Origin of the sequence: Paenibacillus harenae, from assembly GCF_030812415.1 — a bacterium.
Classification (GTDB): Bacteria; Bacillota; Bacilli; order Paenibacillales; family Paenibacillaceae; genus Pristimantibacillus; species Pristimantibacillus harenae_A.
This window is the reverse complement of sequence record NZ_JAUSST010000008.1, coordinates 288356-343549: the sequence shown is the minus strand read 5'-3', so window position 1 is coordinate 343549 and position 55194 is coordinate 288356. Positions and strand designations below refer to the sequence as shown.

Annotated in this window: 54 protein-coding genes (1 of these 54 running past the window's edge); 13 read left to right on the top strand and 41 right to left on the bottom strand. The window is 46.6% G+C overall.

What is annotated here, in order from left to right:
• Positions 1–193: 193 nt before the first annotated feature.
• Complete coding sequence (locus J2T14_RS27325; RefSeq protein WP_307476035.1) at positions 194–433, bottom strand: hypothetical protein; 240 nt, start codon at positions 431–433, stop codon at positions 194–196.
• Here J2T14_RS27325 and J2T14_RS31020 point away from each other — a divergent pair.
• Genes J2T14_RS31020 through J2T14_RS27315 form a run of 3 tightly spaced genes read left to right on the top strand, consistent with a single transcriptional unit; the run spans position 317 to position 1808 of the window.
• The gene (locus tag J2T14_RS31020) at positions 317–718 is read left to right on the top strand and encodes a bifunctional hydroxymethylpyrimidine kinase/phosphomethylpyrimidine kinase (protein WP_373458215.1); all 402 of its coding nucleotides are present in this window, start codon (positions 317–319) and stop codon (positions 716–718) included. The genes J2T14_RS27325 and J2T14_RS31020 overlap by 117 nt on opposite strands.
• Positions 690–893, top strand: coding sequence for a hypothetical protein (locus tag J2T14_RS27320; protein ID WP_307476033.1), 204 nt, complete (start codon positions 690–692; stop codon positions 891–893). Before J2T14_RS31020 ends, J2T14_RS27320 begins: the two co-directional genes overlap by 29 nt.
• 45 nt (positions 894–938) lie before the next feature.
• On the top strand, positions 939–1808 hold the full coding sequence (locus tag J2T14_RS27315; protein ID WP_307476068.1) for a DUF4358 domain-containing protein: 870 nt from the start codon (positions 939–941) through the stop codon (positions 1806–1808).
• Between the two features lie 110 nt (positions 1809–1918).
• Here the strand turns inward: J2T14_RS27315 and J2T14_RS27310 are convergent, their stop codons facing one another.
• Together J2T14_RS27310 and J2T14_RS27305 are read right to left on the bottom strand one after the other, a co-directional pair.
• On the bottom strand, positions 1919–2170 hold the full coding sequence (locus tag J2T14_RS27310) for a DUF7667 family protein (protein WP_307476031.1): 252 nt from the start codon (positions 2168–2170) through the stop codon (positions 1919–1921).
• A 136-nt stretch (positions 2171–2306) separates the two neighbouring features.
• A complete protein-coding gene (locus J2T14_RS27305; protein WP_307476029.1) occupies positions 2307–3257 on the bottom strand; it encodes a helix-turn-helix transcriptional regulator in 951 nt (316 codons plus the stop codon).
• A 216-nt stretch (positions 3258–3473) separates the two neighbouring features.
• On the opposite strand from J2T14_RS27305, the gene J2T14_RS27300 reads away from it, so the two are divergent.
• Both J2T14_RS27300 and J2T14_RS27295 read left to right on the top strand, forming a co-directional pair.
• Entirely contained in the window at positions 3474–4193 is a 720-nt protein-coding gene (locus J2T14_RS27300; RefSeq protein ID WP_307206200.1) for a SatD family protein, read from the top strand.
• Entirely contained in the window at positions 4190–5125 is a 936-nt protein-coding gene (locus J2T14_RS27295) for a hypothetical protein (protein WP_307476027.1), read from the top strand. Before J2T14_RS27300 ends, J2T14_RS27295 begins: the two co-directional genes overlap by 4 nt.
• A gap of 60 nt (positions 5126–5185) precedes the next feature.
• Here J2T14_RS27295 and htpG read toward each other — a convergent pair whose 3' ends face one another.
• The 3 genes from htpG to J2T14_RS27280 all read right to left on the bottom strand — a co-directional run bounded on the left by htpG (position 5186) and on the right by J2T14_RS27280 (position 9138).
• Positions 5186–7066 carry a molecular chaperone HtpG gene (gene htpG, locus J2T14_RS27290; RefSeq protein ID WP_307476025.1) on the bottom strand — a complete coding sequence of 627 codons (1881 nt, stop codon included), beginning with the start codon at positions 7064–7066 and terminating at the stop codon, positions 5186–5188.
• A 167-nt stretch (positions 7067–7233) separates the two neighbouring features.
• The gene (locus tag J2T14_RS27285) at positions 7234–8088 is read right to left on the bottom strand and encodes a DMT family transporter (RefSeq protein ID WP_307476023.1); all 855 of its coding nucleotides are present in this window, start codon (positions 8086–8088) and stop codon (positions 7234–7236) included.
• A 123-nt stretch (positions 8089–8211) separates the two neighbouring features.
• Positions 8212–9138 carry a cation diffusion facilitator family transporter gene (locus J2T14_RS27280; RefSeq protein ID WP_307476066.1) on the bottom strand — a complete coding sequence of 309 codons (927 nt, stop codon included), beginning with the start codon at positions 9136–9138 and terminating at the stop codon, positions 8212–8214.
• Between the two features lie 293 nt (positions 9139–9431).
• Between J2T14_RS27280 and tatC the strand changes: the two genes are divergently transcribed.
• Positions 9432–10163 (top strand): twin-arginine translocase subunit TatC, encoded by a 732-nt coding sequence (gene tatC, locus J2T14_RS27275; RefSeq protein ID WP_307476021.1) that lies wholly within the window; start codon positions 9432–9434, stop codon positions 10161–10163.
• 57 nt (positions 10164–10220) lie between these two features.
• Positions 10221–10424 (top strand): twin-arginine translocase TatA/TatE family subunit, encoded by a 204-nt coding sequence (locus J2T14_RS27270; RefSeq protein WP_307206204.1) that lies wholly within the window; start codon positions 10221–10223, stop codon positions 10422–10424.
• Positions 10425–10502: 78 nt separating this feature from the next.
• On the opposite strand, the gene J2T14_RS27265 is transcribed toward J2T14_RS27270, so the two are convergent.
• Positions 10503–12218, bottom strand: coding sequence for a GMC family oxidoreductase (locus J2T14_RS27265; RefSeq protein ID WP_307476019.1), 1716 nt, complete (start codon positions 12216–12218; stop codon positions 10503–10505).
• Positions 12219–12239: 21 nt separating this feature from the next.
• The gene (locus tag J2T14_RS27260) at positions 12240–13019 is read right to left on the bottom strand and encodes a gluconate 2-dehydrogenase subunit 3 family protein (protein ID WP_307476017.1); all 780 of its coding nucleotides are present in this window, start codon (positions 13017–13019) and stop codon (positions 12240–12242) included.
• 124 nt (positions 13020–13143) lie between these two features.
• Between J2T14_RS27260 and J2T14_RS27255 the strand changes: the two genes are divergently transcribed.
• The 4 genes from J2T14_RS27255 (at position 13144) to J2T14_RS27240 (ending at position 15355) form a co-directional block, all read left to right on the top strand.
• A complete protein-coding gene (locus J2T14_RS27255) occupies positions 13144–13857 on the top strand; it encodes a hypothetical protein (RefSeq protein WP_307476015.1) in 714 nt (237 codons plus the stop codon).
• 358 nt (positions 13858–14215) lie between these two features.
• Entirely contained in the window at positions 14216–14518 is a 303-nt protein-coding gene (locus J2T14_RS27250; protein ID WP_307206208.1) for a lasso peptide biosynthesis PqqD family chaperone, read from the top strand.
• Positions 14519–14520: 2 nt separating this feature from the next.
• Entirely contained in the window at positions 14521–14973 is a 453-nt protein-coding gene (locus J2T14_RS27245; RefSeq protein ID WP_307476013.1) for a lasso peptide biosynthesis B2 protein, read from the top strand.
• A 43-nt stretch (positions 14974–15016) separates the two neighbouring features.
• Positions 15017–15355: a helix-turn-helix domain-containing protein gene (locus tag J2T14_RS27240; protein ID WP_307206210.1), complete on the top strand. Its 339-nt coding sequence runs from the start codon at positions 15017–15019 to the stop codon at positions 15353–15355.
• Positions 15356–15364: 9 nt separating this feature from the next.
• Here the strand turns inward: J2T14_RS27240 and J2T14_RS27235 are convergent, their stop codons facing one another.
• The 15 genes from J2T14_RS27235 to J2T14_RS27165 form a co-directional block, all read right to left on the bottom strand.
• A complete protein-coding gene (locus J2T14_RS27235) occupies positions 15365–15532 on the bottom strand; it encodes a hypothetical protein (protein WP_307206211.1) in 168 nt (55 codons plus the stop codon).
• Between the two features lie 194 nt (positions 15533–15726).
• Positions 15727–17532 carry an ABC transporter ATP-binding protein gene (locus J2T14_RS27230; protein ID WP_307476011.1) on the bottom strand — a complete coding sequence of 602 codons (1806 nt, stop codon included), beginning with the start codon at positions 17530–17532 and terminating at the stop codon, positions 15727–15729.
• 15 nt (positions 17533–17547) lie between these two features.
• Positions 17548–18495: an aldolase gene (locus J2T14_RS27225; protein ID WP_307476008.1), complete on the bottom strand. Its 948-nt coding sequence runs from the start codon at positions 18493–18495 to the stop codon at positions 17548–17550.
• A 112-nt stretch (positions 18496–18607) separates the two neighbouring features.
• Positions 18608–18751 carry a paeninodin family lasso peptide gene (locus J2T14_RS27220; protein WP_307206213.1) on the bottom strand — a complete coding sequence of 48 codons (144 nt, stop codon included), beginning with the start codon at positions 18749–18751 and terminating at the stop codon, positions 18608–18610.
• A gap of 16 nt (positions 18752–18767) precedes the next feature.
• Positions 18768–20708: a lasso peptide isopeptide bond-forming cyclase gene (locus J2T14_RS27215; RefSeq protein ID WP_307476006.1), complete on the bottom strand. Its 1941-nt coding sequence runs from the start codon at positions 20706–20708 to the stop codon at positions 18768–18770.
• Positions 20709–20821: 113 nt separating this feature from the next.
• Positions 20822–21838, bottom strand: a complete 1017-nt coding sequence (gene galE / locus J2T14_RS27210) for a UDP-glucose 4-epimerase GalE (protein WP_307476004.1) — start codon at positions 21836–21838, stop codon at positions 20822–20824.
• Positions 21838–23391, bottom strand: coding sequence for a lipopolysaccharide biosynthesis protein (locus tag J2T14_RS27205; RefSeq protein ID WP_307476003.1), 1554 nt, complete (start codon positions 23389–23391; stop codon positions 21838–21840). Before J2T14_RS27205 ends, galE begins: the two co-directional genes overlap by 1 nt.
• Positions 23388–24569, bottom strand: a complete 1182-nt coding sequence (locus tag J2T14_RS27200) for a glycoside hydrolase family 88 protein (RefSeq protein ID WP_373458217.1) — start codon at positions 24567–24569, stop codon at positions 23388–23390. The genes J2T14_RS27205 and J2T14_RS27200 overlap by 4 nt, the downstream gene beginning before the upstream one ends.
• 13 nt (positions 24570–24582) lie before the next feature.
• A complete protein-coding gene (locus J2T14_RS27195) occupies positions 24583–25764 on the bottom strand; it encodes a glycosyltransferase (RefSeq protein ID WP_307475999.1) in 1182 nt (393 codons plus the stop codon).
• A 10-nt stretch (positions 25765–25774) separates the two neighbouring features.
• Positions 25775–26968, bottom strand: coding sequence for a glycosyltransferase (locus tag J2T14_RS27190; protein ID WP_307476064.1), 1194 nt, complete (start codon positions 26966–26968; stop codon positions 25775–25777).
• 7 nt (positions 26969–26975) lie between these two features.
• Positions 26976–28133, bottom strand: coding sequence for a polysaccharide pyruvyl transferase family protein (locus J2T14_RS27185; RefSeq protein WP_307475997.1), 1158 nt, complete (start codon positions 28131–28133; stop codon positions 26976–26978).
• Positions 28134–28154: 21 nt separating this feature from the next.
• Positions 28155–29192 carry a glycosyltransferase gene (locus tag J2T14_RS27180; protein WP_307475995.1) on the bottom strand — a complete coding sequence of 346 codons (1038 nt, stop codon included), beginning with the start codon at positions 29190–29192 and terminating at the stop codon, positions 28155–28157.
• A 46-nt stretch (positions 29193–29238) separates the two neighbouring features.
• A complete protein-coding gene (locus J2T14_RS27175; RefSeq protein ID WP_307475993.1) occupies positions 29239–30423 on the bottom strand; it encodes a nucleotidyltransferase domain-containing protein in 1185 nt (394 codons plus the stop codon).
• Positions 30424–30566: 143 nt separating this feature from the next.
• Positions 30567–31769, bottom strand: coding sequence for a glycosyltransferase (locus J2T14_RS27170; RefSeq protein WP_307475990.1), 1203 nt, complete (start codon positions 31767–31769; stop codon positions 30567–30569).
• Between the two features lie 4 nt (positions 31770–31773).
• Entirely contained in the window at positions 31774–32424 is a 651-nt protein-coding gene (locus J2T14_RS27165; RefSeq protein WP_307475988.1) for an acyltransferase, read from the bottom strand.
• Between the two features lie 115 nt (positions 32425–32539).
• Between J2T14_RS27165 and J2T14_RS27160 the strand changes: the two genes are divergently transcribed.
• Entirely contained in the window at positions 32540–33193 is a 654-nt protein-coding gene (locus tag J2T14_RS27160; RefSeq protein ID WP_307475986.1) for an acetyltransferase, read from the top strand.
• A 39-nt stretch (positions 33194–33232) separates the two neighbouring features.
• Here the strand turns inward: J2T14_RS27160 and J2T14_RS27155 are convergent, their stop codons facing one another.
• The 13 genes from J2T14_RS27155 to J2T14_RS27095 form a co-directional block, all read right to left on the bottom strand.
• Positions 33233–34306 carry an EpsG family protein gene (locus J2T14_RS27155; protein WP_307475984.1) on the bottom strand — a complete coding sequence of 358 codons (1074 nt, stop codon included), beginning with the start codon at positions 34304–34306 and terminating at the stop codon, positions 33233–33235.
• Between the two features lie 37 nt (positions 34307–34343).
• Positions 34344–35483 (bottom strand): acyltransferase family protein, encoded by a 1140-nt coding sequence (locus J2T14_RS27150; protein ID WP_307475983.1) that lies wholly within the window; start codon positions 35481–35483, stop codon positions 34344–34346.
• Between the two features lie 39 nt (positions 35484–35522).
• Positions 35523–36698 carry a DegT/DnrJ/EryC1/StrS family aminotransferase gene (locus J2T14_RS27145; protein ID WP_307475981.1) on the bottom strand — a complete coding sequence of 392 codons (1176 nt, stop codon included), beginning with the start codon at positions 36696–36698 and terminating at the stop codon, positions 35523–35525.
• A 29-nt stretch (positions 36699–36727) separates the two neighbouring features.
• A complete protein-coding gene (locus tag J2T14_RS27140) occupies positions 36728–37351 on the bottom strand; it encodes a sugar transferase (RefSeq protein WP_307475979.1) in 624 nt (207 codons plus the stop codon).
• 14 nt (positions 37352–37365) lie between these two features.
• Positions 37366–38121, bottom strand: coding sequence for a glycosyltransferase family 32 protein (locus tag J2T14_RS27135; protein WP_307206228.1), 756 nt, complete (start codon positions 38119–38121; stop codon positions 37366–37368).
• A gap of 20 nt (positions 38122–38141) precedes the next feature.
• A complete protein-coding gene (locus J2T14_RS27130; RefSeq protein ID WP_307475977.1) occupies positions 38142–39038 on the bottom strand; it encodes a glycosyltransferase family 2 protein in 897 nt (298 codons plus the stop codon).
• 16 nt (positions 39039–39054) lie between these two features.
• Positions 39055–40110, bottom strand: a complete 1056-nt coding sequence (locus J2T14_RS27125) for a glycosyltransferase family 1 protein (protein ID WP_307475974.1) — start codon at positions 40108–40110, stop codon at positions 39055–39057.
• Complete coding sequence (locus J2T14_RS27120; protein ID WP_307475972.1) at positions 40061–41248, bottom strand: glycosyltransferase family 2 protein; 1188 nt, start codon at positions 41246–41248, stop codon at positions 40061–40063. Before J2T14_RS27120 ends, J2T14_RS27125 begins: the two co-directional genes overlap by 50 nt.
• Entirely contained in the window at positions 41211–42377 is a 1167-nt protein-coding gene (locus J2T14_RS27115; RefSeq protein WP_307475970.1) for a glycosyltransferase family 4 protein, read from the bottom strand. The genes J2T14_RS27120 and J2T14_RS27115 overlap by 38 nt, the downstream gene beginning before the upstream one ends.
• A complete protein-coding gene (gene galU, locus J2T14_RS27110) occupies positions 42370–43254 on the bottom strand; it encodes a UTP--glucose-1-phosphate uridylyltransferase GalU (protein ID WP_307475967.1) in 885 nt (294 codons plus the stop codon). The genes J2T14_RS27115 and galU overlap by 8 nt, the downstream gene beginning before the upstream one ends.
• A 20-nt stretch (positions 43255–43274) precedes the next feature.
• Positions 43275–45119 (bottom strand): polysaccharide biosynthesis protein, encoded by a 1845-nt coding sequence (locus tag J2T14_RS27105; protein WP_307475965.1) that lies wholly within the window; start codon positions 45117–45119, stop codon positions 43275–43277.
• Positions 45120–45205: 86 nt separating this feature from the next.
• On the bottom strand, positions 45206–45838 hold the full coding sequence (locus J2T14_RS27100) for a CpsD/CapB family tyrosine-protein kinase (protein ID WP_307206235.1): 633 nt from the start codon (positions 45836–45838) through the stop codon (positions 45206–45208).
• 13 nt (positions 45839–45851) lie between these two features.
• Positions 45852–46583 carry a YveK family protein gene (locus J2T14_RS27095; protein ID WP_307475963.1) on the bottom strand — a complete coding sequence of 244 codons (732 nt, stop codon included), beginning with the start codon at positions 46581–46583 and terminating at the stop codon, positions 45852–45854.
• Between the two features lie 213 nt (positions 46584–46796).
• On the opposite strand from J2T14_RS27095, the gene J2T14_RS27090 reads away from it, so the two are divergent.
• Positions 46797–47660 (top strand): metallophosphoesterase, encoded by an 864-nt coding sequence (locus J2T14_RS27090; RefSeq protein ID WP_307206237.1) that lies wholly within the window; start codon positions 46797–46799, stop codon positions 47658–47660.
• 8 nt (positions 47661–47668) lie between these two features.
• Here J2T14_RS27090 and J2T14_RS27085 read toward each other — a convergent pair whose 3' ends face one another.
• From J2T14_RS27085 to J2T14_RS27065, 5 genes are all read right to left on the bottom strand, one after another.
• Complete coding sequence (locus tag J2T14_RS27085; RefSeq protein WP_307475961.1) at positions 47669–49807, bottom strand: right-handed parallel beta-helix repeat-containing protein; 2139 nt, start codon at positions 49805–49807, stop codon at positions 47669–47671.
• 24 nt (positions 49808–49831) lie between these two features.
• Positions 49832–50884, bottom strand: coding sequence for a glycosyltransferase family 2 protein (locus J2T14_RS27080; protein WP_307475959.1), 1053 nt, complete (start codon positions 50882–50884; stop codon positions 49832–49834).
• A 143-nt stretch (positions 50885–51027) separates the two neighbouring features.
• Positions 51028–51357: a hypothetical protein gene (locus J2T14_RS27075; RefSeq protein ID WP_307206240.1), complete on the bottom strand. Its 330-nt coding sequence runs from the start codon at positions 51355–51357 to the stop codon at positions 51028–51030.
• A 94-nt stretch (positions 51358–51451) separates the two neighbouring features.
• Complete coding sequence (locus J2T14_RS27070) at positions 51452–54712, bottom strand: Ig-like domain-containing protein (RefSeq protein ID WP_307475957.1); 3261 nt, start codon at positions 54710–54712, stop codon at positions 51452–51454.
• 182 nt (positions 54713–54894) lie between these two features.
• Positions 54895–55194, bottom strand: the end of a protein-coding gene (locus tag J2T14_RS27065; protein ID WP_307206242.1) for an ABC transporter substrate-binding protein. It continues 738 nt past the right edge of the window; the window shows 300 of its 1038 coding nt (coding positions 739–1038); the start codon falls outside the window, past its right edge — the gene reads right to left on this strand; its stop codon occupies positions 54895–54897.

The window sequence follows — 55194 nt, the reverse complement described above, 5'->3', positions numbered from 1 at the left end:
AAAAACATTTTATTGCTTTAGTAATGAAGCCGAAGCTTCATATACTGGCAGTTTCGCTCGTTGTTCAGTTTTCAAAGAACAATCATTTGTCTTTCGTGTCCGGCATGTGTTTCTCTCGGCCGGAATTAGAATATACCATGGCTTGTCCTGTCCGGTCAAGCTTTTTTTAAAACTTTTTTGACCGGCAGCAAAATCAGTCAACCATCGTCCGTTTCGCCTTACTCATCTTATTACTTTCTCCAACGAATTTCAACACCCAAGATAATCCGAACGGGAAGAGGCTGACAGACGAATAAAGCAGATGGTCACGTGCCTCGTGATCATTAAAGGAGGCCATGTACCGGAAGAGGAACAGCGTATTGTCGATCTCGTCTATGACGGTAAGCAATTCAGCTACTTGGAGTCCAATCGTATTCCAACACGCCATACTCACGGAACAGGCTGCACATCCTATGCCGCTTTAACAGCTTTGCTGGCTTATGGCAAAACCGTAACCGAAGCCTTTACATACGGCGAAAAACTTCATCCAAGCCGCTATAGAGAACAAGCTCGGTATTTGGAGGCGGATATGGACCGACTAACCATTTTGCTTACCGGAGCCGTAACCATGCAACATCTATTAGGTAGGAACTATCCATCGGCATGTGATATACTGCAAAACAACTATAAGTCACTGGAGGCGTATACAGATGAAAATTTATGTCATTGTCTCATTTAATGAAGAAGACGGTATGGAGAATGTATATGTAGGCACGGACGAGGAGGAAGCTCTTTCTTTCAAACCCGAGGACTTCGATAAATGTGATGCCCTGTTCGTCGAGATTTGGGAAGATGGCGGCAAGACAGATGACTTTCGGCTTGAACATGTATCAAATGAACCAGCAAGTGAATAATAAGCAAACGAATGCAACCTTTTATCCGGACTCGCCGTTTAGTTGATGAAATTAACAGCCATAACGACTCAAAACAACAAGAAACGGACAAAGATTACGGCCCTCATTATCGCATGCTCTATTCTTATGGCCGGCTGCGGTTCCGGTACGAATGAAGCGGCAAGCAGCGATCCCGCCAATACGAACACATCGGCTAACGCGAATTCCTCCGTTAACGGAGCAGGAAACGACACCGCATCGAATGCTCCTGGATCGGACGCATCCACCTCCGCGAACGATACGCCAGCATCGGATACGCCTGAGTTTGCGGCTGCTGCTACAACCAGGCCAACGGAAACGCCTGCCAGCGACGCGGCTCCTGTAAAGCCTACGACCAAACCGGCAGTAAAGCCTACATCAAAACCGGCAGCCAAGCCGACTGCTAAACCGATGGCAAAACCGACGAAGAAGCCGGTTGCAACGGACAAGCCGACTCAGAAACCTGCCGCTGCACCGAAGCCAAAGCCTTCTCAGAAACCTGAAGTAACGGTCAGCGCCTCCGATATCGTTGCCAAAATCACCGCGGACGTCGAATTGCCTCGTCTTGTAACGGTAGAAGGCGATCGCATTAAGGATGTATACGGCATTGAAGCCGGCACCTTATTATCCGATGCCGTATTCATGCAAGCGATGATGAACACGAAAGCAACTGAGCTTGTTGTCGTTAAGCTGAAGTCGGATAAGGACTACGACGCCGTGAAGGAATCGCTCGACAAGCGCGCAACCAGCATCATCAAGACATTCGAAACTTACTTGCAGGACCAATATGAAGAAGCGAAGAACTATCAGATTCTACGCAACGGCAATTACGTCATGCTTTCCATATCGAATGACCAAGAATCGATTGCAGAAATTTTCAACGATTTCTTCAAATGAGATAACCGGCATCACTTTGTACCCGAGGCTCCGGCACCTGTGCCAGAGCCTTTCTCATTTCCGATCATGCCAAAAAGAGCCGCTAAGGGCTCTTCTGTCTACGCCTATGATCAAAGCAGCTTAGACTCCACTTGTTCAATCTTGGCACAGATGTCCTGCTGCCATCCCATGTCCCCGCTATCGTGAGCGACAAATGCGAGCGACTTCAAACAATCCAGCTTGAACACCAGGTCAAAATTAACGGCTAAGCAATGATCAAGCTCCAGCTTCTCATCTTGCAGGAGAAAATGATATCCGCCGAGCAGCTTCGCTTTGTGCGTGAGCTCCGCGAGACGGCGATGTACGGGATGTATGCCAATCAAGAGCGCACAGCCTCCTTCTGGTTGCATGTGTTCCGCCAAGCAAATGCATACGCCAGCTTTGGCTTATATTAGCATTTCCTTTTTTGGAGACCTGCAAACGATCGGAGCGCTGAAGCCTTCTCTTCGCGATGATGTCTTACTCGTACATATCCGTCCATGCGTTCAACTGCCGCTTCAATGCAGCTCTAGCCGATTGCGGCTCCATAATCTCAGCCTCCGGTCCGTACTGCAACACCCATTTCATAAACTCCTTCTCGTTATTCACTGTAACTTCGAAGAGGAGCGAGCCGTCCGGCATATCCTTCATGCGGGGTTGAACGAATAGCTCCTCCTCCTTAATATATCTCGCAACCTCGGCAGAGAAGCGTACCTTAAAGACCGTATTTTTGTCGCCGCGATCGATGGACCATGTATTTTTCAAATATTTTCTAATATTGAACCGACTTTTATCGAACCTCAAATCGGTCAGCTCGGCCTTCATAAATCGACTGATGCGGAACGTGCGAATATCTTGCTTCAGATGGCAGTATCCGATCATATAGAAGCGCTGGTCGCGCGGCACGAGATAATACGGGTCTATTCGCCTCTCAGTCGTTTCGTTGCGATACTGCGCATGATACACGGTATCGATCGACCGATGTTCAAGTGCCGCCTGAAGAATCGGCTGCAGCAAGTTCGCGCTCTCCTTGCGATACGCCGGCGTACCCATTTGAATGAGGTCGGCAATGCTCTCCATCATTCTGTTCTGCTGCAGCTTCTCTTTCTTATGCGTGGCCATTACTTTGTCGTAAGCCGTATCGAAGCCCGGCGGCAGCTTCTCCTTATCCAGTACAGAAGGAAGGAGCGAGAAGACGAGTGACTCCTCCTCGGAGAAGTCCAGCGGATACATAAAAAATTTGCCTAGAAAACGATAACCCTTCCCTCTCCCGTCGTTCGTAAGCGGTGCAATGAAGTCAATCAACTCCAAATCGCGGTATATGGTACGAATCGTAACATTGCATTTCAGCGCTAAATCAGCGGCAGTAATCCCTGGATTGGTCTGAATCGCGTTAATAATATGGAACACACGAATAATTTTATCTACCATGCCGCTCGCCTCGTTCGATCAGATTCATGCTTATTCTAGCATACAGTATATGAATATTGAGGAAATAAATGTTCCCTTATTCAAAGGAATGCTGAGAGGTTACCTGGTTTTCAGGTAACTTTAGGTTGTTACCCGATTTTCGGGTAATATTGCGAGGTTACCCGATTTTCGGGTAATATTAGGACAATACGTTAATAAGATAAGGAGGTTTATACGATGCCTGATGCATTATCTGCCCTATGTATAATCGCCGATGTCAAATCATCGCGGGCAGTCGATAAGAAGAACGAGTTAAGAGAGATAACCGAAATCATCAATAATAAAGTCGAATCACGACTTATCACGCCCTTCTCCGTTCGTAACGGGGACGAACTCTTCGGCATTCTTAACACTTATTCCGATGGCTATCATGTGCTAAAGGAACTGTTCATTCTTTCTGAAGAAAAGAATACGCCTCTCTATGTAGGGGTCGGATTAGGCTTCATTACGGACGAGGATCTGAACAACCCCCATGAGGTGAACGGATCATCCATTTGGCACGCCTCCAGCGCCCTAAGCAGCCTAAAGAACAAAAAGAATCGCATACAGCCGCCGAATTCGGCAAGCAAGACGTTCTCATGGCAAGTCAAGGCAACGTCGTCCATTCCCTATGAGTCGCTTAACTTTCACATTTATTTCTTATTCGAACGGCTAATGAAACGGACAGACAAGCAAAGAGAAATCGTACAAGCCGTTGAAGAGCTCAATGACAGCAATAACTACACGGAAATCGGGCAAAAGCTGGGCATCGACAATAACATTGTCGTGAATATCAGCAAAACGTTAGCTAGAGCAGACTATCATCTAGTTGCTGACGCCGAACGCAGCCTTTGCCGCTTGCTCGACTACTTCCAACAACAGCTTATACTCAACAAAGAACGAGGTGAACAGCAATGAATCTGGCGCTCATCCTCTTCATAGCTTGCTTCTGGTTCAGTCAGTTGTTTTTTAACGATGGCAGCAATAAATGGTACACGTATAAATGGGTTCAGCGCGCCATTCTTTATGCGGTGAGCTCTTTCGTTGTTGCTTATGTTGCTGACGCCGGGAACTTGTGGCTTCTTCTTGTAGCTGCCCCGCTTACCGCAATGATCCATTACCCCCTACATATAAAGCTGCTGCACAAATACAAAGACACCTTGCTTTACTACTCGGTCTATCAAATCATTCAAATAGCCATCATCTATGTTATCTTATTCCTACTTGGGCAAGCCGATACATTCCGGCAGCTTGTTGAACAATTAAAAACGATGTTATTCGCAAATGAGCTATATCTCAATCACGCTATGGTTATTCCTATCGTATTGCTGATTTTGGCTTTCCTTACCGTCATTACGCCGGAAATCGTAAGCAAAATACTACGCAGCCACACTCATCCGATTAAACGACCGCAAGCAGAGGTCGCTGCATCTATCGAATCGCTTATGGACATTTCTTTATTTACGGATCAAAGCCTTAAAGGTCCTGCAAAAGAAGACATGACGATTGAACGACAAATCGAGATGTCCATCAAGGACGTGAACGACGAGAACAATAGTAAGAAAGAATCTATTAAACTTCAATATATGTGGTACAACACCGCCGACGATTCGGCAAAAGGCAAGTACATCGGCATCCTCGAGCGCCTGCTGATCTGTCTATTCGTTATTTATGAAGTATACCCCGGTCTCGCATTAGTTGGAGCAATGAAGACGTTGGCCCGCTTCAAAATGTTCGATAACAGGGCGTTCGCCGAATATTATCTAATCGGCACTCTGTTCAGCCTGCTGATTGCTGCCGCATGCGGCTTCTTGCTCAAACGTCTGCTGGTCGATGCAACGATTGTGTAAAAGCCAAATACCCCGATTTGGCCAATGCGGCTTGGATCGGGGTATTTTTATCAACCTATTTTACACCATGATTTTGCACATATCGTTCGTGAACTCAACCGGATCTTGGATCGGCAATCCTTCGATGAGAAGCGCTTGGTTGTAGAGCAGGCTTGTGTACAAACCCAACTTTTCTTTGTCGCTTGCGAAGGCAGACTTCAGCTTGCCGTAAATTTCATGGTTAACGTTAATCTCAAGCACCTTGTCCGCTTTCACGTCCTGGCCGCTAGGCATGGCTTGAAGAACCTTCTCCATCTCGATCGTAACCTCGCCCTCGGCGGACAGGCATACCGGATGGGATTTCAGACGTTTCGACGCTTTAACCTGCTTCACTTTGTCCGTCAGCAGGCTCTGCATATAGGCGAACAGCTCCTTGCTGTCGTTCTCCTCCGCCTCGTTCTTCTCGTCCTTCGCATCGGCTTCGATGCCCAGATCGCCGCTCGATACGGACTTGAACTCTTTGTCCTTGTATTTTGCAATAATCTTGATTGCGAATTCGTCGATATCGTCGGTGAAGTACAGGATTTCATAACCTTTGTCGGATACGAGCTCCGTTTGCGGAAGCTTCTCGATACGCTCGATCGAAGGGCCGGTAGCATAGTATATATACTTCTGATCCTCCGGCATTCTCGATACGTATTCATCCAGCGTCACTTGCTTCTTCTCTTTGGAAGAGTAGAACAGCAGCAAATCCTGCAGATCGTCCTTGTTCATGCCATAGTCATTGTACACGCCGAACTTAAGCTGTCTGCCGAAAGACTTGTAGAAGCTCTCATACTTCTCGCGCTCTTCCTTCAGCAAGCTTTGAAGTTGACTCTTGATCTTATTCTTAATGTTCTTCGCAATAAGCTTCAACTGGCGGTCATGCTGCAGCAGCTCGCGGGAAATGTTCAGAGACAAATCCTCGGAGTCGACCATGCCTTTGACGAAGCTGAAGTAATCCGGCAGCAAGTCGGCGCATTTGTCCATAATGAGTACGCCGTTGGAATAGAGCTCAAGTCCTTTCTCGTATTCCTTCGTATAGTAATCGAATGGCGTGTTCTCCGGAATGAACAGAATCGCATTGTACACAACCGCGCCGTCCGCGCTCACATGAATATGCTTAAGCGGCTTGTCGAAGCCGTAACGCTTCTCGAAGTAGAAGTTCTCGTAGTCCTCGGCGGTCAGCTCGTTTTTGTTGCGGCGCCAGATCGGCACCATGCTGTTGACGGTCTGCTCTTCTTGATACTCCTCAAACTCGTTCTCGCTGTCTTCCTTCGGACGGGAGCCTTTCACATCCATCTTGATCGGATAGCGAATGAAGTCCGAATACTTCTTAATAATCGAGCGAAGACGGTACTCTTCGAGGTATTCGTCGTAGTTGTCGTCTTCGGTGTTTTGCTTGATTTTCAAAATAATGTCCGTACCGACCGTAGCCTTCTCGCCGGTCTCGATCGTATAGCCGTCTGCGCCAGTCGATTCCCATACGAAAGCCTCGTCGCTGCCAAGGGCGCGGGAAGTAACCGTAACCTCGTCGGCTACCATGAATGCGGAATAGAAGCCTACCCCGAACTGACCGATAATGTTATGGCCGTCCTTCGCTTCGTTCTCCTTCTTAAAGGCGAGCGATCCGCTCTTGGCGATGATGCCGAGATTGTTCTCCAGGTCTTCCTTCGTCATGCCGATGCCTGTGTCGGAGATCGTCAAGGTGCGGCTCTCTTTGTCTGCCGTTACTTTAATGAAGTAATCTTCTTTGTTGAACACGAGCCCGTCGTCGGCGAGCGCTTTATAGTACATTTTATCAATCGCATCGCTGGCATTCGAGATCAGTTCCCGGAGGAAAATTTCCCGCTGCGTATAGATGGAGTTAATCATCATCTCCAGCAGTCGTTTCGATTCGGCTTGAAATTGCATCTTCGTCATTAAGGTAATGCTCCCTTCCATTCATTCTTCTGCGTTTAGCACTCAATGAATCAGAGTGCTAATTCTTTCTTTTATATACCATACCTGCTTTTTCAATGTCAATACGGAAGCGGCAATTCCATCACGCTTGCAGCCGCATAATCTTCTCTCGTTAACGATACGTTCATTTAACTAAAACCAAGCGTAATGACGCCTGCCGTTATAAGGAGCGACGATGCGATCCTTCTTGCTCCCTGCTTCTCGCGCAAAATCATGATGCCCATGACCGATCCGAACACCGTCCCGATCTCCCTCATCGGAGCGAGCTGAGCGACGGGACCAAGCGATAAAGCAAATAAAAACAGCAAATAACCGCCTGGAGCGATAATGCCGCTTACCAGCATCGTCCTTCCGTTCTTAACAAGCTCCTGCTTCATTCCTCCGGAGGCGACGGCCCCCCACGAGAGCGCAATCAGATTGCCGATCGACGTAATCTCGTTCAGCAATACAGGCGGTGCGTAAGCAAGAGCCATCTTATCTACAACGATATAGCTCGCAATGCACACGCCCACGGCCAAAGCAAGCAGAGGCGCTTTCCATGAACCTGTGTTGATCTCTCTCCGTCTCAACAGTTTAATATCGCTAAGCGACAAAATGCCGGCGACGATTGTCGCAACTCCTAGCCAGCCGTATATCGACAACGACTCGTCAAGCATCGTAACCCCGATGAGCGGAACGAGCAGCGGACTTGTCCCCCGCATAATCGGGTACACCTGCGATAAATCGCCGGCCGAGTACGCAGCCGCGAGCAGCAGTGTATACAGCCCATGAAGAACGGTAGACGCCAGAATGATCCACCATCCCGTAGCATTAATAGAGGCGTTGTCCCATTCGATGATTGCCCAAGGCAATAACGCAATCACTGCAACAAGCTGGCAATACCAAAGGAACACCTTTTTATTCATGCTTTTCTTCGTATATAAGTTCCATATCGAATGGAGAAATCCCGAGCAAAGCACAAGTATGAACGCCGTCCCTGCCATTGTCAGCCCCAACCTTTGCCGCGAGAAATACGATCGCCATCATCGTACCATCTGTCGGATGCGGCTGACTATCATCTTTTTCCACGAAGATATGGGGAGAAAAAAAGCAGCCACGGCCCGCTATCAGCTCAAGCGGGGTGACTGCCTCATCTCGCCCTCTTCCTCGTACCAAGGGTTAAGGTGAATCAACACTTCTTCTACATCGTCATGCTGCTCCATAATGAGCGCTTTGATTTTTCGGGATACGTCATGTCCTTCCTGGATGCTAAGCTCCGCGGGCACGCCCACGCGAACGTCGATCATAATGTAGCGGCCGTGCTCCCTTGCGCGTAACCGATCGATACGCTTTACCTCCGCCACGGAGAACACGAGCTCCTCGTACAGCCCAAGCTTTTCCGAAGAGACCATCTTGTCCATTAGGACATCGATAGACTCGCGCCCCATATCTACGGCCAGCTTCAAGATTAAGGCCGCTACGATCAGTCCCGCGATCGGATCGCCGTACATGAGGAACGAGATGCCGTAAAAATCGCCGATCAGACCCGCTCCGATACCGACAACCGCCGCTATGGAGGCGTACACGTCGGCTAGATGGTCGTACGCCGTAGCGAGCAGGCTCTTGTTATTCGTTCGACGCCCTAGCCGGATACAGTACATATACAGCCATTGCTTCCAAATAAACGAGATCGATGCCGCAATAAGCGCAATCATACTCGCTTCCTCGGCTGGATGTAACATCGACTCCACCGAATGATACCCAATGTACAGCGCCGCGATCAGCATTATAACCGCAACGATGGCCGAGCCGATTACCTCTGCCTTCCCGTGTCCGTACGGATGATCCCCATCTTGCGGCTTCTTGGCAATAACGGTCGCGCTTAATGCCGCCGCTGCGGCAATGACGTCCCCTGCGTTATGTATGCCGTCCGCTATTAGAACCTGGCTGCCTGCCAGTACGCCTACAATCAGTTTAATTGCCGTCAGAAGCAGATTGCTAATCAGGCTGATTAATATCGCTGCCGTTCCCGCTTGTCTGCTTGGCTTCTCCATCGCTATCCCCTTCTGTCCGCGTTCCTTATCTTCCTCTCTCTTCGACACCTGATCCATTATACAAACAACTATTCATGTGGGTCTAGAGAAACAGTGTTGCAGGAAATAAGAAGTTTTATGGCCGTACAATAGACTTTGAAGGCTCTAACTTTGTTGCTCTGACGCAACATCTATCGTTTTCTGTCGAAGCCCGAATAAGAATCGCATCCGCGCATAACGGCAAGCGAACTGGTTATCCTAAAAAATGCCATAGCGGATTTTCCTATAGAAAGCATGTAAAGCGGGGTGAGCTTATGGATGTACAGGAGGATCTGGTCAACCATTTAACGGAGCTGCGCAAAAGGCTGCTCATCGTGCTCGGCTGCTTCGTCGTCACAATGAGCGGAGGCCTGTATGTGTCGCCCGGCATACTGCGATATATTAAATCGGGCCCTACGGCAAGCGCTGTCGAATGGAATGTATTCTCGTTCACGGACGGCTTGTTCATTTACTTGCGCTGCGCCTTCCTCTTCGCCTTGCTGTTCACGCTGCCCGTGCTGCTCTACCAGGCATGGGCGTTCGTGCGTCCCGGGCTGAAGGAGTCGGAGGCAAGAGGAACACTCGCCTATGTGCCCGTATCGTTCGTGCTTTTCCTTATGGGCATATCGTTCAGCTACTTTCTGGTATTCCCGATGATGCTGAAGTTCATGATCGAGATGAACCAGAACATCGGCGCGGTGGAGACATACGGCATCGATCGTTACTTCACCTTTCTGTTCAGCGTCGTATTCCCGCTTGGCGTCGCTTTCGAGATGCCGCTTATCATCTTGTTTCTAACAAGACTCGGGCTGCTGACGCCGCAGCGTCTTAGAAGCGTACGCAAATACGCCTATGTCGGACTTGCCGTTGTCGGAGCGTGCATCTCGCCGCCGGACTTCGTCTCCCACTTATCCGTCACCATACCGTTGCTGCTGCTCTTCGAGATCAGCGTGCTCGTATCTTGGCGATTCTCCAGACGCATCGCCCCTGTCCCGTCCGGAACATAAAGGTACCATCAACACCCATTCCCATGCATGACTATGCAATTAAAGGAGACGATCCACATGTTCAACAACATCGGTGTTTCCGGGTTGGTTATTATTCTCGTCATCGCGCTGATCGTATTCGGTCCGGCCAAGCTTCCGCTGCTTGGACGCGCCTTCGGCGATACGCTCCGCGAGTTCCGCAGTTCGACGCGGGGCATCGTCGACGACGATCAGGCGACCTCCGCTTCGGAACGCAAGGATGACGTGCAGAAACTGCTATAGCTGCTTTATTAAGCGATAACAAGAAGGCCGCCCACCGCGTTGCCGCGGGAGCAGCCTTCTTGTTTTATTATGACAAGCTTAGACGAGCATGCCGCCCTTTTCCCTGTACTTCATAATGCCTTCCGCCGCGCGGTAAGCGAGCGCCCCTACCGTAGCTGTCGGGTTATAGCCGGCATTCTGAGGGAAGGAGCTTGCTCCCATCACGAACACATTCTCGGCGTCCCACATTTGACAGTAATTATTCGTAGCCGAATCGGCCGGAGATGCGCCCATAATAACGCCGCCTGTATTATGCGTCGATTGGTAGCTCATTATCTCGTAAGGGCCAAGCTCCTTCAGGTAATCGATTTTATCGGCACCCATCTCTTTCAAAATACCCGAGCACTTCTCGGCCAGAAACTTCGCCATCTCGCGGTCTTGATCTTCGAAATCGAAGGTGATGCGAATAAGCGGATCGCCGAACGCATCCTTATAGGTGGGATCGAGATCGAGAAAATGGTGCTTGTACGCCATGGACGAGCCTTGTGTCCCTACAGCGAGCGTACGATTCGCATAATAGACGGACTTGGCTTTGAAATCCGCTCCCCACGAAGGCGTACCCGATGGCGTCGTATTGTTCTGAATCGGCCGCGCTCCGGTCTGACTGAGCGAGATAACGCCGCCATGGATGAATTTAAGATCAGAATGGTCGAAGTTGTCGCCGTTGTAGTCGTCGATCGATACGCCGAGCGCACCCGCCCCAGCGAATGTATTGAACTCCTGCTTCTCGAAGAAGCCGGCCGCGCTGCCCTTGATAACCTGATAGGCGTAGTTGCGGCCGATCGCCCCCGTTCCCTTAGACGGATCATACGGCTTGCCAATGCCGGACATGAGCAGCAGCCGAACATTGTTGAACACGTAGCTCGTCAGGACGACGATATCGGCAGGCTGTACGATATCCTCTCCGGTCGTGACGTCGGTATACATGACACCGGTAGCTTTGCCGCCCTTATGTAGAACACGACGAACATTGGAATGGGTCCGTATCTCGAACTTGCCCGTTTTGTTCGCTACAGGAATGACCGTTACGACCGGATCGGCCTTCGCGCCGTATTCGCACCCGAAGCGCTCGCAGTAACCGCAGTATTGGCAGGCCGCACGTGAAATGCCGTCCGGGTTCGTGTAATCCTGCGACAGGTTGGCCGATGGCATCATGTAGGGCTTGAGCTTAAGCCGCGTGGTCGCTTCCTGGAACATCGTGATGGCGGGAGACTTCTTCATCGGCGGCGTCGGATACGGGCTGCTTCGTTTCCCGCCATAAGGATTCTCCTCGCCCGAGATACCGGTCGTTTTCTCGAACTTGTCGAAATACGGTTCAAGCTCGTCGTAGGTAATTCCCCAATCCTGAATCGTCATTTCGGCCGGAATTTTGTTTTTCCCGTATCGTTCGATAGTCTTGCTGCGAATTTCAAAATCATAGGGCAAGAAACGGTACGTCTGTCCGTTCCAGTGTACGCCTGCGCCGCCAAGCCCGTCTCCGAGCAGGAACGAACCGTATTGACGCATCGGCAGGGCGCGAATCTTCTCGTTGCTGCGGAACGTAATCGTCTCCTTGGACAAGTCCTGCATCAACTCGTAACGAAGCGCGTAGCGCAGCTCGTCATGTACCATGTAATAATCTTCGGTCTTCCGTTCCTTGCCCCGTTCCAGACCGACGACGTTCAGGCCTTGCTTCGTCAGCTCGGAGGCGATAATCCCGCCGCCCCAGCCGACCCCTACGATGACGACGTCGGTCTTCGGTAATGTCTTGGCCATTGCGTGATCCTCCTCTGAATGCTAATTCATCGCCAAATGGTCCTGCAGGCTGCTTGGCTCGATTTTCGTAAAATCCTTATCGATCGCATCGAGATAACTCATCTGACTGCCCGGGTAATTGCGCATCTTCCAGCCGCTCATATTGGCATTTCCGCCATAGAGCGGATCGCTGTACGCGCCCTCAAGCGTACTGCTTCGGAGCATCTTGAAGAAGCTGCCCGCGGAGATCGTCGTCAGCTTTACAGTATCGGCCTCGAACGCCTTCAGCACCTCGTCCTGCTGCTCCGGCGTCAGCTTCACGAAGCGCGACTGGTATTGCTGCTGGCTATAGTTCTCCAGCTCCCGAAGGCCAATTTCGAAAATTTCGCGGCGCTTCAAGCGGCCTTGATAGCCTTGCTCCTTCTCGCCGGCGAAGAATGGCGGAGACATATAGTCCCGGCTGTTGAAGCCCCACTCTCCGGCAAGCTGGTGATCGAGAAAGAACGCTACGCCGAGCGAAGTTGCTCCAGGTCCGGTATCGTCCTCTGGAAAGATGCGCTCCATCGCGCTTTCGGCAATTTGGAACTGCTCTTGAGTGAAGAACATGAGCGCCTGATTATAGTTTTTCGGAGTAGCTGCCTGCTCGCCATTTGTTTTGTCCGGCGCAGTCTGCTCAGTCGTTTTCGGCTTTATTAGCGTACCTAATGCTCCCCCGACGACAAGACCGCCTAGCGCGTAGCCCGAATTGACAAGAAACCTGCGTCGTGAGCTGCCGTCAACCGTTTTTCTGCCCGCTGTCTTCTGTTGATCGTTCTCTACCAAAACTTGCACCTCCTGGTCATCGTCTCCTGTTCGCTTTATTATTTTCCAACATTCCATGAATATTCATTTAATGGAAAGGGTCATTATAAAGGCAGACCGCTCATCTATGGAGGCTGATGATTGAATGACCGTTATGAGAAAAACGCATTCTGATGCGATAAGCAAGCTGCTCGCCGTATCTGCCGTCGTCTTAACCATTGCCGGATGCTCGAACGGGGCGGCGGACGAGCCGCAAACACAGGTCCAATCCGACCACGCCCATCATGCCAAGACGATCCATGACTCGTCCGTTATACCGAGCGAGAATGGACCGAAGCAATATACGACGAATAAACAGGGCCATACGACTAGCGGCTTGGGGACGAACGTCTATAGCATGATCGGCAGCTCCGGACTGAATGCCAGCGGCTTCTCCGCCCATCTCGAATCGAGATTGAGCGGAGCAGGTATTCCCGACGTCCGTGTCTTCGTATTCGACGATACGGTTATCCTGGCAGCCGAGAAGCGCGAAGCGTCCGCCTCGGAATACGATGCCGTACAGCGCAAGGTGCTCGACCAGACCGAGGGCATGTCCAGCAAAGGATACTCGCCCGATTCCGGGCTTGGCGGCATGAAAGGGACAGACCAAGGCGCGCACGACAATCTATCGATGGCGGCTAGCCGGATCAAGTCGTTCATTGGCGCGGATGTGAAGGTGCTGACCGTAACTGGACCGAAAGCGGTACAGGCGATCGAGCAAATTCGCGAAGGCGCGATGGCGGACAACATCTCGCCGGCCAAGCTTGCCGCCAGCTTCCGTACGTTGCTCGAGCTGGCGATAGCCGGCGGCCGGCAATAACGACAAAGAGGCCGACCCTCTTAAGGTGCGATGCTCCTTAATAGGTCGGCCTCTCATTATTTCAGCTGAGTCGCTCGCGCTCTTTTCTACCATTACTACTTTTGGCACTTACAAAATTCAATGAATATTGGTAGATTTACAGCAGTATTGTTTTTTTCATACGATTATATGAAACTCCCATACTAGCTATTGTAAAGAGAAAAAGACTAAACAGTTGACAAGACTTTTCAGATAATGCTAATCTAATTGGAGTTCGTTATAAAGAACGGCAATTTGACTTGGCTTTATGTGTAGGCCTTTTCTATTTGTTTCCATTTTCTCATTAGACCATAATGGTCTTAAAAAGGAGCTAGTCTTTATGAGCAAATTTCCACCCTTAACTCCATCCGATCGCATTGCTCAGTGTCCGGGTAATATTGTCAGCGACATGGACGGCGAGAAAGTGATGTTAAGCGTTCAGAACGGGAAATACTACAATCTTGGAGCAATCGGCGGGCGTATATGGGAACTGCTGCCCTCTTCCACATCCGTGAACGAATTAATCAATAAACTAACAATCGAGTATGACGTAGATCAAACGACATGCGAGCAGCAAGCTATGCCTTTTCTGAACCATTTGCTGCAGGAAGGCTTAATTCGTCTTGCTGAAGAGGCAGAATAATCGTGAAGTGGCTGAAGAGAATTCGAGTATTGGTTTTATATGACAGAAAGACGATTCTGTTGCTTGCCGAAGCCTTTCTGTTCTTAGGCTGGGCACGCATTCTTATTACTTTGCCTTTCTCTAAAGTGGCTCCATCGCTAGGCGCTAAATCCGAGGAAACGACATATAGCGATACGCTGGACAATAACCGCGTTATTAAGGACATTTCTCAAGCTGTAAACGTAGTAAGCAAATACACGCTGTGGGACAGCATGTGTCTTGCTAGGGGAATCGCCGGGATGAAAATGCTAAAAAGACGGCGCATAGCAAGCACGCTCTATTTAGGAACTGCAAAAGGGGAAAACGGGGGATTAATCGCGCACGCATGGTTGCGTAGCGGATCTTACTATTTGACTGGCGCGGATGTCATGCAGAAGTTTATTATTGTAGAGAAATTCGCCAATAACCCATTTTAGGCATAGTCAAGTCATTCACAAGGGAAATGGAGGAAGAAATCAATTGAACTTAATTGGAGAACGAATCCAAAGTATTCGTAAGAACAAACAGCTCTCATTGTCCGAACTATCGGAACGGGCAGGAATTGCAAAATCCTATTTGAGCTCGATCGAACGCGGCATACAAAGCAACCCCTCTATCCAATTCCTTGAAAAGATCGGAGGTGTTCTAGGTATTTCCGTTGAGGAGTTTCTTCAAGAAGACTCTCCGCAGAGCAGTGCCAAAGATCAGATCACACAGGAATGGATCCTATTAGTGAAGGAAGCGATGGACTCTGGTGTAAGTAAGGAGGAGTTCAAGCAATTTTTAGATTCCGTCAAAATGAACAATAGACGAAATTAGAAGGAAATGCTAGGCCTGCTTTATATTAAACGTTTGATTCGGGATTCCATTCCCGTCGGTTAATTTAGTGAATATTGTCCTTACGTCTCCTGCTGTAAACCCTAATTTACGGGCTTGCATTAACAATTCAATCCAGTCTTCATCCAGCGGCTCATGATCATATCCGTTGTTCTCCATATTCACGCCTCCGATCGGTAATCGTCTGTTTATGCGGCGAACTGCTCAATTTGCATGATACCCAGACATTCGGTACTTTCCTTCGTTTATCACAATACCAGTATAAACCAATCGGAGGAGGTTTGTCGTCGAAAACGGTCGAAGTGAGAGAAGTTTATTTGACTAGTTTTGTCGAATTCCCTCAAGAGATGCTATCAATTTACGGTCATCAGTGTCTGATTACCTAAAAGATGGGCAAACATCCCGCCATTCTCTTCAGCCAGATGGGTAAACTTTCCTTTTTGAACGATACGGCCTTGATCTAACACAACGACTTGATCCGCATTTCGAATAGTCGACAAACGATGCGCGACGACGATGATCGTCATCGTTCCCTTTAAGCCCTCGAGCACGGCCTGAATTTTCGCTTCATTCTCCGTATCAAGCGCACTCGTTGCCTCATCAAGAACTAAAATAGACGGCTTGCGCAGCAATGTCCTGGCAAGAACGAGCCGCTGCCGCTCACCGCCCGAGAGCCTGATTCCCCGATCGCCAATCAGCGTATCGAGCCCCTGAGGCTGCCGCCTTACAAACTCCGATGCAGCTGCATCGCCCAACGCCTCCCAAAGTTGATCTTCGCTCGCACCGGGTTCCATCATCAGCATATTTTCTCTGATCGTCCCGTTGAATAAGAAAGGATCCTGCGGGATATAACTGATCGACTTCCGGAGCGATAATAAGTTATCACTCGAAAGACGTCTGCCGTCTATGCGCACTTCTCCGTTCTCCGGTTGCAATAGCCCCATAACGATGTCGATGAGCGTGCTCTTGCCCGCACCGGATCGACCTACGATCGCCGTCATCTCGTTGGCGCGAATTTGCATATTAACATGGCGGAGCGCATAGTTCTCTCCTTCCGGGTTATATCGGTAGCTTACGTCTACGCATTCCAAAGCTTCTTCAAGACGGATTGGCGATACCTGGCTATATTCATGGAATCCACCCTGTACTTCCTTGGAGGATTGGCAGTCATCGATAAGCCCCGTTAACGATTGGAAAGCAGGCACCGACGAGGCGATATTTTCCAAGTTGGATTGCAACCCTATAAACCGCGGCCAAAGTCTGGAGAAGATAAGAATAATCAACAACAACTGCCCCCCTTGTACCTGGAACAATGTCGATGAGAAATAAATAAACGCGGCGATAATTAGGGATGAAGAAAGCTTGAAATAAAGCTGTGAATTCAATCGGAGTCGTGAGCTCTCATATCGCTCGCTAGCTATTCGGGTGCTCCAGTCCTGAAGCCATTCATTACGCGATTGTTCCAGCATATTGCTTTTTATATCTTTGATCCCATTGAAATGATCCGTAATTCCGCCGATATAGTTGCGTGCCAGCTCCGCAGAGCGGCTCCCAACCATCTGGGCTCTCTTGATAAAATATCGGGAGAACAACGCAATCACGAGTCCACAGCCTAATACGAAAAGCGTCAGCTTAGCGGACAGCCAAAAAGCAATTCCGATTTGAATCAAAGTAAAAATGGCGGATCCCAGAAATTGGAGGAAGAGATAGGTTCCGTTCGTCACTCTTCCAAGCTCATCGGTTAATGAATTAATGAGATCGGATTTTCGCTTCCTAATAAAAAAACGCCAGTTCGCCTGAAGGATTGAACGATAAATGTCCAGCCGAAGATGATTAATGAAGCCGGTATGGATTTTGATATCCCTTAGGCTCAAGTTTTTGTTAACTAAGCCTTGACCCACAGTCAGCACAATAAACGCAGTCAGGATCCAGATTATAGATTGGGACTTAGGCATGTCTTGGAGAAATCGAAACCTATCGAGAAAAGACCCCGTGCCGGTTTGCAAGTCCAAAATACCGCTGATTCCTAAAAGGGGAACCAACAGAAGCATTGCCATACCGTCAAGAAAACTAATGATCATCATCGCAAATAAGTTGAGATAGAGGATTTTCCCAGCGTACTGATGCATTTTTTTTGTAAAGTACAAAATATGCTGCATATCGTTTTCATCCTTTTAACGATCATTTATTTTCGGGTTATGTATGGCTTCCAATATGCAGGCTACTAATTCGGGCGACGTCAAACGGTTCTCGGGCCTAATGAGCTGAAACATATCGATCTGATTCGCTATTGCCGCGGAAGTATCAAAGTGCCATTGCATGAGACCTAAGCGGGGAATAAGAAATTGGCGAAACGTATGATTGTATAGCGTTTGTAAACGATCCAGCTTGCGAATCGGTTGAATGCCGACTTCTTGATCTTGCCCGGCTTTCACAAGCTCAAATACGCCTGCAAGCTGCTGCGGTTCATCCAAGAAATGTTCCGTTACCGGAATGCTGAATTTCGTTTCCCTGCCGTATATCGAGCGATAATCGTTGCTGCTCATGCCGAATTGGTCTAAGCTTTGCTGCCATAGCTTTTGATGCGGATAAGAAGGCGTAACTATGGCAGCCTTCTGTTCGCCCGTTAGCGAGACGGCGATCAGATCATCGCTTAACAGCGGGAAACCTTCCCTCATAAGCGCCGATGCCAACGTCGATTTCCCCGCTCCGGACTCGCCAACGACGGCGTACGCTTTGCCTCGAATAGACACCACGCTGCCGTGTAGAGGATAGGTCCGCCGTTGCATCAATACCGCGCCCATGCACGTGCCGAGTATATAAAGACGCATTAAATCGATGTCGGCATCCTTATGCCGGGCTACCGTAATCGATTTGCCGTCACGAATGCAATAGCAGGCGGTATTCGGAATATAGAACAACACATCGTTCCCTTGCACGACATGCTGATAAGGGACGTTCACTACTTCATCTTTGAACGGTGCAGAATCGTCAATGGTTATCTCCACATCGACATGCTCTGCTGCAGAAAAATGCCATCGCGGCAGCTCCGGTAACGGAAGAGGGCTTCTAATGGATAAACCAAACGCTTTGTAAACCATGCTTTGTTCCGTTAGTATCATTTCCATTCACTCCAGACATGCTGCTTGGGGCCGCTATAATGATGTTTAAAAGCCCTTATACATGGTTAAATGTATAGGGGCTCTCCCAACTGTAAATTAAGTAATGAAGAAATTAGCTAGTGAAACGCGGTTTCTCGGACCATTTGCCAGGAACGTACGCTTCGTCAGTCAAAGGACCGTTCGTTGTCGATGCCATTGTTTGGTTGACATCAAGGACTTCCAAAGCAGGAGCTTGCCATTCTTTTTTCGCTGTCATGTATATTCACCTCCTCTCATAACAACGATTTGATAAATCGGTAAACAATGAGACTGCGCATTAATATCTTAGAATCCGGGTCGGTAACGAAATCCGGACGGATATCCCCGCGAATCTTCAGCATCGCTTTCTCTAACGTATCCCGATTAAAGTATTGCATGACTCTTTCATCGGAGCAAAGCTGCTGAAGCTCGAGTCTGAATACATGCCAGTTCGGGAGCATTCGGTGAACCCAATCGGCCCCTTGTACGCCGCGAATGCGTTGGTTGAGCCTGATTTGATCGGGAAGCAGCTTATCCGTCGCTCTTCGGATTAAAGCCCGGTCAAGTCCGTTGCTCACATATTGGCTCTCAGGAACCGATAAGCAATAACGAATGACTCTAATATCATTCGTTGGATCACGCTTCCACACATTGTACCTTAGCGATAATTTCGTCGATAACGTATTGCTGGCGTTCCAATGAAACACCTCTTCGAAATGGTTCTTCCGATCTTCGTAAATAGAGGACGAGGAGAGCCATCCCCTCTCATCCATGCCATGCTCTTTAAGCTTGTCGTAGATGTTGGTTCTGTTAGCGAATTCCTGATTAATCAGCGTAGGCAGCTGATAGCCGGCCTCTACAGGAAAAAGACGGTCTATGAATGGAAAAGCAATTCTCGCAATTTCTGGAATTCTGCGCAATCTTGGGCCTCCCGCAAGATAGCTGTACTGATGCAGCTCGCGCGTCAATCGTATCCATCTGAACCGCTTTAGAAGGATTGCATAATAGTCGATAGCCGAGCCCCAAGATATGCTTAAGTTGCCCCGCCCGCCGTTAAGCAGCACGCCCGCATCTTCGTTGCTCGCCGCTTCAAACATTCCCTTCAGCCAGAAGGAATTCTCAAAAAACTTGTAAGGCATCTCCATCGCAGCAAGAAAATCGTCAACCTCGGAAAAAGAATCTTTCCCCTCGAAATCCAGGTAATGAGCCGTGATCCCTCCAACATGACGAACCGTAGCCTGAATGAAAGGACTCTCGTCGGCCATCATGCTTCTGGAAGTGAAATCTTTGAAATCCTTGGTTGGGATATAACTAAACGTATGTAATTTCTTATCCGTATTTCGAAGCGTCTCAGCCGTAAAGCTAACGACCGCTCCCGAGTCCAATCCGCCGCTGAGCTGCGCTCCGACCTGGCGATGCGTTCGCACTCTTGCAGCCACCGCTTCGCGGAAAACGTCCCGGAACGCTTCAACGTACTCTTCGCTAGACTTCAGTTTGAGAGGTTTCACATTAGTAAACGTATTATAGCGCGAAAGGGATACTCGATCAGGAGTAATAGTAATGCTATGGGAAGGTGGTACTTGCTCGATGTGCTTATAGATTGTCGATGAAGCGTCTACCGTATCGATCATGCCTGATATAGCCAAAAATTCAGCAAGCCATTGTTCATTCAGAGTTGCCGTTGCATGAGGCAAGGATAGAAGCGGCATGATTGTCGTACAGAAAGCAAACCGCCCTTTGTTGCGGAGATAATAAAGCGTACGGCCTCCCGAGAAGTCTCTTGCGCCAAAGAGAATCCGTTCTCTCTCATCCCAGATCATAAAAGCAAAATCACCTGCTAAATGTCCGGGAGCATCTTCTCCCCATTTATCATAGGCAAGTAAAATCAACTCGCTGTCAGTAATAGAAGTTCTTCTATCACGATCTACTTGCAGCAATTGAAAGAGTTGTTCGCGGTTATCGATAATAGCATCCGCCGTAATCGCCAATCGACGATTAGAATCATAGTAAGGTAAGCATTCGCCTACGGATTCCGGAGTAATCCATTGCGCATGGCATCCAAGAAAAACACTGTCCTCATGCCAGACACGCGATTCATCTGCAGCAAACTGCTCTAAACCGGACATTAGCTGATAGCCCTCATGTAAAACCACAGGCTCTTGGTTATATTGATAGATTCCGGTTATTGCACTCATCCTAACCTCCGAAGTTCTTTATAAAGAACAGCTTCAGTTTAGCACCTTCTATTTTCACTGTCAATTACCGCGGAAACCGTTTGAAAAGAGTAACAATTCATTCCTCGTCTTATCTAATACTCGTCGTAACCATTAGGATTCGAGCTTTGCCAACGCCACGTATCTTCGCACATTTCACGAATACCCTTGACCGCTACCCAGCCTAATTCATGATTGGCTTTCGTCGTATCCGCATAACATACGGCAATATCTCCCGGCCTGCGATCTACAATACGGTAGGCGATCTTTTTACCGGAAATCTGTTCGAACGCTTCTACGATTTCCAATACGCTGACTCCCCGGCCTGTTCCAAGATTGTAAATATGGATACCGGCATGATCAAGAAGGCGCTGAAGCGCCTTGAGGTGTCCCCGAGCCAGATCGACCACATGAATATAATCGCGGACGCCAGTGCCGTCGATCGTGTCGTAATCGTTCCCGTACACGCTCAGTTGTTCCAGTTTCCCAACGGCGACCTGCGAAATATAAGGCATCAAATTATTCGGAATACCGTTAGGATTTTCACCGATTCTGCCGCTTATATGAGCCCCTATCGGATTAAAGTAGCGCAGTATGGAGATCCCCCACCTTGGGTCGGACGCCGCTAAATCCTGTAGTACCTGCTCAAGCATAAGCTTTGTATGTCCGTACGGATTAGTCGCTCCGGTTTTTGAGCTTTCTGTAAGGGGTACTTGTTCGGGAGAACCGTAAACGGTAGCCGAGGAGCTAAATACAAGCTTATGAATGCCGTATTTATTCATCGTTTCGCAAAGAACCAAAGTGCTCATCATATTCGTCTGATAATATTTTAGCGGAATCCGCACAGATTCGCCTACCGCCTTCAAACCGGCAAAATGAATGACGGCTTCAACGCTATGATTTTCAAATATTCGCTCAAGGCCCGCCTGATTCATCACGTTCAGTTCATAGAAGGCGAACGACTTATTCGTTAATTCACTTATTCGCCTCAAGGCCTCAGGTTTGCTGTTGGAAAAATCATCCACAACGATAAGCTCATGTCCTGCCTCAAGAAGCTCTATGCAGGTATGGCTTCCGATGTATCCTGCCCCTCCTGTAACGAGTATTGCCATTAGACATCAACCTCCGGCTCTTGATTATTCTTGTTCCGCTTCATAAGCTTTCCAACCATTGATTTCGCGACTCCCCATAAATAGACGAACTCCGCCGTACGGTGAAAGACGATTACATAGACCAGATTAACGACCAGGAGGGCGATGACGCCTTTGCCGATCAACTGTACGAAGCTTGCGGCAGGGAGGAACCCGCATAAATAATGGGTCAGATAGAGCGTGCCGAATCCAACCAATGTGTATAGGGCAATCTGGCGAAAATGGTCGAACAACGGTTTTTGGAATACTTTCTTGTAAACCAGATACGGGGTAACCCAGAACGGAACGACTATCGCGCTTATGAGAGAACCAAGGAAAATGCCCGTAATTCCGATCTGGTGCACGAGAACTATGGATATGCCTAGACTGACGGCAGCCTGAACCAAAGGAGCATATCGGTCCTCATGAAAAATGCCGGCCGTCGTCTTAACCGTGGAAATCGAATTGCGCATGCCTCTCTCGTAGAACAGCAGCATCAGCACAATAAGGACTCCGCCGGTCATTAAATATTCAGGGCCGATCCATAGCTTGATAAACGGCTCAATAAGCACATAAAGCAGGATCGTCAGCAACGAATATAACCAGAAGCTAAAGAGGAGCATCACTTTATAAATGCTGTAAATCTTCTCTTTGCTCTCTACGGAAACCAAATTGCCGATACTGTGATATAAGTTGTTGAACACTTGATTGATAAATGTTCGTCCTATATCGATAAGCATTTTGTAGTTGGAATAAAGCCCGACAGCCACGATGCTGACAAAGGAGGAGATAAGGATGTTCTCCGTTCCCAATACGAGATAGCCGCCGACATTCTGAATAACGATCGCTTTCACATTTTTGATAATTCCGCCCTTGGTTTCGTCGTCAAGCTTGCCTATGACTTTGTGTTTCAGGAACGGATATTTCCGATTAACGATCGTAACAAGATAGATCGATGTGCAGATCGTAATGAGGCAATCGGCAATTAGAAACAGAATATAATCTTCGGTGTAATACAAAATACCGATCTTCAAGCTGGTGGACAAGATAGATGATAATGTGAAAACAAGAGTCACGATGTAGCCTTTTTGACTTACGTTCAGAAAGGAGCTTTTGTATGTAAATAAATAGGGAACGACTGTATTAACCAAAAATATAACGTAAATCAACGCCAAATTAGGGATGTCCGAATCCTTCACGATCGTATCCAGAAAAGGCAGCAGCGATAGTCCCAGCAACGTAACGACGAGCGCGATAACGAGGTAAGCTCGCTTGTACAGCCGCATCAGCTTGTTGATTTTCTCCTGATCGTTCTCCGCTACAGGCTTATACAGACTATAGACGATGCTTGAGCCGATCCCAGCCTCCGCCAGCGACAGCATGCCGAGAATATTAATAAACAAGGCGTTGACACCCAAATACTCAATACCTAAGCTGTTAATAAACACGGTTCTGGAAATAAAGCTTAGCACCGTAATGATGATCTGATTCCCTAACCCTGCCGCAATGTTGATAATGGAGCTTTTCGTTCTCATTGGCCGCCTCTGATTTTAGCTATCAACCGCATACTGAAGCCTTGCGTAAAAGGTAACCGATTAAAGAGCATCGCATATACGCCGATATCTTTGGTATCCCCTTGCGAAAAATCGACAGCGCCGTTTCGTCTCGTTACTTTCATTAAATAATCGACGGCGGAATTCGCGCCTTTCGAACATTCCTGCGAGATATCGCCGATTTTGGCGGCGTTGGCAAGGAACCAGCCTAACGTTGCCGTCGTCGATGAGTCGGCTCTGGACTCCGGCCGGGTAACGGTCCAGTTCCAATTCCCGCTCTCTCTCTGAAAGGCTAGTGCCGATCGTGCGAACTTGCTCACAGAATCGGTAAGCGCCTGCTTATGTTCATGGCCCGCAGGAAGTTCTTGCCAGGCGTCAATGAGTCCGATCGCATACCAGCCAAGTCCTCTTCCCCAACCATATAAACCAAGCGGAAGCTTGTCTTTCACTTGATAAGCGTGGCAAGGAATATGATGGCGCTCAAGCATTCCATGCTGCTCATATTCTTGGATTTGTTTGACTGCCAGTTGGATACACTCGTTCACCTTGTATTTCAGGCCATAGGTGACGAGAAACGGACAAATAAAGCCGATCGTATCCACATACCGATAATCTTTCATACCTTTTCGATAGAGGACTGTACCGTCTTCGCCTATATGTTCTCTTATCATATTCCAGGTGTAGTCGAGGGCCTGCTTGTATCGGTCAGGGTCGACATGATCGATTTTCATGATCGCGTAAGCAAGTATCGCGCCGTCAACATGCGCAGGTTTCTCTCTCCATTGGCCGTTACTGTCGAACTTCGTGTTTAAGTATTGATTCATGGCACTCTGAATCGCATCGTCTTTCGCTTCCTTCAACTGCTCCGACAATCCTAATAGCAGAGCTGCTTCTTGCCACTGCTGAATGGCGCTTTTTGTATAATTCCCCCGCAGCATATCGATAAAGACAAGCCTTGTATTATCCGTCACTTTAATCTTAGGCGTCTTATTCAACCACTCGCTGCCTACACGGACGATGGACCGCTCCCAATGGTTCCGATCCCGATATTTGCCAATACGGATGCGCCCGAACCAATCGCTCCATAATGGCACTGCATCGATTAACGCGATTATCGCTATGAGGCCCACAATGATTAAGCTCACAATTATCATGACAATCCCACCCTATTCGCTAGCTGATCCATTGATAAAGCTTTTGGATCTCGTTCTCCGTGCCAAGCTGCTCCTGCTTCAAGTGCTCGACGAATTGTTGCCTTAATCCTTCGTCGTCGATTAGCCGCTTAATGCCTTTATAGATAGACATAGGATCTCGTTCGACAATAAGTCCGTTTTGCCCATCCGTTAGCTGATCGTAGACCGCATCGAAATTTGTCGAAACAATAGGCTTCTGCAATATTTTCGCTTCGGTTAGCGTTAGACAACGCCCCTCGAATAATGAGGTCTGAACATAAATATCGCATTGGTTCATATACGGATATGGATTTTCCTGAAGTCCGGTCAGTATGAAGCAGTCTTCGAGGCCTTTCTCTCTCAGCATCGGTTCAAGCTTTCTTCTTTCTTCTCCTTCTCCAACCACGTACCATGTAACCGAATATCCATCCCGAATCAACATTTCGCATGCTTCTATCGCCATATCAAATCCTTTCATATGGCTTAAACGGCCGACGGATGCCAATGTTATACCGCTTTTCTTCATTGGCTTCACGTCCGATGCCATATCGATTACGGCTGCCGGAGATACGATATTATGCATAAGCACGATTTTATCTTTAAACATCGGAAAGCGGTTTTTAAGCACTTTGACGCTCTGCTCGGAAACCGTCACGATATAATCCAGCAATCTAAAGTGCTTGCTGTCGATAACGGGATCCATGCCCAATTTGTCATAATCGGTATGGATGAAACCGATTTTTTTAGTTGCATTCACTTTATCGGTCACGAAGTAGATCGGCGTCTTCTCCAGATAACCGATTGCGGCATCGTAGTTTTTCGTCAAGCGCTTAAGCGACTTGGAACTGTATTTCCATATGCGTTGCTCGCATCTTGTCCGGTTCGTCTCCGTCTTAAAAATATAACCCGCGCATATTCTTGCCCATGCAACACGAATATTGCCTTTTGTCGCACACTCATATAGCGCCTTCTTGATCGACATATCGAAATACTGATACTCCACGGGCTCATCCAATAAATTAACTTGCTTTGGTAGATTGTCCATGAATACACCCTCATGCCGAAACAACAGCAAATCCACATCGCATAAGGAATAATCGATCGATTGCAGCATGGAGACGAGCGACTTTTCCGCTCCTCCGCAGGTTAGGTTATTCATTACGATCAGAATGCGTTTCTTCACGGCTATCCACCTATTCGATCAGACTATATAATTTATGAATTTCATCTTCGGTCCCTAAATCAACCTGAGACAGTTCGTCTACCATTTTATTCCTAAGCTCGATATCTTTAATAAGACGTTCGATGCCGGCAGCAATAGATTGTCCGTCCATATCTACAATCAAGCCGTCTACGCCATCGTTAATTTGATCTTTTGCTGTACTGAATCGCGTTATTACGATTGGCTTGTTCAATATTTTAGCCTCGTCGATCGCAATTGATTTTCCTTCGAACTTCGAGGTTTGAACGTAGATATCAGCCTGCTTGATATAGGGATAAGGATTGGATTTCAAGCCTAACAATCGGAAATGCTCGGTAAGCCCTTGTCTTTGGATCAGCTCGGTCAGCTTTTGTCTTTCTTCCCCGTCCCCGATTATATTCCATTGAATCTTATAACCTCTATCCACCAATTTGCTGCAAGCTTCAATCGCCAGCTCAAACGCCTTCTGATGGTGCAGGCGACCTACGGATAAAATAACGACTTCTTCCCCTCTTCGGTCGAACAAATCGTCTTGCTCCTTTTCCGCCATTCGTTCAATCATGCTCGGAGAAACGATATTATGAATCACGTTGATTTTGTGCACCTGCTCAGGGAACCTTTTCTTCAATATCGAGGAACATTCTTCCGATACGGTTACGATGTAATCCAGTTGGTCGAAGTAATGCTTATCGAAGTTCGGGTCCATTCCCAATTTGTCGTAATCGATGTGGATCCAACCTATTTTTTTGTCGGCTTTGACCTTCTCCACGCAAAAGTACGTAGAGGTTTTCTCCAAGAAACCAATAGCTGTATCGTATTGCTTCGCAATCGGCTCCAAAAACCTAGCCAAATACCGCCAATTATATTGTTCCCGAATCGATTCGTTTTGGGCATACCGATTCTTCAGGCTGAACATCATCCTATTGTAGGCGAGCGGCAGCTTGCCCTTGAAGACAAGCCTCTGGACGGAGGATAACATCGGCAGCATAAATAGGTGATATTGCTCGGGGAGTGGCAGCACGTTAACCTCTTTTGGAATAAGTTCCATGAAGAGGCCTTCATGCTTAAGTAAATATAAGTCCACATCATAAGAATCATAATCGATTTGGCTCAGCAACGTGATTAAACTGCGTTCTCCGCCCCCAGAGCTTAAACTGGGCATTACGAATAATAGATTTTTCTTCATATTCACCTCAGCTTAACTCTTGCAAGTGTTCGACTGCTTTGTAAGACATTTGCTTAATACCAGGGATCGCTTGCTTAAGCGCTTGTTTGATTTCGTCTTCTTCGCTTACCATCTCGTCGAATTTGCTCTTGAGCATACTGCCGCTCGATATTTCTTCGATACCTAATACCAGCTTCTCTTCTCCGAAAAGATCGGTTGCGATGCCTTTCGATTTCACGCTGTATCCTAGTACCATCGTAGGTACGAAATTAGAATAAGCCGCAATCGTGGCATGCGTTCTTGCTCCAATAAAAAATCTCATTCGTGCGATATATCCCTTATATTGAATAGCGGTTAAATTGTCCGGCAACAGAATAACTCTGCCCGTATGTCTGAACTCGTCATAATAAGCTTTCAGAACCTCGTAATCATTGTTTCCATTCTCGATGACGTGCGGCGTCAACGCGATCGTCATATCGGTCGTGCTTAAGATATGGTTGATTAATTCGCGAACCGCACCTTGCGATTGCTTGTTGCGTTTCCATACGAGCGGACTGAAATTCAATCCGACCGTATTCCCTTCGCTCCATCCTACAGGCAGAGGCAGTTCTTCCTTCTCCATCGTAAACGCGGAATCCGCACAAAGCTTTACGTTCTGAAGCCCCTTGCTCTTCAGCATATTATAGGTTAACGTTTCGCGCGCAAGGATCAAGTCGAACTGTTTAAGATCCTCCAGCTTCCGCTCAGACATATCCTCTTCTCCGATTGAACAGCCCCAAAGAACGAGTTTCTTGCCTTGCGCTTTCACTCTTCTGTTTATTTCATACCAGTTCGGCTGCTCCCCGTAACAATAATTGTCTCCGCCAATAGATAAGCACACGTCAACATTCTTAATATGCTTAATGATGTTCTGTTCGATAATGCCTAATGCATAGGTTTCATCCCGCAGCGCTTTAAAGCGCACCGAGGCAACAAACCAATCGAGGGAATACTTCTTTATTGTCTTCTTCGACCCATCGTAGATCTCGTCCAGCGATGTAATGATTTGGTCCGTATGCGGCTTCTCGGAAGCCAGATACACTTTCGCTCCATTAATCTTTTCCTTGATAATCGTCGTTGAGGAGCGAACAATAGCCTCGCAGCCTCTGTTCAAGCTGCCTCCGTGCGCAAACATCATAATTTCCATTTTTTCGTTTCCCTCCAATAGCTAGTATGAACGGTTTCTAAACCTTATGTAGGTGGTTGCTCCTAGCAAACCTACCGTTAGTTTTGCCTTTATCAAATTCACTATCAATTTCTCGTATCTTCCTAAAGTGCCATATCGCTCTTGGCAGAAGATAGGAAGTGCTTCCCTGACCGAGCTATTCGATATCATTCGTTTCACATACCTATACCTCTTCCAAAAGCTAACACCACTATTCGGTTTGAAGTAGGTATAAATATACGAAATGGTGCTGGCTAGCAGACGAATGGATTTTAGTTCATGAATCCTATGAGGGGGCATTATCTGCTTATATACGGGCGGCGGGTCTAACTTGAATACCTCCAAGGCTTGGCGAAAGTAATCCTGTTCCAATACGTTTCTAGTTGCGCTTCCCATGACTTCGCGATAGTGATATCCGGTGAAATCGATGTATTTCATAGACTTCGCTTCACTGAAAAATAAGATATTGAATTGCCCGTCTTCCCCCAGCGCGACTTTTTCGGGAAATATAATACCATTTTCTTTAATGATCTGGGCCCTGTAAAGCTTGTTCCAAACCGAATTCAAGTAATCAGTCGCAAGAAACTGAGGCAGCAGCTGTTGTTGGATGAAAGCTAGCTCGAGGCGCACATTCTGCTCAAACGGATAAGTAGTCACTACTTTATGCTCGCCAAGCTCGCTCTCGAAATTGGAGATTACCGCATCGCACCGATCCACGATCGCCGCAAGATACAACCTTTCGAACATATCCGCCTCAACCGTATCGTCCGCATCGACAAATCCGATATATTCGCCGGTTGCTTCCGCTATGCCGACGTTTCTTGCCATACTTACGCCTTGGTTCGCTTGGTTGATTAATTTCATTCTAGGTTCGTTGGGGATGATTCGTTCTATTATCTGGCGGCTGTTATCCTTCGAACCATCGTTTACAAATATGAATTCACACTCGATGAGTGTCTGCTTCAGAAGCGATTCGATACACGGAAGCAAATATCGCTCCGCATTATAGACGGGAATTATGATGCTTACCTTCGGGTTCATGCGCTTTTCGTCCCTTTCGCAAATAATTGGTCAATGGATGCAGCTCTCATTTACGTTCGGCCGTCATTTTCCGCCAGCCCCATAAGAAAGGACGCAACGGAAAATACAATACATGCAGCGATTTCGGCAATGGGAGTGTCTCCGCATCTTCTGGGTAAGGGAAGAGGACGCTTAATACGTATTGCAGCTTCAACCTAGTCGTTAACAACGCGAACATATGACGTTTATGATACCGATCGACGTCTCTAGGAACAGGCACTGTATGTAAATTAATCATTTGTCCTAAATAGAACATCGCTTGCTGTGCGAGCCGTTGGGAACGGCTGTTAGCAGCTAATCCATGCAAATCCGCCTGGATGGTTGCCCCAAGCAGCTCCGATGCTAACGAAAGAGCTTGACCGCCGATATAGGAATAATGATGCTTTCGAAGAATAGTCTTGAGTTTGGAGCCATCCAGTTGTTGCTCCGTAAGTTGCTTAATATCGAGCAGCCAACGCAGCCTCGACCATCCATGCCTTGCGCCATGCGAGACTAGAAATTGGAACAAGTCCTCTCTCCCTAAGTAATGGATCGGGTGGCTGCTTAAAGAGCTAATCCTTCTGCGTTCCCATAATTGCTCGAAGCCCGGCTCCACTGAAGGCGCAGGATTTAGTCGCCAATGGACTTCAATCTTCATATTTTGCTCTGCATGATAGAAGGTGTAGTGGTGATGCCTCCACTTCCAATCATTTAGAATGGTATGAATATACTCATCCTTGGAATACCCGAGCGTAATCAACAAATCTTCCACTTTATGTAAATCCGCAATTGGAACCAGCAAGTCCAAATCACAGGACGTTCTAAGCGATATGTCTCCGTAGAGCTCCTTGGCAAGAACGGGACCTTTCAAGTACAATGCCCGAATGTTATATCCCGTAAAAATCTTATCCAGCCGCTCCATTTCACCGCATAACTGCAACATTTGAAACGTATTGACCCGATATTCGGTTTGTAGTATATGAATGACTCGAGATGGGATTAATGCTTCCGAAATCCCCTTGAGCTTATGATAGAGGTACGGATGAAGGCGATGATGGATGGATAGGTCAACAAAAGACTCCCAATTCGCCTCTTTAAACATCCTCTCCGGGATCTCTCCGATCTCCTCCGCACTCCCGGAACGGATAAATGCGAGGAGAAGCTGCATTTCTGTCGAGAGACCTTCTTTGTCAAGAGTGAACGGTTTACTCATAGTACTTCTCCTTCACCAAGCTAATAACATATGGAAAACGATTTCGTTCTCATTAAAGAACAAAATCAGCGTAACACTCACTCCAAAAGATTGTCAACTCTTTCTCCTTTACAATCATGGCGCATTCCCGGACAAACCTTGCATTAGGAACGCATCATGTCATAAAGCTTATCTAACTCACTGCTGTTACTGTAATTTTGTGCTTTGACATAATCCGCAAGTTTATCTCTTAATTCTTGATCTTTATATAATTGTTCGATGGCATCAGCTATGCCTTCTGGACTGATATTGCAAATCATGCCATCCTTTCCGTGCGTCACTTGGCTCGAAGAAGTAGGATAATTGGTAATAATGACTGGCTTTCCTAGTATTTGCGCTTCTGTAACGGTAACTGCTTTCCCCTCATATCTGGAAGGCTGCACGTATAAGTCGCATTGCTTGATAAAAGGGTAAGGATTTGTTTTTTTTCCACGAAGCAAAAAGGAGTCTTCTAAATGATACTCCGCAATGAGGGGCCGCAGCTCCGCTTCAAAGCCTCCATATCCGACGACATGCCACTTTATATTCGTGAGGCCTTTATTATGAAGAAGCTTTAGCGCTTTAATTGCCATATCGAACCCTTTGACATGGGATAGCCTGCCTACGGATACTAGATTAAAGAAATCGCCTTGTTGGATCTCTGTATCTACTTGTTCTTCAGCCAGCGCTTGCACAAATGCAGGGGAGGTTATATTTTCGATGGGAATGATTTTGTCCTTCAAACTTGGATACTTCAACAAAAACGATTGCGTACAAGCCTCGGATATGGAAGCGATCTGATCATATTGACTCCATCCCTCCAGGTCTAAGGCGTTGTCTATTTCGAGCTTGCTATAATCGGTATGGATCCAGGCAACCTTATGTTTTGCTCGAACTTTGGCAGCTATGATGGTATGCGGCCAAGCGTAGCTGATCGCAAGATCATATTCGTGTTGCAGTTCGGGGAGGAAACGGGATGCATACTTGGCTTCCAATTGCATTTGGATATAACCCGGGCCCTCGGAAAAATTCCATTGGCGTGATTTCCTGCTTGCTATGTACTTAGCTCGGATGCGATTCAAGCCGGTCCTGTAATGTCCCTCGCGTATACATTGTTTTAATGATTTGCGAAATACCGTATAGGCGCCTATCTCTGGGAGCACGTTCACCTTCGGCGGAATTAAGCTCATGAAGTCGCCTTGATGGCTGCATACCAGCAGGCTTACGTTGCAACGATCATAATCGAAGCTCTCCAGCATATTAATGAGGCTTCGTTCTATTCCTCCGATTTCCATATCAAACATTGAAATGAGAATTTCTTTCTTCATATGATCAAAGGCTTCCTTTCATCGCGGCAACAGACGCTTGATCATTTGCTTGTTCCCCAAAAGAGATGAGCCTGTTCTCCCGCTGGTTTAAAAATAGGGTATGGGGAGGTACAGTTCCCTTCACGATGCTGCCTGCCGCAATGACAGCGTGATCGCCGATGATCGTCCCCCTCAAGATCACTGCGTTAGCTCCGATCCATACATGATCGCCTACGACAACCTCTGATTTGATAAGATGGCCGTCTTCCGAATTTTTGTAGTTATGGTCATGATCATTGATGCAGACGTTGGGAGCGATCTTCGTATGTCTTCCAATGGAAATTCGCAACGCGCAATTGATTGTGCAGTTATCGTTGATGAACGACTTCTCTCCGATATGTAGCTGTCCTCCGGAGTCCACTCGTATACTCACGTTTTTTCTCATGAAGACGAACTTTCCAATATGAGCTTTAGATTGTTTATCGAATAATTCAATGGAGCTGTTTCCCTGCATGGAGAACAAATACCCTTGGATTCTTTTGTTATAAATAAGCTTATAGAACATCCCGCGAAGAAGGGCAATGCAATGCGATAGATTCATCAGCAAAGTGCTTAGGAGCCCTCTTTCTCGTATCTGCGTGAACAATGTTCTTGCTACTTTCTTCAGAAAACCCATAATGATATCTCCTTAATCGTTCAAGTCAGTCTGCCTGAATAACGTGACAAGCAGGTAACTTGCTCTATATAATACCCGTATGACAACATCTTGTATCAATGGAGGGTTTCATACAATGAAAAGCATTCTTGTATATGGCGCCGGCGGCCATGCGAAGGTCGTTATTGACGTCATAGAGAAAGCCGGTATTTATCGAATAGCAGGTTTGTTGGACGGGAATAAACCAGTAGGAACAAACGCATACGGATATTCCGTCTTAGGCGACGAAAGCTACATTCTCAGCGACGATAACATCCACGGTATTATTGTCGCAATCGGCGATAACTGGTTGAGAGCTAAGATTGTTCATGCCATTCGTGCAATCAAGCCGGAATGTGTATTCATTACAGCCATACATCCTCAAGCAACCGTTGCGAGAGGGGCCGTAATCGGCGAAGGGACCGTACTGATGGCTGGTGCCGTCGTTAATAGCGATACGATTATCGGCAGCCATTGCGTCCTCAATACAATCTCCTCGGTCGATCATGACAGCAGGCTTGATGATTATGTGACAATGGCCCCCCATGCCGCTACGGGAGGCGGTGTCCGAATAGAAAGCTACTGTACCATATCGATCGGTGCATCTCTGATTCACTCGGTAACCGTTCATGAGCATACCGTTATCGGAGCAGGCGCTACCGTATTATCGGCAATAGAAAGCTATAGTGTTGCCTATGGAACCCCAGCCCGTGTAGTAAGAAAACGCGAGGCCGGAGAACGATATTTATAAATTGTAGTTCGTTATAAAGAACATGTCAATGAATTATACCTATGAGATCTTTATATAATCGCTCTCATACCAGAAGCCTAATGCAATAACCGATTCATAGAAGAAGAAGCATGCATATAGAACCAAGATGATCAGATAGATCAGCTTCTGGTCATTTTGTCGAAAGGCTTTTATATTCCACGCAAGCAGAACAAATAAGTACTGATTAAAGTAAATAGCCATTCTCGCAAATATCCAGTTTTGAGTCGAAATAATCATAATAACAACGCCTAGCAGGGATAAGTTTACGAATATATCGATTTTAGGATAGAGCTCCCGCAGCTTATCTCTTCCGAAGTAGGATAAGATCAACGGCGCTGAAAAAACGATTACCCGTATAATATTCGCGCCGCCCTCCTGGAAATTCTGATATTCACCGTATTGGGTATCCTTCAGTGCAGAGAACAGCACCGATGAGAATTGATTGAAACCAAACACGATAAGCACCGCGATCAAGAGCAGAAAGAAAGTCGAACCCGTCCAAGCCTTCCTTCTAACGATAAAATAGATGGGGATCATAATTAACGCGCTCTGATGGAACAATGAGGCAATCAATACGACCGCTACATATTTTTTCCAGCTTCCTTCTAATATATATTTTGTCGCAATAAACAAAACAGCCGCGACTAAATATTGTCTAAGTCCATTCATGGAAACGACGAAGGCACCCGATGTGATAAAAGCATATAAGGATAACTCAAACAGTCGGGAGTACTTATAGAAGCCAATAACGATAAGCGTATTCGTTATAAAGGCCACAACGAAAACCAATATTTGCGGATCCTTCGAAATCGTCTGCAGCAGAAGCTGCAGCAAGTTGAACCCCAAATCCTTTTGCCCGTTCTTAGAGATCTCCAACATATAGTTAGTCGTCTCATAACTATGCATATAGAAGGGCGTATCGCCTACGTTTTTCTGTAATCCCGCGACCATAATTAAACATAAAGCCGCAAGTACGGCCAATAACTTATTAGGTTTAACCGAATTTTCGATTTCTATGGATGGAACGGAAAAATACCTGGCCATGAGGGCCAAGAAGTACACGGATGCTAAGGTTAGCCAAAGGACTGTCATTTGCGGCTCCCTTCTGAGTAAGTTGAGCTATGATCCCTTACACTGCTTTTGTTTCTGCAGCTTCTCCCTTCTTGTTGGCGTACACATTACTAGTTTGCACTCCTAGTCTTTCGTTTAAAAAACGGATCGTCCCTTTCCTCATCGGCTCTTCGGATAAGTGATAAAGAAGTACGCTGCTCAGCACGGAAAGGAAAAAACACCCCATAATAAGCAACCATTTATCAATGTCGGGCTTCCATAAGAAATAAATATACGAGAGAACAAGATTGTGAATCATGTAGAAAGAAAAACTTATTTTCCCCATGTACACCAGTACCTTATTCGACATCAAATACGATAACCATCCTTTTTGAAAAGCAAAAACCGTAATTACGACAGCCATGCAAGGGATAAAAATCAAACCGTAGCGCAGGTTCATTGTTAGCTCCGGTGCGACCAAAATCACTACTCCCAAAGCTAGCAAAACAGCCATCTCTACCAAAGAAAAAGTCCAGACCGTCAATCTCGCCATTCGATCTTTGTATTTTAGAAAAAATAGAGCTGCCATTATTCCTGCAATAAATTCCAATGCTCTAGTCACTGGAAAATAATAAAGCAGCCATACGGAAAAATTGCTAGAACTCGGATACATGAGATATACGCCCAGCACGACAGCTAGCCATACTAATGCTGCAACTGCTAATTTTAGAAAGTTGCTCTTTAACTTCTTAAGAATAACATACAGTATAAAAGGGAAAATCGCATAAAAAAACAGCTCATCCGAAAGGCTCCACGAAACACCGTTAAAAGAGATATTCCCGATTGGAATAAAGCTGTGGATAAGCATTAAATTAGTTCCTGCTTGAAAAACATACAAAAGCGGGTGATGATTTAAAGGGATAAAAAAATAGTACGGAACTGCAATAATAAATGTTACTACATGAATCGGGTAGATCTTAGCAAACCTGGCTATGTAGAACTTTTTAAGCTGGAGGCGGTCGATAGTCATCATTTTTTTGTAATAGTTATAGGTAAGAATAAATCCGGATAATGTAAAAAAGAAACTGACGCCAATGTATCCAAGCTTGTATTTCGAGAAAATTTCCACATGGAATAAAAAGACAAGAAGAGCGCCTATAAATCGGAATGAAGTTAATGCGTCCAACTGCTCCGGCCTAGCATTTTGATTCATACCCATCAATCTTCCCCCATTATTATTATTTGAAGACTGACTCCTTTAGCGCATGCTAGCATTGGATAGGGACAGTGTATGAAGGATACAATCGATAACCCGTTGCTGGTCCTCCGGAGACATGTTCGATCCTGAAGGCAAACAAAGGCCCGTTCTGAACAAATGCTCTGAAACGCTGGATTCCTCGGAATACGAATAATATTGCGCATCGGCATATAAAGGCTGCATATGTAGTGGCTTCCATACCGGCCTTGCCTCAATATTCTGAATCGATAATGCTTCAATCAGGTCAAGTGCCGATACGCCTGTAGTTTTCTCGTCTATCGTCAGTGTCGTCAGCCAGCGATTGGACTTCGTGTTCGCCAATTCAGGCATGAAGTTTATTCCTTGTTGATCAGCAAATACGTCATAATACCGATCGAAGACAGCTCTTCTCGCCTGAACGCGATCCTCAAGCACTTGCAACTGCGCCCTTCCGACACCAGCCAACACATTGCTCATCCGATAGTTGTAGCCCATTACGCTATGCTGGTAATGAATGGCATTGTCTCTAGCCTGCGTCGCAAGAAAGCGCGCTTTCTGCAACGCCTCGGTATCGTTCGAGACAAGCATGCCGCCGCCTGAAGTCGTAATGATTTTATTGCCGTTAAACGAGAAAATGCCGAATTTGCCTATAGAGCCGCTCGGCGCACCCTGATAAGTTGACCCTAGCGATTCCGCAGCGTCCTCGATGATCGGCACCTCGTATTGGTTGCATAAAGAGACGATTTCATTCATCTGTGCGCTTTGACCGTATAAATGGACGACAATGATAGCTTTAGGCAGTTTTTCCGCGCTTGCTGCCTCTTCTAACGCCCTTTTCAGGGCACGCGGCGACATATTCCACGTTTCTGGCTCCGAGTCGATGAAGACCGGCTCCGCCCCTACATACGAGATCGGATTTGCGCTGGCTACGAAGGTGAGGCTGGAACAAAATACGCGGTCCCCGCTGCCTACGTTTAACAAGAGGAGCGCCAAATGGATCGCCGCCGTTCCAGAGCTAAGCGCGACCGCGCCTTTCACGCCTGCATATGCCGCAATCTCCGCTTCAAAAGAATCTACGTTTTTCCCCAGAGGAGCAATCCAGTTCGTTTCAAACGCTTCATTAATATAGAACTGCTCCTTGCCGCTCATGTGGGGCGATGAAAGAAATATACGATCGGTGGTTGCCACAAGCCTCATCCTCTATTCTTATATTTAAAATGCTATCCTCAAATTTCGGCGGAACGTTGGCCTGCACGATTGCTCGCTTCACCTCTGAAGACGGGCATTGTAACATGGTTGCCGCTGGACACGCCTTCGGATTTCACGACCTTCAGAGCAGTAAGCGCAATAATCTTCAAATCCAGCAGGAAGCTGCGGTTATCGACATACCACACATCCAGCTCGAATTTCTCTTCCCATGAAATCGCATTGCGTCCGTTAACCTGTGCCCATCCCGTAATACCCGGCTTCACATGATGCCTTCGCGCTTGATCTTGCGTATATAACGGCAAGTACTCCATCAACAACGGCCTTGGGCCTACGAGACTAATATCGCCCTTCACGACATTCCATAGCTGAGGCAACTCATCCAGGCTAAGTTTTCTAAGCAACTTTCCAAACGAGGTGAGCCTAACCTCGTCCGGCAGCAGCTGGCCCGAATGATCGCGTTCATCGGTCATCGATCTGAACTTATACATATAAAACGGTTTGCCATGCATCCCCGGACGCTGCTGCTTGAATAAAACAGGCGCACCCAGCTTCGCTCTTATAAGAATCGCTGTAATGATAATGATCGGAAAAGCTATGATTGATAAAGGGATTGCTGCCAAAAGATCAAACAATCTTTTCATTGCGAGATCTCTCCTCACTTATTCGCTTTGTGACCGCCCGCAAGAAACTTTCGCATTCTCGAAATATTAGCAGGGCCCACTACTCTGCTTGCTATTCTTTTCATTTGCCCTCTTAGGCGGACGCTGGCGGGTAGCCATGATTGCGCAAAATGATGAATCGTATAGCTCTCATCCGTTCTATAAATACCGCCGTTAATATAATCATAGGGACTGAAATAACATCTCGGATAAAATGTGACTCCATTCTGCAGCACCTGATATTGACCGTTCAATTGCAAACCGTGCGCTTTGCATATTTGGCTGATTACTGCCGTATTGGTCGTTGTATCGTACCCGCCACCAGGCAATATAAAGCTCTTGTTATTATAATATTTGAGCAGTTCCTCGATCCATGGATGCTCCTTCACGGCACCCATTGTGCCCGATTGAAGGAAAGTCTCATCCTCAAAACCCGAGAAAGCTTCATGCGTTAGAAATCGCTCAAGCGGCTGAATGACCTCGACATCCGTATCCATATAGATACCGCCATGCACGTATAGAGCATGAAGACGCGCATAATCGCTAACGAATGCGTATTTCTTTGCCTCATACGCTTCCTTCACGTAAGGATTAACGTTCACGTCGAAGTTGTCTTCATTCCATTCGATGAACCGATAGTCATCCAAATGTTTCTTCCAGCTCCTCATGCATTTCTGAATCTTTTTCGGTTTCTCTCCTCGTCCAAACCAGCAATAATGGACAATGCGAGGTATTTTCTCCGTACTTTCCAAATATGTATCCTCCCTTCCAGTTATCTCTTCACTGTCGCCCGATTGGTTCTCTGAATGTACAAATAGAGTAAGATGCCTGCTGGCGTCGCCAGCACCGTTGTCCATTTACGAGGCGACTCGTTAATGAATCTCTTATTCGCCGATATTAAGCTGCTGGATACATAGTGGATCGCTTCACGAAATCTTTCTTTGTAGGAGACGGCATGAAGCATCGCTATCTTTCTGAAGAAGGCAAAACCCTTCGGATTTTTCTTGTATTGCTTAATCATATTAAGGCTTGATCCATCCGGCATATATTCCACATGACAGAGCACCTCGTTCATAACGAGCAGCGGACACTGCTGGTCAATGAGAATATATTTGTAAGAAAGCGGACAATATTTCTCATCGGGAAAAATCGGGTAAGGAGGGATGCTGCTCGTGAGCTCGGATCGGTAGACGAGCTTCTTGTCTCCTTGCACCTTATGCTTCGCATATAATTCCGAAAGAGTCGACGATTTTAGCTGCTCCGGCATCCTCGTTCCGATCAGATCGCCTTTTGGCGTCGCATCTAAACCCACGATACCCGCATACTTATTACTTCCGTTGGCTAGCCAGAAGGCCGTTATCTTCTCTACTGCATCGTCCGCCATATAATCATCCGAATCGATGCATACATTCAATTCCGTATCGATTCGCTCGTACGCAGCGTTATGCGCACCGTGCATCCCTTGGTTCGCCTGAAAGTGATATCGAATGGGCACTTGTCCCTCAGCCTTCCAAGACTCCACGAGCTCCTTCGTATTATCCGTTGAGCCGTCATCGATAATAAGCCAAATGAAGTCTTTGCACGTTTGCCGCTTCAAGCTCTCGTAACAGAGATGCAGCGTATAGGCACGGTTATAGGTAGGTGTAAATACGGTTAACATGGGGTTCAATCGATAAACCTCCCGTTTACGTGTTCATTTTCATTTGTCCAAAATAATAGCTCGTCAGCCAGTCCGCCATCGAATCCGCGTCATAGCCGTTGCTTCGCAATAGTTCAGACGTATCCGCATGTTCATGGCTCATCCCGCAAACGACATTAGCCCACTGCTCGGCGGAATCCTTTAGGCTCACAAAATGGAGCCGGCCGGTTACATCCGTCTCCGTCGTAATCGTATCGGAGACGATGCAATTAAGACCGGCAGCCTGCGCTTCCACAAGAACGACGGGCAAGCCTTCGAACAACGAAGGAAATAGAAATAAATCGATACCCTGCAGCAATCTAGTAATGTCGCTTCGCACGCCTAGAAACTTGACGTTGCCGGATAAGCCGAGCTTCGATACCTTCGCTTCGATTTCTGCTTTAAGCCGCCCTTCTCCGACAAGGAGCAGCAGGGTGTCGGGGTTCTTCCGGTGAATCTCTTGGAAAATATCGATAAGAAACGTATGATTCTTCTGCTTGTTAAATCGCCCGACATGCCCAATAACCGTTCGGCCGCCTGCACCGATCTCGTCTCTTACCTCATTCCTTACTTGTTCGTTAAACTCAAAATCGGGAACGTGTACAGCATTGTTCAGCACCGTAATTCCATGTTGCTCTTCTACTTTGTTACCAAACAGCCATTGACCCGCTTTCTTGGAACAGGCAAAGTAATGGGTTGGATGCCCCTTCATCGAATACCTCGCGTATAATCGGAACGGCAGTTTCAGATCAATGCCCAAGTCGCTCAAGTGACTGTGTGCAATACGGCAGGGAATACCTGCCCGTTTAGCGGCTCTAAGTACAAATCCGCTATTCTCGTTAATATGGGAATGAACGACACGATACTCCCGATTTTGGCTGAAAAACGAATCCAGCGCTTTAAAATAGCGGTTATAATTACCTGGCCTTATCGCGGGCATCGGATATATTTTTCCGCCCATTGCCCTAATCTCATCATCGTAATGCCCCTGCTCGGTTCTATTCACCATAAAATCAAACTGAATTTTGCTTCGATCCATCCGGCGGTAATAATTCATGAGCATCGTTTCCAATCCCCCGCGATTCATCGCGGTTACGACTTGCAGTATTCGAACCGGCTTCACCTTGCACACCCCTCATATTCTTAACTCGTATCCAATTAATCGCTTCAAGCATGAAGTAGATTCCGGTTGCGTATCGAAGCTTGGCGCATCGGAAGAAAATCTTCCAAACGATTGGGCTATATTGGAGCTCAAATCCGCGAAATGAGCGTTGTATTCTTGAGTTGGAGACTAAAGCCTTTAAAGATTTTATTTTCATAAATAGAGACGACTTATTATCTTTATTAACGATATTAAGCCCCAGGCCTAATATATTCATGCAAATGCGGTTATTCAAGGCCCTGAAGTATTCTTCTTCCAGGTTTTTTTCCATTATAAAAGCCTCAATATGCGCATACAGCTTTTCAAATTTAGATGCTAATAGGGGATTGTAGGTCGATGTAATCGAGTCTGAATTCGCACGCCAGTAGTGGTAGTACGGCCTATTAAGAAATACGAAGGAATCTGCATGATAAAAGGCATACATATTAAAAAGAGAATCCTCGTTGCTGCCTACAACGCTGAGGTCAATGAAGCGTATTTCGTTCCCTTTGATGAGGCTGGCGCGGTAAAGTTTGGACCAGACCGTTCCCCATGCATCCAGAAACTCAGGGTTCCCAATCTCCTCCCGCAACGGACCGACGATCCGTCTCGTCATTGTTGCCTGCAGCTCTTCCTGGCGATAAACCGTCTTGTCGGGCATCTGAAAAACTTTTTCTTTGGCATGCGTGCCGAACTCGCGTATGTACGTACTCATCACGATATCGGCGTCTGCTTGCACGGCATTTAGATACATCTCTGCATACATCGCTGTATCTACCCAATCGTCCGGATCAACAAAACCGATATAATCACCCTTTGCCATTTGGATGCCCACGTTACGGGCGGAAGAAACGCCGCCGTTGCTCTTATTAACGATAATGATTCGGGAGTCCAACTTGGCGTATTGCTCCAAAATTGCACCAGTCGAATCAAGCGATCCGTCATTAACCGCAATGATTTCCATATCGGCAAAGCTTTGGGCTAATAAACTATCCAAGCATCTGGATAAATACAATTCCATGTTATAAATAGGAATGACGATGCTGATCTTGGGTTCCATTGTGTTCCCCCATCATGTAATCTAAATAGATTTCGCTTAGCTGCTGCCTAACCTGACCCAACGTATATTTTTGAATATGCGCCAGCCCCTTACTCCCCATTTCCTTCCGAAGCTCTTGAGAAGTACAAAGCGCCAGTATGCGCTCAGCGAAAGCAGCAACCTGATTAGGGGCTATCAGGTAACCGCTCACGTTATCTATGACAAGCTCATCATGGCCTCTATTATGCGTAGCTGCAATCGGCAGCCCGCAAGCCATAGCCTCCATAATATTAACGGGAAGCCCTTCGCGGAGGCTGCCCGACACCGCAATATCGCACATCGGCAGCACTTGATCGATATCGCTTCTATATCCAAGAAAATGGATCATATGTTCAATACCTAGAGAGGCGGCAAGCTGCCTGCACTCTTCTTGAAGCGGACCTCTTCCGGCTAAGAGCAGCCTCATTGCTGGAACCTCTTCCTTTATTAAAGCCATGGCGCCAATGATAAGCTGGTGATTTTTGTTCCCGTTAAACTCGGCTGCGTAAAACAATAAAATATCATCCTGCTTATAGCAATAGCTTTGTCTGAGTCTAGCCTTCTCCGAGGGCTGAGCAGGACGGAAGCGGCCGGTGTCGATTCCAACGCCATGAACATGGGCGATCTGCCCGGCCTTGAATCTATGTCCTCTCGCTAGATTGTAATCCTCGTCGTTAATCGTAACAAGACAATCCGTCATTCTTGCCAAGCTTCTCTCGATCGGATAGTACAAGAGCCAATTCAGGAGCGGCGCCCCTTTGCAAAAATGAAAGCCGTGCGCGGTATAAATAACTTTGGTACCTTTCTTCCTTGCCTCGCGGCCCGCCAGTCTTGCCAGGACGCCGCCAATCGGGGTATGACAATGAATAATGCTATAGTCGTTTTCCCCAATAACGGTCTTTAATTGCCGAAAAGCCTCCCTATTCCGAATGCTAAAGGGAGATCTTTCCATTGGTATATTGAATTTTTTGTCTACATAAGGAATATCCAGATCGCCTTTGGCAGCGATATGGACCTCCCAATTGTGCTGCTTGAACCATTCCAGAACCGGTAAGTGAAACGCGCTGAAATGGTAATCCACTGTTGCACAAAACAATATTTTGTTAGGCATGCATGCGTTCCCTTTCAAGCAATTCGGAAAGGTAACCAAGCAACTCGGGACGCAATTCATCCCGCTTAAGCGCAAATTCAATCGTCGTTTGAATAAAACCCATTTTATCGCCTACATCATACCGAGTGCCGTTGAATTGATACGCATAGACCGCTTCCGTCTTGTTCAACGTTTCGATGGCATCCGTCAGCTGAATTTCCCCGCCAGAGCCGGGCTTCTGATTACCCAATACATCAAAGATACCGGGATTTAGGATATAGCGTCCCATAATCGCGATATTGGATGGAGCATCTTGACGGTTTGGCTTTTCTACGAGGTGGTTGATCTTGTACAAGTAATCCTCGATCATCTGTCCATCGACAATACCGTACCGGTACACTTCTTCATCCTTTACGTGCTGCACCCCAATAATCGAGGAATTGTAACGTTCGTACTTCTCTATCATCTGCTTCAGGCATGGCTTCTCTGCATCGATGATATCGTCCCCTAGCAATACGGCGAACGGTTCTTCGCCAATGAACTTACGGGCGCACCAAATGGCATGCCCAAGTCCCTTAGGCTCTTTTTGTCTAATATAATGAATATCAATCATTTTGGAAGACTTCTGGACCTCATCAAGCAAATCCAGCTTTTGCTTCTCCAGCAAAATCTGCTCAAGCTCAATCGAATTGTCAAAATGGTCCTCGATCGCCCTTTTGCCTTTACCGGTTACGATAATAATGTCCTCGATACCGGATTGGATCGCTTCCTCGACAATATACTGAATCGTAGGTTTATCTACAATCGGCAGCATTTCTTTGGGCATTGCTTTCGTTGCGGGCAGAAACCGTGTCCCAAGTCCTGCTGCCGGAATAATCGCTTTTCTAACTTTAGCCATGTACGAGCTCCTCCTTGTCATTAAACCGTTATTGTTAGTGAATTAGGTGCTTCCTCTCTATTGTTCGCGAGATCTAGAAGCATATCCCTAAGCTCTTGGATCGAAAGCAAATGATAAATTTGAAGCAATCTCTCGATTCTCGGAAAATCGACCTCTGCGGATTTGCCTATGTAAATCTTAGGATACACCTGTACTTCATCGATCTCCGTATCCCTGAGCAGCTCTTCATACAACTTCTCGCCCGGTCTCATGCCTGTAAACACAATGCCGATCTCTTCAACCGAATAGCCCGACATGCGGATGACGTTTTTGGCAAGATCGACAATTTTGACCGGCTCGCCCATATCAAGCACGAATACTTCTCCACCCCGTGCCAAGGATCCGGCTTGAATGACCAACCTTGATGCTTCGGGTATCGTCATAAAGTAACGCACCATGTCGGGATGGGTAACCGTAACGGGACCACCCTTCTCTATTTGTTTCCGAAATAACGGAATAACGCTTCCTCGGCTGCCTAGAACGTTACCGAATCGTACGGCAACGAATTTGGTTTGACTGCGCCCATCCATATGTTGAATGATCATTTCCGCGATCCGTTTGGTTGACCCCATTACGCTCGTCGGATTTACCGCCTTATCCGTAGACACCATCACAAAGGTTTTGACGCCGGCTTTATCAGCAGCGTTTGCTGCATTCAAAGTTCCGATAATATTATTTTTAACCGCTTCCTCCGGGTTGCGCTGCATGAGAGGCACATGCTTGTGCGCAGCGGCATGATAAACGACATCAGGCTGGTGTTCTTTCATAACAGCGAGAATTTTCTCCCCATCCTGTAGATCCGCGATCTCTGTATAAAATTGAATTGGGCTATCCTTGAATAGTACCTTCAATTCGATTTCGATCGTATATATGCTATTCTCGCCATGTCCCAGCAACACAAGCTTCCTAGGCTTGAATTTGGAAAGTTGTCTGCATACCTCTGAACCGATTGACCCTCCGGCGCCTGTTACTAAAACGACTTTACCCGTCACATATTCGGAAATACTATCGATATCCAGCTCTACGGTCTCACGACCCAGCAAGTCCTCCACCTGAACATCACGGAACTGGCTGACAGAAACTTTGCCTGTCGCAATGTCTTCCAGCTTCGGAATAATTTGCGTTTTGGCTGTCGTCTTGGCGCATTCGTCGTAAATGGTCATCAACTGCGTTCGATTCAGCGACGGAATAGCGATAACGATATTATCGATGTTCAGCTGCTTCGCCTTTTCCTCGATGCATTGAACTCCGCCAATAACCGGAATGCCTAGAATATCAAGATTATGTTTTTTATCATTATCGTCTATGAAAGCTATTGGCAGCAATTCTTTGTCAGAACGGGCAAGCAGTTGTCTAACTAACATCGTACCGGCTGCGCCTGCACCAACAATGAGCGTCCGCTTAAAATGAGCTTCCGGCTTACTTTCGCTTTCTTGCTTAAAGTATGTACTCCTAAATATGCGCCAACAAAAACGGGAACCGCCTATAAACATAATATGCAGCATCCAGGTTACGAGCAATAAACGGTAGTGTACATCGTGAACAAGCAATTCTTGGATGATGGCAGTAGTTACGATGGAGAACGTAATTGACTTAGCAATAATTATCAATTCGCCTACACTTGCATACTCCCACACCTTATTGTACAGCTTGTAAACGAAAGCGTAGAAATGATGGCTAAGCAACAAAGCAATCGAGCTTACAACCGTCGGATAAATAAATACATTCAAAGATGCGCTTATGAGGAATAGACCAAAGAAAACAGCCGATAACACGATCAGTGAATCCACTACAATCAAAAACAATAATCTTTGTCTATATGCCAATCTTCCCACCCTTTCCATTTCATAAATACGAACAGTCGTACTTTATAAAGAACAACTCATCAAAAAAAAAGGATTTCATCTTTCGATTAACCCTTCTTATTATTTAGAATAACACCTACAATGTTGGCTTTAACAAGCTCCAACGTACGGCTCGCTTCGATCGCTTTCTCCTGCTGCGTCTTTCCGCTGTTTACGACAAGGACGACTCCATCACATCGGCTTGCAAGGTCACTTGCTTCAGGCGTCCCCAGCACTGGGGAACAATCAAGGATAATGGCGTCATAGTGCTCGGCTGCTTGTTCTAGAACTGAGGCCATTTTCTTCGTGCCCAGCAAATCCATTGAATTATGAAGAAAGGAACCGCTGGGCAGCATCGACAATCCATCGATATCCGTCTTCATCGTTGCAGAGCTAAATTCGATTTTGTTAGCTAGCACATCCATTAATCCCGTCGAAGACTGTACATTGAACACAACATGCAAGACCGGCTTTCTTATGTTGGCGTCAATAAGAAGAACGCGATCGCCTCGCTGGGCCATCGTAATCGCCAAGTTAACGGCAGCCACCGACTTCCCTTCCGCCCCGGAAGGAGAGGTCACGACCAAAGAACCGACTTTGTCTCGGCCTGAGGCAAATCGGATATGGTTACGAATCGTTCGATATTGCTCGGCAACCTCGGAGGTCGGATTCAGAAAGGCGATTAAACTGCTCTTAATCATAAACTTATTAGCCTTACGACCCAATAGTCTCACCTCGTACGGTTTGATTGCTCTTATGCTTAAACGTTTTTACCAAGTCTTTTCTCTTAATCTTAGGTACTTGACCTAGCACTTGTAACCCCAGCAGTTGTTCAACCTGACGTTTGGATCTGAGCGAATCGTCCAACGAATCCCTTAGAAAAGCAAGGGCAATCCCAATTGCGAACCCCGCCAGCACTCCAACATACAACATGCGATTGGATTTAGGATTAATAGGATACGGGTTTTGCGACTCTTCGGCTTCGGTAAGCACTTTAATGCCCGACAGGCCGAATGCAGCGTTTACTTCCGCCTTAAACGCATCTACCGTTGCATTCGCAATGGCGACCGCAAGTTTAGGGTTAGGATCGGTTGCACTAACAAGCGTAATAATGGACCCGTCTACGTTGGATACGCTCACCTGGCTTCTCAGCGCTCCAATGGATCGGTCCAGCTTTAATTCTTCTAGCACTCGTTCTATGACGATTGGTTCACGAATAAAAACTTTAAACGTCCCTAATGACTCAGCACTTTCCGCAGGAATGATGATACGCGAGGAGGCTTGATAATACGGGGTTTCCGGCAACGAATTTAAAAGTCCGCCAATAATCGTAAACAGGAGAGTCGATAACACGATGATCCATATTCGCTTCTTAATGACCCTATATAATTCTTTCAGATTAATCTCTTTCACCGGGACTCTAGTCGCTGTAATCGTTGTTGCCATTCGGCCTTCCACGACATCACCTGCTTGCAAATTATTTGTTAGAATGAACATTGTCTACTAATTTTAGTTCTTTATATAGAACGTGTCAACCTGATAATCCATCGCCGCATCATCGATAATGCCCCTATCTAACAGGCATATCCTTGCCACTTGTTCGTTTAATAAGCCGATTGATATAATGATAGAAAATTGTAAATCAGGAACGGAGTAGATATGAAATCAAGAAAACTTCTGACAAGACGAAGCTTTATTCAGAATAGCGGCAGAATTCTAGGAGGCTTGCTTACCGCTTCTGCGGGCGGCTATGCTTATTCCCGATTTTTGGAGCCAAAGCTCATTCAAATCGTTAATCAAACATTGTCCTTCGAGCGCTTGCCTGACTCCTTTGCAGGAAAAAGAATCGTGCTGTTCAGCGACGTTCATCTTGATTTTCATTTTGGCTTGGAACGCTTCGAGAAATTGATAGATACTCTGCAAAATCTAAGACCTGATATTCTATGCTTCACTGGGGATCTCTATGACACCGAGGTCGGATCCAGCGGGGAAGCCTGCGCAGCCATGCTTGATCGTTTGCAGGTACCGCTTGGAAAATGGGCCGTGCTAGGCAACCATGATCATATTACCGGTGCCGCTTCCGTTGACAAAGTGCTCACAAGAGGCGGCTTTACGATGCTTACTAACCGTTCGGCCGTCATAAATCATGAAGGGCAGCAGATTCAAATGGCAGGCGTCGACGACATTTTCTTCGGGCAATCCGACTTCGAAGCCGCGCTTGGGCATGCGAATGCGAATTTATTTACGATCATGCTTGCCCATGAACCCGACTTAGCCGATCATACCATTCTTTATTCCGTCGACCTGCAGCTATCCGGCCATAGTCACGGGGGACAAGTGCGTTTGCCTTTCATCGGTCACTTAATCGTTCCGGAGTTGGCCATGAAGTATCCGAGCGGCTTATATACGCTTGGTGAAGGAAAGCTGCTATTGTATACGAATCGCGGGATCGGCCATTCCGTTCACCCGATCCGCTTCATGTGCCGCCCCGAGATCACTGTCATCACGCTTCAACGATCCTAAGCAGCCGTTTACTTCAGACGGTTGCCGCTTGCTACGTCATTTGCTTTCAATGCATAAGTGACATTGTTGAAATTGTTTTTCTCAATGCGGTACGACGGTGCTCCAACCCCTGCGTTCACCGTGGAAACGCCGATCGCTTTCATGTTTGCCGTGATGGTGTTGCCTCTTATGACAGCCTTTAAAATATCGTATTTCTCTTTTCGTTTCCAGAAATCGTTCAGCTTGATGATTTCCGTTTCCTTCGAGGTGATCTTATTCGCCGAAATCACATTGTTCTCCAGCAAGAAGTTGGATGCGGATTGAATGCTGATCGCCTGCGAGTTGCCCGTTACCTCGAATTTCGAGTTTTTAATGGTAAGGTCCAGTTTCGGATGCTCGCCGAGAAATAAGGTAGATACCGTCGATGCGGATTTGAAAGTACAGCCATCAAATACATATTTCCCTGCCAAATTAGCAGAAACCGCCCCGAATTTCCCTCCCTCGGCACCTTCGATCTGACAATTATTATACGTCCCTGGAGGGAGAGTAAGTCCGTAATTCGAATTGAACCCCATGACTTTCAAATTATCAAACGTACTGCCGCCTTTGCCTCCGCCTGTCACCGCCCGCAAGGTCGGCTTGCCGACGATCGTTATGTTTTTCAGTGTAATCGGTTCTCCCCACACGGACAAACCAGAGTCCGTTGCCCCATTGCTTGTAATGGTCACATCCGTCACGCTGACCCCATTCCGAATTTTCGAGCTTACCACAAACAAGGAATCGATTAACTCCATATCTTTTACCGTAATATTAGGCCCCTGAAAATAAGTGTAGGAATCATTCATCCTATTCCCGATCACTTTGGCATCGTTTTCCACAAAAATTCGCGTTCCGTCAAAATGATTGTTGATGATCTGAGCACCTGAGAACGGGTCCGAAACAGCCACGCCAATCGCTCCTTTCGAAGCAAGATGGTTATCCTCCACAAGAGCGCCTCGGCCATCGAATAAAATAACGTCGTAGACGGCATTGTTATAAAATTCGTTCTTAATAATCGAAACATTGCTATTCAGAAATCCGTTGAAGTCATATCCGCCTTCCAGGTCAATTCCGGATTGAGGGGCAATCCCTTTCATATCATGAATGCTGTTGCCTGTAATGGTCACTTGATCGGCTCCGCCAACCGTTATGCCCTGGCGGCGATTAAATGCAAATTCCGAATTGTTTACCGCAACCTTCTGGCTGACCGTACGCTTCCAAAATTCCAGGTAAATCCCTTTCATTGCCTTAGGCTTGTCAAACACGAGATAAAACTTCGCAGTTTTAGCGGGGGGCTGAACGGTATCCCTAACCTTGGCAGCCGTCTTGGAAATAAACTTGCCATCCGCGGAATAGAAATAAACCTCGAACTGGTTGGATAATCCCTTGATATTCGATAATTCGAAAGACCTGTCATTCGCAAAAATAGGATTCTCGAAGTTCAACGCTGCTTTGGTAATGATTTTGTTGCTATTTTTTACTTGTCGGCCCGCATTGTCTATGGCGCCAGAGACAAAGTTTTTCTCATATAAATCGGTAATCATCTTCCCGTATCCGCCAATGACGAGACCATCTCCGGTGAAGTGGGTCACTTTCACTCCTTCAATCGTCACATTCGAAGCACCCTCCAGCAAAATGCCATGTCCGCCCTCGTGCGTTCCCGCACTGTGCTGATGATCCTTCTTCGTATAGTCGTGCGTCTCTCTGTCTCCCTGGTATACGCCGCCTCTGATCGTTACATCATGGATGCCATGACCTATGTATAATAACGAATAATTTTCTTTGCCGTTCGTTTCCTTCTGGAGGATCGCATCGCCCGGCAATTCAAAGAGCATATTGCTTACCATATTAATCCGGCTCTCTTTGGCAATCAGATAGGTGCCGGCAGGAAGAGAGACAGCCTTAATTCCCTTTTGGCTCGCCCATTGAAGCGCCCGATTGATCCCTTTCGTCGTCTCGGCGGGATGGGTGCCGTCATTGTAGATCCCCCAATCGGACAATTTGAATACATGCAGCTCGGACTCGGCAGCCGCTTCTTTCTTCAAGGATCCTATACCCGGCGGCAATGCAATCTGTATGGACATCAGTAATGCAATCGCGATCGCTAATCTACTATAGCGTTTCCACATGCTCTACGCACTCTCCTCATTCATCTACAAATAACCGATAACGTCGTAAAGATATTTTTTCGGAATCCCCTTTATATACTCATTTCTTCCCAGTTTGAACAAATACTCGATATCCTTATGCTCGATCGCTTGTAAATATGAATCCGGAAAATACGAATGAGATCCGCTGTTTTTTATGCATTCATTTACATTATAATTCTCAACATACGATTCAATCATTTTCTTTATGTTCAGTTCCGACATGTTGCTGCTGAATAGGTTTTTCAAGCATGTTTTCAAAGTATTAAGCAGCATCAGGCTGATTCCGATATACTGCTCGTCTCTGGAATCAAGAAAGTACTCCTCGATCACTTCTTTTTGTATCTCGTACCCGTTTACGGCGTCTTCGAATAAATAAGGCATATATTTGCTGGAAAATCCCCCTATTCTGTAATAGTACAGAGGAGTGGGAATAATTTTGACGCGCTCCGCCTTCAGGAATAACTCGATATTGTAAAACAAGTCATCGCCTAAGAAGTGAATCCGCTCCACATACTTTCCCGTATTGGCAAACAACTCTCTCTTGTACAACTTTGCCGATAGCGCCGACGGGAAAGGATGACCGAACAGATAGGCCGTAACAAGTTCCGTCCGCACTTCTCCCCCTGTATAAAGCTTGGGTTCATCGAAGTATTTGCTTTTCCCCGATCTCTTAATAAGAGAATTCCTGCCCAGCACCTTGTACCTGTTGCAAACGGTGATGTCGGCATGGTCCCTAATCGCATGGTTGTACAAAACTTCAATCATATCGACAGCGATCCAATCGTCTACGTCTACGAATAGGACGTAGTCGGACCGAGCAGCGGCAAGCCCTTTGTTTCTAGTTCTCACGCTGCCTTCGTTTTGTTTGTCAATCACCGTAATCCGATGATCTTGCCCCTTAAATGCAAGGCACAAATTCAGGCTCTTGTCCGTTGAGCCATCATTCACGAGGATGAGTTCGAAATCAGTAAATGTCTGACCTAAAATGGATTTAATGCATTTGTTTATATATCTCTCTGCATTATATATCGGAACGATGACACTTACTTTACACACCGAGGAGCCTCCTAATCCATGCTACGGTAAAACTATAAAGATTCTAACCCATGACTCGCTCCGATGCAAAAGAATGACGGATATACATTGTTCGATCAAATAAAAAAAGGAACTCGGTCATTCCGAATTCCTCTTGCAACTGCTTAATAACAATAGTAATACCACCAATTCGAACGGGAGTCGCCCTTATGGTCACCCCATTCGTCCTTATCGGACCATTTGTCTTTGCCGGTTAGCCAATCCCAAAAATCATTTTTGTTTTTATCATCATCATAATGATTGTTGTCTTTGTCTTTATTGTTCCCTTTATCGTTGCTGTTGCCAAAATAAGATGAGAACATCGTCGAAACCGAGCTGAAAAAACCATTATTCGATCTCGAATGATCGTCGCCCGAAGATGCGTATGCCGAAGTAGGAAACAGGATTGCGCTGCATAAGATGAGTGAGATGAGTATCTTATGATACTTGGACATATTAATAGGTCCCCCCTCTACCGCAAGTGGTAACAAAGACCTATATGGTCTTTGTTACCAATAGTATACTAAAGTAATAATCTTGTAAATACATTTAGATCAACGTATTCCCAGTATCCCGAACGCGATAATTTCCTTCCGGATGGTTGATCGCAGTCGTGTATGCGACTCCGCTTAAGACATTTTTGGAGAAGTAGGATTCTGCCTGACACGATAAGGACAAATTCCGATTTGCGCCTTTGCCGTTGAAGATATTATTGTACACCCTGAAGTTAGCAGAGCGGGCCCATATGTGAAGATTGGATTCATTGAAGGTATTGCTATACAAAGCGATGCTGGATCCTCCGCTAATAATAACGCCGCTTGGAGAATTAAATGTGTTGTTTCTGCAAATATCGCCTACAGAGGCTTCCCATCCATCCTCCCAATCGATGTCGCAAGACGGCATTCTTTTGCCATTCCGATTGAATCTATTGTTCTCGATGACCCAGCCTTGCCCACCCGTTAAGGCGATACCGCAGCTATAATTATCTTCAATAACACAGTTTCTAATAAAGCAGTCAGTGGGCATAATCATCGTCCTCAACATGGCCACCGCTTTAAAGTCGTTATCTTCATTGGTCGGAGCAGACTCCTGATATATCACGATTTTAGCGTAATAAGCGTTTGTCGGTTTTTCATAATTGTAATACTGCAGATTGTACATTTGCGATTGGATAAAACGATAGTTTCGATCATAAAAAAATATACTGTAGAGTCTGGAACGCAAGTAGGGGTAATTGAAGTAACCTTGCGTATAGCCTAACATGAAATGACCGCCAAGCTCACTAACATGTAAATAGGTGATATTTCTAAAACAGTTCTTCGTGCTGCTGTTATCGTTTAACCCTGTTTCCTCATCGATACTTCCTGCCTCGAAATTAGAGACACTCGGATGGCGCCGCTGCTCATCCGTCCCTCTTTCCACATGGGTAGCGATATTGAAGCCCGGGGATTTGCTTATCGTACAGTTTTCCAATCCGGAGCGATACGCATCGCTAATAATGAAGGTAATGCATTTCTCCGAACTGCCTGAGACGGCCGCAGAGTCGGCTTCGCCGTAAAACTTAGCATTAATGATCTTCGTATAGGACACACGGTCGAATCTGAACATGGTATACCCTGCAGCCGTCAGCGAACTGGGTTCAATATGGATGACCGAGTCGCTAAAATCAATGACCATCTCCGTCGGAACGAAGATCGTCCCGGCTTCAGGAGTAATTAAATAAGTGCCTAACGGAAAAACGATTTTCTTATAGCCTGTAGAGGATGCATAATCCAAAGCTTTCCGAATGCCATTTGTCGTATTTAAAGCATCTGCATTGTCGGGATTAATCGCATAGACTGCAAGCGGCACGTTATAGATCTCTTCATCGCTAATTACACGCACTTCCGGCTGCACGACAGTTACGGTAAAACTCCGCGAATAGGTCTCTGATCCATCGGAAGCGGTAATGGTAACTTCGCCGGCGGATATTCCTTTCAATACGCCAAAATTCACGCTGCATACTTCCGGATTCGAAGAGGTCCATATGACAATATTATCATCATACACGTCGAAAGGCAGAGTTGTGGCCATCGCTGCGAAGCTTTGTCCGATTTCCAATGTTTCCGGCTTTCGATTGATCGAGATCCCTGTTACTTGTCTGATAGATGTCGGAGGCTTGACTATGGAGGTGCCGACCTTAACAGGCACATAGTTGACGAATGTTTTGTCCTGGTAGGTTGAAGTAACCGAAATTAACGTTTCGCCCTCATGCAAGCCCGTCAATAAACCATCATTATCTACAGCTGCATAACCTTCATTGCCGCTCTCGAATTGGTTATTCACCAAAGCCGTGTATCTGGATGGACTCGCAACAACGGCTAAAACCTGATTTTCTCCCGATCCTAAAGTAACCTCCGACGGGTAAACCGTAACAGTGGATAGCGGCTCGCCGGTTTTGATCGAGTTATATTGATTTAATAGTACCTCGTCCGAAAGCGCTTTATTGTAAATAGAAAACGATCTGATCGTTGTCGCCGATTTATTCAATCCAAGACTGTTTCTGCGTATATGTAACGGACTCATCTTCAGAAAGGGAAGATGCTCGGAAAAATTGCTTAGTTTATTTTTGTTCAAGCTCATTTTACCGTTTATCGCCATGTCGAACTGTCCATCCGGATAGATACGAACGGAAACGACGTTTAGCTCATGGGACCCGTGCAACGTATCCGTGGCTGTTCGGTTGCCGTTTAGATGAACGAACCAAGAATAACCGCCAGTGCCTATTTGTTCGCTGCCGGCTGTATTCATGTACCCGATCCTTGTATTCGGATTAGCTGCTAAGTAGGCTAATAAATTCATTGCTTCCGATCGAAACAATACGCCTAACGTTTCATAGGCAACAAATTCAAAGGTTACGCCATTCTCGTTAAGATCCACTGCATTGTTGAAAATGTCCGCGCTCGGTGGGATACTCACGTATCCGTTGACGCCTAACGTTAACCCTCTATGGTCTAACCACCCGTCATTTACCCCGTCATGCTGGACATTGTGGAGCGTGCAGGGCGTATTTTTTACGGAATCATTCACTGTATTGGCCGTACTGCCGGCATACTTGGAAAAATCAAGATGGAATACTAAGCTGTCGTCTTGTTGGTTTGATGAAGGAAGAGTCGTTACGGAGATGCTTACGCCTTCGGAGGTTCCATATGCGTTTTTGGTTTTCACTGTAAAATCGTAATTGGTTTCAGCCTGCAGTTGATCGATAACGAAAGGGGAATTAGGAATATTTTTGCTAAATTCATTGTTAATATAAATATCGAAGCTGTCGCCCTTACCGTTCAGCGTCCACTGTATGGCTGCCGATGTCTCTGTGACTTCGACGACTTGCAGATTCGTTATATTATCGGGAAGGTTTATTTTATTAATAAATGAGGCAGGAATCCATCTCCCCTCATGGAAGGTGATGACATCACCTTCGACTGGATCATAGGAGGACGTATCCACGTCGGACAGACCATCTAAGCTCATCGCGGGTATGTTAGAGATCATCTGTGTGATGAGAGCTTTAATCTTATTTGCCGATAAGGTAGTAACGAAACTATTCTCATCTTCATCGTTAATGATGCTTGTTTCGATATCAGGGACATATGCTTCCCATGAGCTGGCGTCGGAGGTAGGATTTCCGCTGTTAGCATCTGTTAGGCTTCGAAAATGGCTTTCGTTATCCTGAACGATATCCCCTTTGTAATATATCGTCTGGTTGTTGTAGATCCCCCTTTGCGTTTTGTTGGATACGACCCAGCCTTCTAATGATAGTTCATTATTCAAAATCATTCATCCTCTCATTAATCATTCGTCTAGATGAATGCATATAGGCGTGAAGCGAATTTTGCACATTACGAAGTATATTCCTCTTGTGTTTGTTTATTACTCCCTTATAACAAAAGAGCGCCGGCACGAGAAGTTTAACTCTTCTCCCGCTGGCGCTCTCCTATGCACATGCTGCTTACTTACTTCTTCAATGCCGCGACAATCGCGTCCGTACCATTGATTCGGCTGATCGGGCCATAACCGAAGGCAAGCTCGCCGTCGATCGCGTACACTTGATTCGACTGAACGGCTTTCAGCTTCTTCCACACTTCGCTCTGTTCCCACTCGTCGGAGAGCGCGGCTAACGATTTATCGTTGTAGTTGAAATAGCCTAGGAAAATATGATCCGGATTAATCGCGCTAAGCCCTTCCAGAGTCAGCTCGACGCCCTCGCCCTCCGCTTCCTTCGGCGGCGTCAAGCCAAGCGGCTCGTAGTAATC

Coding starts and splice junctions, on each gene's coding strand:
- J2T14_RS27255 (WP_307476015.1), top strand. CDS start 13,144: ATGACCGTTATGAGAAAAACGCATTCTGATGCGATAAGCAAGCTGCTC.
- J2T14_RS27230 (WP_307476011.1), bottom strand. CDS start 17,532: ATGCAGCATATTTTGTACTTTACAAAAAAAATGCATCAGTACGCTGGG.
- J2T14_RS27075 (WP_307206240.1), bottom strand. CDS start 51,357: ATGTCCAAGTATCATAAGATACTCATCTCACTCATCTTATGCAGCGCA.
- J2T14_RS27225 (WP_307476008.1), bottom strand. CDS start 18,495: ATGATACTAACGGAACAAAGCATGGTTTACAAAGCGTTTGGTTTATCC.
- J2T14_RS27280 (WP_307476066.1), bottom strand. CDS start 9,138: ATGGAGAAGCCAAGCAGACAAGCGGGAACGGCAGCGATATTAATCAGC.
- J2T14_RS27295 (WP_307476027.1), top strand. CDS start 4,190: ATGAATCTGGCGCTCATCCTCTTCATAGCTTGCTTCTGGTTCAGTCAG.
- J2T14_RS27145 (WP_307475981.1), bottom strand. CDS start 36,698: ATGAGGCTTGTGGCAACCACCGATCGTATATTTCTTTCATCGCCCCAC.
- J2T14_RS27090 (WP_307206237.1), top strand. CDS start 46,797: ATGAAATCAAGAAAACTTCTGACAAGACGAAGCTTTATTCAGAATAGC.
- J2T14_RS27180 (WP_307475995.1), bottom strand. CDS start 29,192: ATGAACCCGAAGGTAAGCATCATAATTCCCGTCTATAATGCGGAGCGA.
- J2T14_RS27095 (WP_307475963.1), bottom strand. CDS start 46,583: ATGGCAACAACGATTACAGCGACTAGAGTCCCGGTGAAAGAGATTAAT.
- J2T14_RS27100 (WP_307206235.1), bottom strand. CDS start 45,838: ATGATTAAGAGCAGTTTAATCGCCTTTCTGAATCCGACCTCCGAGGTT.
- J2T14_RS27300 (WP_307206200.1), top strand. CDS start 3,474: ATGCCTGATGCATTATCTGCCCTATGTATAATCGCCGATGTCAAATCA.
- J2T14_RS27235 (WP_307206211.1), bottom strand. CDS start 15,532: ATGGAGAACAACGGATATGATCATGAGCCGCTGGATGAAGACTGGATT.
- J2T14_RS27120 (WP_307475972.1), bottom strand. CDS start 41,248: ATGGAACCCAAGATCAGCATCGTCATTCCTATTTATAACATGGAATTG.
- J2T14_RS27265 (WP_307476019.1), bottom strand. CDS start 12,218: ATGGCCAAGACATTACCGAAGACCGACGTCGTCATCGTAGGGGTCGGC.
- galU (WP_307475967.1), bottom strand. CDS start 43,254: ATGGCTAAAGTTAGAAAAGCGATTATTCCGGCAGCAGGACTTGGGACA.
- J2T14_RS27285 (WP_307476023.1), bottom strand. CDS start 8,088: ATGGCAGGGACGGCGTTCATACTTGTGCTTTGCTCGGGATTTCTCCAT.
- htpG (WP_307476025.1), bottom strand. CDS start 7,066: ATGACGAAGATGCAATTTCAAGCCGAATCGAAACGACTGCTGGAGATG.
- J2T14_RS27140 (WP_307475979.1), bottom strand. CDS start 37,351: ATGAAAAGATTGTTTGATCTTTTGGCAGCAATCCCTTTATCAATCATA.
- tatC (WP_307476021.1), top strand. CDS start 9,432: ATGGATGTACAGGAGGATCTGGTCAACCATTTAACGGAGCTGCGCAAA.
- J2T14_RS27185 (WP_307475997.1), bottom strand. CDS start 28,133: ATGGAAATTATGATGTTTGCGCACGGAGGCAGCTTGAACAGAGGCTGC.
- J2T14_RS27085 (WP_307475961.1), bottom strand. CDS start 49,807: ATGTGGAAACGCTATAGTAGATTAGCGATCGCGATTGCATTACTGATG.
- J2T14_RS27270 (WP_307206204.1), top strand. CDS start 10,221: ATGTTCAACAACATCGGTGTTTCCGGGTTGGTTATTATTCTCGTCATC.
- J2T14_RS27125 (WP_307475974.1), bottom strand. CDS start 40,110: ATGCTCATGAATTATTACCGCCGGATGGATCGAAGCAAAATTCAGTTT.
- J2T14_RS27170 (WP_307475990.1), bottom strand. CDS start 31,769: ATGAAGAAAGAAATTCTCATTTCAATGTTTGATATGGAAATCGGAGGA.
- J2T14_RS27205 (WP_307476003.1), bottom strand. CDS start 23,391: ATGAGAACGAAAAGCTCCATTATCAACATTGCGGCAGGGTTAGGGAAT.
- J2T14_RS27305 (WP_307476029.1), bottom strand. CDS start 3,257: ATGGTAGATAAAATTATTCGTGTGTTCCATATTATTAACGCGATTCAG.
- J2T14_RS27155 (WP_307475984.1), bottom strand. CDS start 34,306: ATGACAGTCCTTTGGCTAACCTTAGCATCCGTGTACTTCTTGGCCCTC.
- J2T14_RS27190 (WP_307476064.1), bottom strand. CDS start 26,968: ATGAAGAAAAATCTATTATTCGTAATGCCCAGTTTAAGCTCTGGGGGC.
- J2T14_RS27220 (WP_307206213.1), bottom strand. CDS start 18,751: ATGACAGCGAAAAAAGAATGGCAAGCTCCTGCTTTGGAAGTCCTTGAT.
- J2T14_RS27320 (WP_307476033.1), top strand. CDS start 690: ATGAAAATTTATGTCATTGTCTCATTTAATGAAGAAGACGGTATGGAG.
- J2T14_RS27165 (WP_307475988.1), bottom strand. CDS start 32,424: ATGGGTTTTCTGAAGAAAGTAGCAAGAACATTGTTCACGCAGATACGA.
- galE (WP_307476004.1), bottom strand. CDS start 21,838: ATGGCAATACTCGTTACAGGAGGGGCAGGATACATCGGAAGCCATACC.
- J2T14_RS27175 (WP_307475993.1), bottom strand. CDS start 30,423: ATGAGTAAACCGTTCACTCTTGACAAAGAAGGTCTCTCGACAGAAATG.
- J2T14_RS27150 (WP_307475983.1), bottom strand. CDS start 35,483: ATGGGTATGAATCAAAATGCTAGGCCGGAGCAGTTGGACGCATTAACT.
- J2T14_RS27160 (WP_307475986.1), top strand. CDS start 32,540: ATGAAAAGCATTCTTGTATATGGCGCCGGCGGCCATGCGAAGGTCGTT.
- J2T14_RS27315 (WP_307476068.1), top strand. CDS start 939: ATGAAATTAACAGCCATAACGACTCAAAACAACAAGAAACGGACAAAG.
- J2T14_RS27115 (WP_307475970.1), bottom strand. CDS start 42,377: ATGCCTAACAAAATATTGTTTTGTGCAACAGTGGATTACCATTTCAGC.
- J2T14_RS27250 (WP_307206208.1), top strand. CDS start 14,216: ATGAGCAAATTTCCACCCTTAACTCCATCCGATCGCATTGCTCAGTGT.
- J2T14_RS27215 (WP_307476006.1), bottom strand. CDS start 20,708: ATGAGTGCAATAACCGGAATCTATCAATATAACCAAGAGCCTGTGGTT.